Genomic DNA, 57671 nt, shown 5'->3' with positions numbered 1-57671 from the left:
TGAACAACGCGGGCATTCACGACGACGCGCCTCTCGTGGGCATGAGACGCGAGCAATGGCGCCGTGTGATCGACGTCTCGCTCAACGGCTTTTTCAACGTGACGCAGCCGCTTCTCATGCCGATGATCCGCACGCGCCACGGGCGCATCGTCAACATTGCCTCGCTTGCGGGCGTGATGGGCAATCGCGGCCAGGCGAACTATGCGGCCGCGAAGGCCGGGCTGATCGGCGCGACGAAATCGCTCTCGCTGGAGCTGGCTTCGCGCGGCATCACCGTGAACGCCGTGGCGCCCGGCATCATCGCTTCGCCCATGGCGGAGCACGCGTTTCCCGCCGAGCGCATCAAGCAGCTCGTGCCCGCGCAGCGCGCCGGCCAGCCCGCGGAAGTCGCGGGCATGGTGGCGTACCTGGTGTCCGACGCGGCCGCCTACGTGACAGGGCAAGTGCTCTCGATCAACGGCGGCCTGGCCTGAACACGCGGCGCGTTTTCCGCTGCTGCATCCTCTGAGGAAATACGAGTGTCTGTGCAACCCTTCGACGCAAAGCGGAACGGTTATGCGCGCGCGGCGGCGCGACCTAAAATTTTTTCAGGGTCTCACGCTGCCGAAGCGCCCGCTGCCATGTCCACGCCTTCGTCCACGCATCTCGTCCTGATCCCGAGCTACAACCCGGGCGCCAAGCTCGAGGAGACGGTGCGCGGCGCACGCGCGCAATGGAACCCCGTGTGGGTGGTGGTGGACGGCAGCACGGACGGCAGCGCCGCGCGCCTGCAGGCGATGGCCAACGACGACCCTGGCCTGCACGTGATCGTGCTGCCCGACAACCGGGGCAAGGGCGGCGCGGTGCTCGCGGGGCTCGAAGCCGCCGCGGCGCGCGGCTTTACGCACGTGCTCACGATGGACTCCGACGGCCAGCACCCCGCCACGCTGATTCCCGAATTCATGGCCGCCTCGCAGGCCGCGCCCGAAGCCATGGTGCTGGGCCGGCCGAAGTTCGACGCGAGCGCGCCGCAACTGCGCGTGCAGGGACGGCGCCTCTCGAACTTCTTCGCCGACTTCGAAACGCTGTGGGCCGGCATCGGCGATTCGCTTTACGGCTTTCGCGTGTACCCGATCGCGCCGCTCAAGGCGATCATGCAGCGCCAGACGTGGATGCGCCGCTTCGACTTCGATCCCGAAGCCGCCGTGCGCCTGTGCTGGGCCGGCGTGCGGCCCATCCAGATCGAAGCGCCGGTGCGCTACTTCGGCGCCGATGAAGGCGGCGTTTCGCACTTCAACTACGTGCGCGACAACCTGCTGCTCGCGGGCATGCATCTGCGGCTCGTGAGCGGGTTCGCGCTGCGCCTGCCGCGCCTGATCGGCAGGCGCTTGATCCCCTGATCGCTTCTTACGCCGTGGCGCGCTGCCCGGCGGGCGTGCGGTAGTCCGCCAGCAAGCGCTCCTTCTTCTTTTCTGTCGCAGCGAGATTGCGCGCCTTGACGTGGCCGAAGCCGCGAATTTCATCGGGCAGCGCCGCGAGTTGCAGTGCGGCGGGCAGGCGCTGCGCGTTAAGGCTTGCGCAGAACTCGTCCACGAGCGCCACGTATTGTGCGATCGAGCGGCGTTCGTCGCGACGCTCTTCCGTCTTGCCGAACACGTCGAACGCCGTGCCGCGCAGCCCTTTCATGCGGGCCAGCGTGCGCAACACCGGCAGCACCCACGGACCGAAACGGCGCTTCACGAGATGGCCGTGCTCGTCGCGCTTCGCGATGAGCGGCGGCGCAAGCCAGAAGTTCAGCTTGTAGTCACGACCCGGCTCGCCTTCGAACTGCGCACGCAGTTTCTCCAGATACGCGGGATCGGCATAAAGACGCGCGACCTCGTACTCGTCTTTATAGGCCATGAGCTTCGCGAGATTCACGGCAACGGCGCGCGTGAGCGGCAGCTTCGCGTCGCCGCCAAGTTCGGTCTCCTTCACGCGAATGCGCTCCACCACGCGGCGATATTGCTGCGCATACGCGGTGTTCTGATACGCCGTGAGCAACGCCTCGCGCGCGGCGATCACCTTGTCCAGCGACTCGGGCATTTGCAAGACGATGGCCTGTGGCTCTGCCGGCGTTTTGGTCAGTGCGCGCACGACAGCCTCGCCATGATGCGCGACGTAGCGCCCCCAGTTGAACGCCTGCTGGTTCTTCTCCACGGCCACGGCGTTGAGTTCGATCGCGCGCCGCAGATGCGCGAGTTCGAGCGGCAGCCAGCCCTTTTGCCACGCGTAACCCAGCAGCAGCGGATTGCTGTAGATCGTGTCGCCGAGCAAGGCGAGCGCGAGCGCATTGGCGTCCACGAACGCACAGCCCTCGCCGATGCTCGCGCGCAGTTCAGCCTCGGTTTGCGTGCCCGGGAACGTCCACTTAGGATTCTTGACGAATTCCGCAGTAGGCGTCGCGCCGCTGTTGATCGCCGCAACGGTCACGCCATGCTGGGTGCGCGAGAGCACGTCGCCCGAAGCGGAGACGATCGCATCGCAGCCGATCACGAGGCGCGCCTCGCCGGTGGCGATACGCGTGGCGTGCAAAGCGGCGGGCGTCGCCGCCACCTGCACATGGCTCAGCACGGCGCCGCCCTTTTGCGCAAGCCCGGCCATGTCGAGCACGGTTACGCCCTTGCCCGCAAGATGCGCGGCCATGCCGATCAGCCCGCCGATGGTCACGACACCCGTGCCGCCCACACCCGTTACGAGAATGCCGTACGGCTTCGCCAGTTGCGGGAGCACAGGCACGGGCAACGCGTCGAAATCGATCGATGCGGCGCTCGACACATTCGCTGCGCGCGGCTTGCGCAACTGCGCGCCCTCGGCCGTCACGAAGCTCGGGCAAAAGCCCTTCACGCACGAGAAGTCCTTGTTGCACGACGACTGGTTGATCTTGCGCTTCGTCCCGAGCGGCGTGTCGAGCGGCTCGACGGAGAGGCAGTTCGACTGCACCGAGCAGTCGCCGCAGCCTTCGCACACGGCGTCGTTGATGAACGCGCGGCGCGCCGGGTCCGGATACGCGCCGCGCTTGCGGCGGCGGCGCTTTTCAGTCGCGCAGGTCTGGTCGTAGATCAGCACGGTGGTGCCCGACGTATCGCGCAAGGTGCGCTGCACGCTATCGAGCTGGTCGCGATGGTGAACATCCACGCCTGCCGGCAGCACGATATTGGCGTCGTACTTTTGCGGCTCGTCCGTCACGATGACGATGCGCTTCGCGCCTTCGGCATGCACCTGATGCGCGATCTGCGGCACGGTGAGCACGCCGTCCACGGGCTGGCCGCCCGTCATCGCGACCGCGTCGTTGTAGAGAATCTTGTAGGTGATGTTGGCGTTCGACGCGATCGCCGCGCGAATCGCCAGCAGTCCTGAGTGAAAGTACGTGCCATCGCCGAGATTCACGAACACGTGCTTGTCGCCCGAGAAGTGCATCTGGCCGAGCCAAGCCACACCCTCGCCGCCCATCTGGCTGAAGGTTTCGGTCTTGCGGTCCATCCACATCGACATGTAGTGACAGCCGATGCCCGCCAGCGCGCGCGAACCTTCGGGCACATTCGTCGAAGTGTTGTGCGGACAGCCCGAGCAAAACCACGGCTTGCGCTCGACCGTCACGCGCGGCTTCGCTGCCTCGCGCTCCTTCGCCTCGATGATCGCCACGCGCGCAAGCATGCGCGCGCGGACTTCCTCGGGTACATCGGCGCGAGCGAGACGCCGCGCAATGGCCTTGGCGATCAGCGCGGGCGAAAGTTCATAGTGCGCGGGCAGCAGCCAGTTGCCGCGCGGCACCGACCATTCGCCGCCTTCGTTGTCGCGCTCGTCGAATTTGCCGTAGATCTTGGGGCGCACGTCCTCGCGCCAGTTGTATAGCTCTTCCTTGAGCGCGTATTCGAGAATCTGGCGCTTTTCCTCGACCACGAGAATCTCTTCGAGCCCCGTAGCAAAGCCGCGAGCATCCTGCGCGTCGAGCGGCCACACGCAGCCCACCTTGAGCACGCGCACGCCGATCTGCGCGCAGGTTTCATCGTCGAGGCCGAGGTCGGTGAGCGCCTGGCGCACGTCGAGATACGCCTTGCCCGCGGTCATGATGCCAAAGCGGGCGCGCGGCGAATCGATCACCACGCGGTTCAGACGGTTCGCGCGCACGTAGGCGAGCGCGGCGTACCACTTCTCGTCGAGCAGGCGCGCCTCCTGAGAGAGCGGCGTGTCGGGCCAGCGGATGTTGAGGCCGCCTTCGGGCATGGTGTAGTCGGCGGGCGTGACGATTTCCACGCGGTCCGGGTCGAGGTCGATCGACGCGGTCGATTCGATCACGTCGGTTACGCACTTCATGGCGACCCACAAACCCGAGTAGCGGCTCATGGCCCAGCCGTGCAAACCGTAGTCGAGATACTCCTGCACGTTCGCCGGATAGAGCACGGGAATGCCCGCCGCGATGAGCGCGTGTTCGGACTGATGCGCCACCGACGACGACTTCGCCGCGTGGTCGTCGCCCGCGAGCACGAGCACGCCGCCGCGCGCGTCGCTGCCCGCCGAGTTGGCGTGCTTGAAAACGTCGCCGGTGCGGTCGACGCCGGGGCCCTTGCCGTACCACATACCGAACACGCCGTCGCGCTGCGCGCCGGGCCAGAGGTTGATCTGCTGCGTGCCCCATACCGCGGTGGCGGCGAGGTCTTCGTTCACGCCCGGCTGGAACACGACATCGTGCGCCTGGAGATGCTTTTTCGCCTTCCAGAGCGACTGGTCGAGCGCGCCTAGCGGCGAGCCGCGATAGCCCGAGATGAAGCCCGCGGTGTTCAAGCCGGCCTTGCGGTCGCGCGCCTTTTGCAGCATGGGCAGGCGCACCAGCGCCTGCGTGCCGCTGATGTAGACGCGGCCTTTTTCCAGCGTGTATTTATCGTCGAGCGAAACGGATGCGGCTAGCGATGCGGCGTCTACGGCGGCGCGGTCTGGGGCGTTCATGGCGGGTCTGTCTCCGGAATCGGTACTTCATCGGTACGTTTTCCGGGCGAGTATAGGAAGCCGATATGCCATCGTAAAATCACAAATTGGAAAGGCTGGTATGCGAAAAACGGATGGCCGGCGCGGAAAGCGCCGTTCGCAGAAGCTCGACTTCTCAAGCCACTCGGGCATTTGCCGTTAACACACGGGACCAACAACCACCCATTCCGGAGTCCCGCTTGAACGCGAAACCACGCGCTCTGCCATCTGCATTTGTCTTGTTCGGAGCCCTGGCCGGTACCCTGCTGACCAGCGGCTGCGTCAGCAGTCCCCGTGTCGCTACCGCACCCGCGCGCCCCACAGTCGTGGTCGCTGCGCCCCCGCCGCCGCCTGTCGTCGTCGCGCAACCCGTTTATGTGCCGCAGCCGTACGACGCGTACGTTTCGGTCGTGGTGGACCGCGATGTGGTCTATGCGGGCGGCAGCACGTATATCTGGATCATGGGGGCGGACGGCCACCGTCAGCGCCGTCTCTACGGGCGCGGCGACCTGCGCAGCGAAGTCCTGCACCGCCGCGCGGAATTGCGCGTGGTGATGGCGCACAACGAAGGCCATCTGCCGATGCAGCACGCGCGCATGCCCGAGCCGCAGCGCGTGCGCGTGACGATGCAGCCGCACGGCGCGCCGCCGCATGGCTACCGGCCCCAGCCGGGCGGGCATCCGCCGGTTCACACCGCCCAGCATCGGCCGCCGCCCGCGCCTAACCGCGGCGCGCACGACAGCGCCAATGCGAACGCCGGCCATCACCGCCACCCCGACGGCCATCCCAACGCCGCGCCCGCGCCGCGTTTCGCAGGCCAGCCGCCGCATGCGGGTTGATGCCAGCTAATACCGGCTACGGCTCGAACCGTCAGCCAGCCTGATAAAAGCGTCGCCGCCTTTTGCGGCGGCGCTTCTCGCTCTCGCCCCACCTGCCGCTCCACGATGCGCGGCTGCCGTTGCATCCCCAAATTTTCCACACGCGCCGCCTGCGCGGTACAACTCCACCTGGACAAAATGTCGCGATATATATCATATCGCGATACAATCCTCTTTCTCTGGGCGGCGCCGAGCCGTCTGCGCTCGAAATTCGTACCCAATCCGTACCCAATCCGCTCCGCATCGTGTCACGCTTCAAAGTCCTTCGCTGGCTCACCCGCTTCATCCCTTCAAGGGTCACCATCACATGGCGCGAGCGCCTGCGCTCGGGCGGCGGCGCGCTGGTCGGCATTGCCCTGACGGGCGCGCTCGCGCACAGGCTGCTCGGCGGCGACCCGAGCATTCCGTACCTGATCGCCCCCATGGGCGCCTCCGCCGTGCTGCTCTTCGGCGTGCCCGCCAGCCCGCTCGCGCAGCCCTGGTCGATCATCGGCGGCAACCTCGTTTCCGCCACCGTGGGCGTGACCGCGGCGATGTGGATACACGACCCAGTACCGGCCGCCGCTGTGGCCATCGCCGTAGCCATCGTCGCGATGTTCACGCTGCGCTGCGTGCATCCGCCTTCGGGCGCGGTCGCGCTCACCGCCGTGCTGGGCGGTCCGGCCGTCCATGCGCTCGGTTATGAGTTCGTGTTCGTGCCCGTCGCGCTGCAGTCGTTCATCCTGCTCGGCGGCGCGCTCGTCTATCACGCCGCCACGGGGCATCGCTACCCGCACGCCGCGCGGCGCCCGACGGTGGCCGGTCCCGCGCCCGCGCAAGCCGGTTTCACCCGCGCCGACCTCGAAGCGGTCCTGCGCGATCGCGACGAAATGCTCGACATCGACACCGACGACCTCGAAGCCGTGCTCCAGGACGCCGAGATCCGCGCGTACGCGCGCAGCTTCGGCGAACTGACCTGCGCGGACGTCATGTCGGCCAACGTGGTGAGCATCACGCCTGCTACGACCGTGGGCGAAGCACGCTCGCTGCTCAGGCGCCACGACGTGAAGGCGCTGCCCGTGGTGGACGCGCATCGTCAGGTCAAGGGCATCGTCACGCGCGCCGACCTCGCCGAGGACGGGCGCGAGCGGCATCCGCTGCGCCTCATGCTCTATGCGATCGCGCGCCTGTTCCGGCCGCACGCCGAGTCCGGCCAGAGCGTCGGCACGCTGATGACCACGCATGTGCTGACCGTCGCGAACACCACGCCGATCGTCGAACTCGTGCGTATTTTCGCGGGCCGCGGGCACCATCACGTGCCGGTGGTCGATCACGAACACAGGCTCGCGGGCATCATCACGCAGGCCGATTTGATCTCGGGGCTCTATCACCAGGCGAAGACGCCGCAGCAAGCACCAGCCTGAGCGTATTCGCGGCCAAGATCACAGCAATACACCTGGCCCCGATGCTGATGTGACGGGCGTTTGCGGGCACAAATATCATAACGTGATATATTAGGAGACTGAACCGTTCCATGGACTCCCAATGAAAAAAAGCGCGCGCGACCTCGACAAGGTCGACTTTGAGCAGCTCTCCGAATTTCGCTACCAGATGCGCCGTTTCGAGCGCTTCTCGGAGCAGGCCGCGCAGGCCGAGGGCATTACGCCGCTGCAGTACCTGCTGCTGCTGCATGTGAAGGGCTACCCCGGCCGCACGTGGGCGACCATTGGCGAACTGGCCGAGCGTTTGCAGGCGCAGCATCACGGTGTGGTGGCGCTCGTCTCGCGCTGCGAGGCGATCGAACTCGTCGAGCGCCGCGTAAGCGAGCGCGACCGCCGCCAGGTGGAAGTGCACTTGCTCGCCGCCGGCGAAAAGCTGCTCGCGCGTCTCGCAGAGTTGCATCGCGCCGAACTGAAATCGCTCGACGGCGCATTCACCATTCCGCATATCGATCTTTAAAGACCATGCATTCCGACGATTCCCACAAGCGCGACTTTTCGGCGAACGCACGCCTGCCCGGCATCAGCTTGCTGGCCGCCGTGATCGGCGTATTGGCCACGCTCGCGGCGTTCGTGCTGCTGAGCCTGATCCACTGGTTCACGAACCTGTTCTTCTTCGGCCAGTTCTCGTTCGCCGACCGCTCGCCCGCGCTCAACACGCTGGGCCCGTGGGTCATCGTCGTGCCCGTGATAGGCGGGCTGATCGTCGGAATGATGGCGCGCTTCGGCTCCGAGAAGATTCGCGGCCACGGCATTCCGGAAGCCATCGAGGCCATTCTCTTCGGCAAGAGCAAGATGTCGCCGAAAGTGGCCATCCTGAAGCCGCTTTCGTCGGGCATCGTGATCGGCAGCGGCGGACCGTTCGGCGCGGAAGGCCCGATCATCATGACGGGCGGCGCGCTTGGGTCGCTGCTCGCGCAGTGCGTGCGCGTGACCTCCGCCGAGCGCAAGACGCTGCTCGTGGCGGGCGCGGCTGCGGGCATGACGGCCGTGTTCGGCACGCCGGTCGCTGCCGTCCTGCTTGCCGTCGAACTGCTGCTGTTCGAATGGCGCCCGCGTAGTTTCCTGCCCGTGGCGCTCGCGTGCGCGGTGGCCGGATTCGCGCGCTCTGTGTTCTTCGGCACGGCGCCGCTCTTCCCCATGCAGACCCTGCCGCCGCACGCCGTGGCGCTCTTTTCATGCATCATCGCCGGGCTGCTGGCGGGCGCGCTCGCATCGGGGCTTTCGGCGGCGCTCTACAAGGTCGAGGACCTGTTCGGCCATCTGCCGCTGCACTGGTCGTGGTGGCCGGCTATCGGCGGGCTCGTGGTGGGCATTGGCGGCTTCATCGAGCCGCGCGCGCTCGGCGTGGGCTACGACGTGATCGGCGATCTGCTTCATCAGCACATCGTTCTTCAGGTCGCCATTGCGATTCTGGTGGTGAAAGCCGTGATCTGGGTCGTGGCGCTCGGCTCCGGCACCTCGGGCGGCGTGCTCGCCCCGCTGCTCATGCTCGGCGCGGGGCTTGGCTCGGTGCTCAGCCACGTGCTGCCCGGCAGCGACCCGGCGCTGTGGCCGCTCGTGTGCATGGCGGCGACGCTCGGCGCCACGCTCGGCGCGCCGCTCACGGCCATCGTGTTCGCCTTCGGCCTCACGCACGACACCAATGCGCTGCTGCCGCTCCTCACGGCCACGCTGGTCGCGCATGGCTTCGCAACGGTCGTCATGAAGCGCTCGATCATGACGGAGAAGATCGCGCGCCGCGGTTATCACATCTATCGCGAGTACGGCGTCGATCCGCTCGAGCGTCATTACGTCGATGAAGTGATGACCCGCACTGTCGATACCATCGACGCGAACGTCACCGTTCGCGACGCCCTCGAGCGTTACTTCGGCGCGTCGCAGCAGCGCCGTGCATTCCCGGTACTGCGCGACGGCGCGGTGCTAGGCGTAGTGGATCGCGCGATGCTCGACGCGGTGCGCGCGAGCGCCGCGACCGAAGAACTCGACACGCCGCTCGGTTCGTTGCTCGCGCAACGTTCTCCCGACATGGCGCTGCCCGCGGAGACCTGCCGCCAGGTCGCCACGCGTCTCGCGATTCATGGGCTCGAACGCCTGCCCGTGGTGGCCGACCGCGAATCGCGGCGGCTCGTGGGCATCGTCTCGCGCAGCGACCTCGTCAAGCTCTCGCTCACGCACTTCGAGGAAGAGCACAAGAAGGAGCGCTTCCGCCGCATTCCCATGGGCAACAGCAAGAATGGCAAGCGGCGCTTCCCGCCGGTGCGCAAGGCCGGGTGATGGAGACGGCGCTCGTCTATTGATGCAGCGCCAGCCCCTTCACGGCTTTGTCCACCGCGTTTTTCGGGCCGTATAGCGCGATTCCGACCAGATCGGGATTCTCCGGGTCCTCGGCGCGAAACACCTCGCGGTTCGCGGCGTCGTGCCCCGTCGAAAACATGGCGTGCACATACGGCACGATCGTAAGCTCGCGCGACACACCGCGCCGTAGTGCTGCCTGCAAACCTGCGACATCCGCGCCATAGATCATCATCGGCTGGCCCAGCATCCTCCCGTAGCGCTGCCCGCGCGCGTCTTCGTAGGGCTCGCCAAGCGCTTCGGGCACCGCTGCCGCAATGCCCGTGGCGAGAAACGCGGTCACATTGAGCTTCTGCCAGACCGCGAGATTGTCCCGCACGACCAGCGCCACTTTCGTATCGAACATGCTTGCTGCCTCCTTTTTCGAGGCACACATGATCCGCGAGACGTGGCTTCAAGTCTGGAACGTTCGTGCACGGCGGCGGCGCCGTCGCGCCCGCCGCTCAGTGCAGATGCCGCAGCTTCTCCGGATTGCGCATGACGTAGATGGCCGTGACCTTGCCGCCTTCGATCTCGAGCGCGGTGGTTTGCAACTCGCCATCGGCCTCGCGCGTGACGAAGCCAGGCAGCCCGTTGATGAAGCCCGCGCGCACGAACGTCGAGCCGTTCTTGCGGAACACATCGGCTAGTTGCGCGTGCAACTTCATCACGCTCTCGAGGCCGAACACCGGGTGGCCGATCGCCGGGCGCTTGCCGCCGCCGTCCGCATGCAGGCTCACGTCGTCGGCGAGCATGGCGCCGAGCGCGCTCATGTCGCCGCTGCGCGACGCCGCGAAGAACGCCTGCGCCAGTTCGAGGCCGCGCGCTTTCTCCACGTGAAAACGCGGGCGCGCTTCCCGCACGTGCGCGCGGGCGCGCGACGCGAGCTGGCGGCATGCGGCGCTCTCGCGCCCGATCGTGGCCGCGACTTCGTCGAACTCCAGCCCGAACACGTCGTGCAGCAGGAACGCCGCGCGCTCGAGCGGCGAAAGGCGTTCGAGCGCGAGCATGAGCGGCAGCGTGACGTCCTCCTGCTCATCCTCTTCTTCGACGACCGGATCGGGCAGCCACGGACCGATATACGTTTCGCGCTGATGCCGCGCCGACTTGAGCTGGTCGAGGCACATGCGCATCACCATGCGGCGCAGGAAGGCCTCGGGCACGCGCACCTCGTCGCGGTCCACATCCGCCCAGCGGATGAACGCGTCCTGCACGATGTCCTCGGCGTCGGCGACCGAGCCGAGCATGCGGTACGCCACGCGGATCAGCTTGCGCCGCAGCGGGTCGAAACTCGCCGCGGCTTCGTGAAGGCCCGGGTCTGTCATGCGGCGACCATCTTTTTGGCCATGGCCTTGGCCGCCGCCGGATCGACCCACAGGCCGAAGCCGACCGCAAGGCGGTTCCAGCCGTTGATCACGTTGATCATCAGCGTGAGCTTCACCTGCTCCTCCTCGGTAAAGTGGGCGGCGAGCGCCGCGCGCGCTGCTTCCAGCGCGTGGCCTTCGGAAAGGCGCGTAAGAGCGTCGGTCCAGCCGAGCGCCGCGCGTTCGCGGTCCGTATAACAAGGCGCTTCTTGCCACGCGGAAAGCAGGTAAAGACGCTGTTCGGTCTCGCCATCCTCGCGTGCGTGGGCGGTATGCATGTTAAGACAATTCGCACAGCCGTTAATTTGCGACGCGCGCACTTCCACCAGTGCAATGAGGCTCGCCTCGAGGCTTCCGGACACGGCAAGCGACGTGCCCATCCAGGACTTCATCAGGGTCGGAGCGGCGGCGAACAGGTCGAGCTTGGCAGTCATGGTTTCATCTCCTTTCGGTTGGGTTGCCATGACATGACGAGATAGCCCTTCCCGCGTGTGACATCGGGGCGAAAAAAGTTTGATGGCGGGACTGCGCAACCTCGGTCACGACCGCACCGCCATAGCTGTGGCCAACGAAGATGCTCGGGCTGTCCTTCGCGCCGACAACGCAAAGCGTCAGCGCCGTTGCGCTTCATCCCTTGCCGAGTGGCGGCCGGCTGGGGAATCCCGCCATATTGCTCAATTGGGCCAGTTCATTGGCCGCCTCGCGCAGTAGTACGGAGTACTCGTGAATTTTCCCGGCAGTCAGCCGTACCCGCGGACCGGCCAGGCTGATGACGCCGACGCAGCGCGAGCCGCTAACTACGGGCGCGGCTACCGCAGCCATGCGCGGAGCAAACACCTCATCGATCATCGCGTAGCCACGCACGCGCGCAGCGTGCAGGAACCCCAGCAGCGCTTTTAGCGTGGTCGGCGCATTGGGTCCGAACTCATTCGGCTGCCCGAAGCCCTGCTTTAAAACCAATGCGACGGCCTGTTCGTCGGTCATCGTCATGAGCCACGCGTGCCCGGTCGACGTGCATGAAAGTCGTGCTGCGTGGCCCATGTCGGGATCGTAGCGAAAGCCGACGCGCTGTCCGTCCGCCTTACCCACCCAGATAATCGCTTCGCCGTCGACCAGCGACAGCCGCGCCAGTTCGCCGGTTTGCGCGGCGACGCGTTCGATGATCGGCTGGGCGATATCCGCGATGCCCGTCAGGCTCAGGAATTCGAGTCCATTCGACGTCATGCGCATGGTCAGGATGTAGCGGCTGTGATCGACCAGTTGCCGGACATAGCCGCTTTCGACGAGTTCGGCGAGCACGCGGTGACACGTGCTGCGCGGCAGAGACAAGGCGTCGGCAATGGCCACCAGACCTGCGCCTTCGGGTTGCGACGCCAGCAGATCGAGCATTCTCAGGCCGTTTCTGAGCGACATCTCTCGTGATTCCCACAATATGAAATGCAGTTCCGGTGCGGAACAACCCCTTGCGACAGCGCAAACAATAGCACTTGTTCGTCGCCAGAAACGAACGTTTCAACATATCGAGGATTGAGGAGACAACATGTCATTTTTTGCCGATTCAGACCTTGTGGCGGGAAGTCAGGCCGCGCGGGCTCACTTGATGGCGCGTCGGGCAGTTGCGGGCGCAACGGTCGGAACTGCGCTCGAATGGTTCGACTTCGCTTTGTATGGCGTGGTCGCGGCCACCATCTTTCCGAAGCTGTTTTTTCCGTCACTCGACCCGACCGCCTCGCTGCTCGCGTCGCTGGCGAGTTTTTGGGCAGGGCTGGCTGCGCGCCCGCTCGGCGCGGTGATTTGCGGCATCCTCGGCGACCGATGGGGGCGCCGCAAGCTGATGTTGATCACCGTGTCGGTGATGGGCGCGTCGTCGTTCCTGATGGGCTTGCTGCCCACCTACCACCAGGTCGGCATCCTCGCACCGACGTTGCTGGTATCGCTGCGCATCATTCAGGGTTTCGCGCTCGGCGGCGAATCGACAGGCGCGCAACTGATGGCGGTGGAGCATGCGTCTGCCAATCGGCGCGGCTGGTATTCGGGCCTGCTCGGCATTTGCTCGCCGCTGAGCCAGATTCTCGCCAACTTCTCGCTCTTTACGCTGGCCGCTGTGCTTTCGTCCGACGACTTCGATTCATGGGGATGGCGCGTCCCGTTCCTCGCGAGCTTTGTTTTGGTGCTGCTAGGCATCTACATCCGCCGCAAGGTCAGCGAGACGCCGGCCTTCGAGGCGCTCAAGAAGAGTGGCGCTCCCACGCGCGCGCCGAATCCGCTCGGCACGGTTTTCAAATATCACTGGCGCACCGCGCTTCGCCTGACGCTGTTCTTTTGCGGCCCGGCTGCGTTGTTCTATCTGATTGTGGTCTTCTCACTCAGCTATCTGACGAAACATCTCGGCGTACCCAAACAGACCGGTTTCATGCTGTTGATGGTTGCGAATGTCTGCGCCATCGCGGGCGCGCTGGCGGGCGGTTATCTGAGCGATCGGATCGGACGCAAGCGCGCGTTGATGATCGGTTCGTTCTGCACACTAATTTGCTGTCTGATCTACTTTCCGATTCTCAACCAGAACTCGATCGCCATGACCATGGCCGTGATGGGCGCATTCCTCGGCTTCACGCAATTCCAGAGCGGTATTCAGCCGGTCTGGTTCGCCGAGTCCTTCCCCACCGAAGCTCGCTACACGGGGTCCGCGCTGTCGTACTCGGGGGCCAACCTGCTCACCGGCGGCCCGATGCCGATTGTCGCCGTGGCACTGCTCAATGCCTTTCACGGTTCCCCGTGGGCCATCGTCGCCGTTTGCGGCTCGCTAAACCTGATTTCATTCCTCATGATCGCGATTTCCCGGGAAACCAAAGACACCGCCCTCGAACGCTCCACTACGCATTGAAACCATGACTCGCAAACTCTACATCCTCAATGGCTCCAATCTGAACATGCTGGGCGTGAGGGAGCCTCACATTTATGGCACGACCACGCTTAAGGATATCGAACAGAACTGCCTGACGCTGGCCGACGCGCTCAAATTCGACTGCGTATTTCGCCAGACCAACAGCGAGAGCGAACTGATCGACTGGATACAGGAAGCGTTCCTGCAGGACGCCGCGTTGATCATCAATCCGGCCGGCTTTTCGTTCGGACGGATTCCTGTACTCGACGCGGTCAAGCTCATTCGCCGCCCGGTCGTCGAATTGCATATCACCAATATCCATCGGCGTTCCGAAGAGTATCGTCACTCGTCCATTTCGGTAGCAGCCACTGCGGTGATCTGTGGGGCGGGAGCGAATGGGTATTTGCTTGCCATTCGCGCAATAGACGATTTGTGGGGCAATCAGACCTGAGCCTGCCGCTGGATCCATGCGTCCTGCAGACCATGTAAGCATCGTTGTAGCGAATAGCGAAGGCGCTATTCGCTACAACTGACGGCCTTGCCGAACCGCGTGGAGACTGGCCTAAGGCCAGCAAGCCGCAAAGCACCCAAACAACCCGAACGCTAACAAACATCCCCCCGCATTCCACTCCGCGCCGCACAACACAAAGCCTCCACACCATCGTCCTACAATGTCGCGGTAGCCAGACATCGCCACGACATCACCGGCGGAAACCCCACTTTCCCAGGAGCAAACGATGGCAAAGATGCACGCAGTACAGGTAGCAAAAGCGGGCGCCCCTTTAGAACTGGTCGAGCGAGATATTCCCGAGCCGCCCGAGGGACACGTCCTCGTCAAGGTACAGGCCTGCGGGATCTGCCATAGCGATTCGCTCACGAAAGAAGGCCAGTGGCCAGGCCTCCAGTTTCCGCGCGTGCCCGGCCACGAGATCGCTGGCGTGATCGAAAAACTCGGCGCGCGCGTCGACGAATGGAAGGTCGGGCAACGCATCGGCGTGGGCTGGCACGGCGGCCACTGCGGCCATTGCGAACACTGCCGCCATGGCGACTTCGTGCTTTGCAAGAACGGACAGATTCCCGGCATCAGCTACGACGGCGGCTATGCCGATTACATGGTGGCGCCGCAGGAAGCGCTCGCGCGCATGCCCGACGATCTCTCCGACGTCGACGCCGCGCCGCTCCTGTGCGCGGGCATCACCACTTTCAACGCGCTGCGCCACAGCGGCGCGCGCGCGGGCGATGTCGTGGCGATCCTCGGCGTTGGCGGGCTCGGCCATCTCGGCGTGCAGTACGCGCGCAAGATGGGCTTCGTCACCGTGGCCATCGCGCGCGGGCAGGACAAGGCACCGCTCGCGAAACAGCTCGGCGCGCATCACTACATCGACAGCGCCTCGCAGGACGTCGCGCAAGCCTTGCTCGCGCTGGGCGGCGCGCACGTGATCCTCGCCACGGCCACGAGCGGGAAGGCCATGAGCGCCGCGCTGGGCGGCCTTGGCCTGAACGGCAAGATGATCATGGTCGGTGTGTCGCAGGAGCCGGTGGAAGTGCCGATCACGCAGTTCATCATGGGCCGCCACTCGGTGCAGGGCTGGCCCTCGGGCACCGCCGCCGATTCTCAGGAGACCCTGGCATTCAGCGCGCTCTCGGGCGTAAAGCCGATGATCGAGGAATATCCGCTCTCGCGCGCGGCAGAAGCCTATGAACGCATGATGAGCGGGAAAGCGCGCTTTCGTGTGGTGCTCAAGCCTGGCGCTTGACTAACATTCAGGCGGGATTGGCTACCGTCCCGTCTGCGGCCCGGCCTCGTCGTTCGCGAGGCCGGTCTCGTCGACATAGCGATCGACAGCACTGCTTACGGTTGGATCGAAGCGGTCGGCGCCGATATCCTCGAGCAAATCGAAACGTTTGAGCTTGTCGCGCACCGGGTCCTTCATCTCCGCGAAATGCAGCGCGATGCCGTGCTCGCGCAACGCATGGGTCAATTCGCGCAGCATGTCGGCAGACGTGACGTCTACGCTCGTCACGGGTTCCGCCGCCACGACGACCCGGCGTACCGGCGTGGGCGACGCTTCCACCGCTTCCATCAAACGCTGCTGGAACAGCTCGGCGTTCGCGAAGAAAAGCGGCGCGTCCCAGCGAAACAGCACGAGTCCCGGCGTGCGCACGGCTTCGGGATAGCGCGTGATGTCGTGATAGCCGCGCAATCCTTCCACGCGGCCGAGTACCGCGAAATGGGGCCGCCAGCCGTCCCAGAGGAATTCGATCACGGCGATCAACACGGCGAGGCCAATGCCGGGAATCGCCCCGAACACCGCGACTGCCACGAAGCAACCGATCGAAAGCCAGAACTCCCACTGCTGAATCCGGTAGATGCGCTTGAGGTCGGCGATTTCGAACAGCCCGAGCGCGGCGGCGATCACCACGGCGGCGAGCGCACTATTGGGCAGATTGCGCAACAGATTGGGCGCGACCATGAGCAGCGCCGCCACCGCGAGCGCGCCCACCACGCCGGTTAGCTGCGTGCGCGAGCCCGCGGCTTCGGCAACCGGCGTGCGCGACGAACTGCTGCTGATCGGAAAGCCCTGGAACAAACCGGCCGCGAAGTTGGCCACACCGAGACCCACCATCTCCTGGTTGGGATCGACGCGTGCGTGAAAGCGCGCCGCATAGGTGCGCGAGAGCACGCTCGTGTCGGCAAAGGCAATCAACGCGACGGCTGCGCCGCCCAGGACGATCTTCACCAGGTCCACGTTGGAGACCCACGGCAGCGAGAGTCCGGGCAGCCCCTGGGGAATCGTACCCAACACTTTCACGCCCTTGCTGTCGAGGTGGAAGAGACTGACCGAAAGCGTGGCCACGATCACGGCGATCAGGATGCCCGGCACTTTGTCAAAGCGCTTGAGCACGAGGATCAGCACGAGGCTTCCCGCGCCCACGGCAAAGCTGTACCAGTTGGCCTGGCCGCGCGCAACGGCCTGAACGAGGCTCAGAAAGTCTCTCATCGGGCCCTGCTCATCGATGGAGATGGCGAAGAACTTCGGCAACTGGCTAATGAGCACGGCGAGCGCAATGCCGTTCATATAGCCGTACCGGATAGGCTTGGACAGCAGCTCCGTGATGAAGCCGAGACGCAACAGCCCCATGGCGACGCAAACGAGACCGGAAACGATCGCCATCATGCTCGCCACGCCGATGGCGCGTGCGGGGTCGCCGCCCGCGACCTGCACCACCACCGCGAGTATGGGCGCGGCAAGCGCGGAGTCGGGGCCGAGCACCAGAATGCGGCTAGGCCCGAACACGGCATAGGCGAGCAACGGAATGATCGTGGCATAGAGACCGTAGACGCCGGGCACGCCGGACGCCGCCGCGTAGGCAATGCCGACCGGCACGAGCATGGTGGTCAGCACCAGCCCCGCCGCGAGATCGTTGAACAACCAGGCGCGTTGATAGGTCTTGAGCAACGTTACGCCGGGCAGCCAGCGCAGCCAGGATTGGCTTGCGGTTGCACTTGCGGGCTGTGCTTGGGTAGAGGCAGGTCTTTCCATATCCATAGGCCGGTTAATTGTCGTGAGAATGCTGGCGCTGGAAATCGTGGAGCCGACGGCGTGCGCTAAAAAGCATAGTTGAAATACGCGCGTCACAAAAGCCGCGTGCGGCCGCCTCGACTTCGGCATCATGAGTGCAGATTCAGGCCACCTTTCCCGCACTTTTTCGGGCATCGCCCGCAACCGCTGCGCCAACTGGGTGCGCAGCATCGACTGTCGCACTGCTGCGGTGCACAACGCGTTGCGCGCCGCGTTTCGCCACGTCGCGCCCAAAACCCCGTCCCGCACCGCTTTGCGGCCGGCGGACAAACTGGCACGCACCTTGCTGAATCATCATGCGCGCCCAGCGATGGCGCGCAATGCGCCGATTAACCGTCGAAGACGTCATGCCGACGACCACCGAATCCCCATGCTGCGCGTACTGCTCGTAACCGATACCGACAAGCCTATAGGCGACCTGCGCGACGCGCTCGCCAAGCTCGGCTACGACATGCTCGCCGAGCCCGCGACGCCGCAGGCGCTGCATCGCGTCGTCGAGCGCGAGCGGCCCGATGTCATCATCATCGACACCGAGTCGCCCTCGCGCGACACGCTGGAGCAGCTCGCCGTGATGAACGCCACCGCGCCGCGCCCGGTGCTGATGTTCAGCCACGACGCCAACCAGCAGCTCATCCGCTCGGCCGTCAGTGCCGGCGTGACCGCCTATCTCGTGGAAGGGCTCGCGAGCGAGCGCCTCGCGCCGATCCTCGAAGTCGCGCTTGCGCGCTTTGCACAGGAAGCGCAGTTGCGCGAGCGTCTCACGCAGGCGGAGAACGAACTGGCCGAGCGCAAGCTGATCGACCGCGCGAAGCGCATCCTGATGGAGCAACAGAAGCTGACCGAGCCCGCCGCCTACGCGGCGCTGCGCAAGCGCGCGATGAACCAGAGCGTGAAACTCGCCGAGGTCGCCCGCCAGATCGTCGCGGCGGGCGAAGCGCAGGACCGACCATGAACGCCACCACCACACTCGGCGCGCCCGAGAAAACCCATCTGAAGATCGGCTTCGTGCCGCTCGCCGACGCTGCGCCGCTCGTGGCCGCGAAGCTGCTCGAATTCGGCCACGCGCACGGCCTCACGCTCGAACTCTCGCGCCAGCCCTCGTGGGCCGCGCTGCGCGACAAGCTGCTTTCAGGCGAACTCGACGCCGCGCATTCGCTTTACGGCCTTGTGTATGGCGTGCAGCTCGGCCTTGGCGGCCCGCAGACCGACATGGCCGTGCTCATGGTGCTCAACCGCAACGGCCAGGCCATCACGCTCTCGAACCGGCTCGCGGATGCGCTCGCCGAACACGGCTCGCTGCCGCGCGCCCTTGCGACGCTGGCGCGCAAGCCCGTATTCGCGCAGACCTTTCCCACCGGCACGCACGCGATGTGGCTGTACTACTGGCTCGCTTCGCAAGGCGTGCATCCGCTGCGCGACATCGAAAGCGTGGTGATCCCGCCGCCGCAGATGGTGAGCGCGCTAGCGGAAGACCGCCTCGACGGCCTGTGTGTGGGCGAGCCCTGGCCGGGGCTCGCCGAGCAGCGCGGCGTGGGACGCACGATCATTCGCAGCGGCGAGATCTGGCCGGATCATCCCGAGAAGGTGCTCGCGTGCCGGCGCGACTTCGTGGCGCGCCATCCGAACACGGCGCGCGCGCTCGTGCAGACGATGCTCGAAGCGTGCCGCTGGCTGGACGGCGAAGGCAATCGGCGCGAAATCGCACAGTGGCTCGCACGCCCTGAGATGCTGGGCGTGGACGCCGCGCTGATCGCCGCGCGGCTCGAAGCGGATGCAGCGTCGCGCACGCCGGGCATGAAATTTTTCGAGGATGGCCGCGTGAACTATCCGCGCGAATCGGAGGGTGTGTGGTTTCTTTCGCAGTTCGAACGATGGGGCATGCTCGCGCGCCGAAGCGACTATCGCGAGATCGCGCGCGGCTTGAACCAGACGGCGCTGTACGGGCAAGCGGCGGCGGCGATGGGAATTTCGCTGCCGGGTGAAGCTGCGACCGCGCCGTTCGTCGACGGACGCGTTTGGGATGGAAAGGACGCGGCGCAGTACGTGGAGGGGTTCGGCATCAAGGCGTAAGCGCGGCCTGGCCGCGCTCAGCCTCTTACTTCACCACGACCTGCGTATGCCCGACGACCGGCGGCTTCTCGAAGTACGGGCCCACGAGGCCCCGCCACGCCTGAAAGTCGTCCGACTCGCGAAAGTGCACCATGTGATCCTCGACGGTATCCCACTGCACCACGAGCACATACTGGTTCGGCTCTTCCACGCCGCGCTGCAACTCCACTGCGCGGCAACCGCGCGCGCGGTGAAAGAGCGGCAGCGCCTGCGCCACGGCCGCTTCGAATTCGGCGTTCTTGCCTGCGCTCACCGTGATATGCGCCATCTCGTAGACCATCGTGTTCTCCTTGTGATTCGCGTTGATTCGCTATTGCAGTCAGTGTGTGTTCAGGCGTTCGATCACTTCGTCCGCAATCGCGAGCGAAGCCGTCAACCCCGGCGACTCGATGCCGTAGAGGTTCACGAGCCCGCTCACGCCGTGCTCGCGCGCGTCCTGGATCACGAAGTCGCCGCCGTGCTTGCCCGCCACCAGCTTCGGGCGGATGCCAGCATAACCCGGTTGCAGCGCGTCGTCAGGCAACGCGGGCCAGTAAGTGCGAATCGCCGCGTAGAATTTCGCCGCGCGGCCCGGGTCCACGGTGTAGTCGATCGTGTCGATCCACTCGACGTCGGGACCGAAACGCGCCTGGCGGCCCAGGTCGATCGTCAGGTGGACGCCCAGGCCGCCTTCCTCCGGCACCGGATAGATGAGCCGCGAAAACGGCGCTGCCCCCGCAAGCGAGTAGTAATTGCCCTTCGCGTAGCGCCCCTGCGGGATCGATTGCGCCGGCACGCCTTCGATGCAAGCCGCGACCTGCTGCGCATAGAGGCCCGCGCTGTTCACCACGCGCGTGGCGAGCAATTCCATCGGTTCGTCGCCGCCCGCTTTGAGCAGCGTCGGCTGGCCCGGACGCACAGCGCCGCCCGTGACCGGCGAGCAGAACGCGAGCATGCCGCCCGCAGCTTCGAAGTCGCCTTGCAGCGCGAGCATCAAGCCGTGGCTGTCGACAATGCCCGTGGAGGGCGATTCGAGCGCCGCCACGCAATTAAGCGCGGGTTCCATCGCGCGCGCCTCGTCGCGTTCGAGCCAGCGCAGATCGTCCACGCCATTGGCGGCCGCCGCCGCGCGAATCGCGCGCAGCGCGTCGAGTTGCCCTTCGTGCGTCGCGACGATGAATTTGCCGCAGCGGCTGTATTCCACGCCCTTCTCTTCGCAATACGCGTAAAGCTTGTGCTTGCCCTGCACGCACAGCCGCGCCTTGAGCGAGCCTTGCGGGTAGTAAATGCCCGCATGGATGACTTCGCTGTTGCGCGAACTGGTGCCCGTACCGATGGCGTTCTCCGCCTCGACGAGGACGGTTTCCCAGCCCTGCTGCGCGCACGCGCGCGCCACCGCGAGACCGACCACGCCCGCGCCGATCACGACGCAATCCACCGTGTCCGTCATGAAACTTCCTTTCTCGTCACGCGAGTGCTGTTTCGACTGGCGCTATTTTGCCCAATTCGCGTGGCTTGCGTGAAAGGATGCACACCATGAAAAAACGCCGCCCGATCCTGCGATCGGGCGGCGTCAAACAACTGCTGGAGATGATGAAGTCAAGCGTGCATCAGAAGTGCGTATGCAGGCCCACGCGCGCAACGGCCTGGCTTTGACCGCTCGAAGCGCCATCTGAGGAGTTCATGCCGTTGATCTGCGCAAGACCGCCGGAGCTTGCGCGCTGGTACACGCCCAGCACGTACACGCTGGTGCGCTTGGAAAGCGCGTAATCGACAATCGCCGCGACCTGGTGCGCGTGATTGTTGTCGACCACGTCGTTGCCCTTCATGTACATGTACGACGCGCCGGCGCTCAGTGCAGGCGTGAAGTTGTAGTGCGCGCCAACCGAGCCCTGATACACCGAGCCGCCATTGGCCGAATTGTGCACCGTGGTGAAGAGCGCGTTCGTGATCCAGCCGCCAAAGCGGTAGTGCGCACCGATGCCCCAGTTGCGCACGCTCACGTCGCCTTCGCCCGTCACGACGGTCTTGAGGTTCGTGTAGGCCGCGTTCACGCCGAAGTCATGCGCCGCGTAGTTCAGCGCGAAGCTCGTGCCGTTGGCCGTGCCGATCGAACCGGCCACGCCGCCGAAGCTGTACATCGCGCCCGCGCTGAAACCGCCGAACGTAGGCGACAGATACTTCACGGAGTTGTTGACGGTTTCGCCCGCCATGCGGTCCCAGTCGAACGACCCGGTCGCGTTGTTCGGCAGCGCGAGCTTCGTGAACGGACCCGCGCGGAAATCGTAGAAGTGGCCCGAGAGTTCCGCCGGATCGTTGCCCGCAAAATACAGCGAGTCGGTCATGAAGTCGTACTGATTACCGAGCGTGAGCTTGCCCAGCTTGTCGTTGCTCAGACCCAGAATCGATGTACGGCTGAAGAGGCTCTTGTTCGGCATGAAGGCGCCGTTGTCCACCTGGAACTGGTTGACGAGCTGGAAGAAGGCCTTCGTGCCGCCACCCAGGTCTTCCGTTCCCGTCATGCCCCAGAGGTTCGGGCCGTTCACGCCGTCGTCCATCTTGACGTTGTGCTTGCCGCCCTGGTTGCTCACGTAAGTAATGCCCGTGTCCATCATGCCGTAGAGCGTCACGCTGCTTTGCGCGAACGCCGGTACAGCACATGCCATCACGCCGATGGCCCCCGTAATCGCCAATGCAATCTTTTTGTACTGCTTATGATCCTGCATTCTCCAAGTCTCCTGTTTTGAACAAACCTGTTTATTCGAGCATCGAAGGTGAGCGGGCTCGCCGCCCCGAGATCAGGCGAGCCGCAAGCAAGCGCGCGGCATGCGGGCCGCGCGGGTCAAACGCGCACGAGAGGGCGAAACGCCCGCTCGCGCGCAAAAGGGAATCAGGAGATCAAGCGGTCAAACGCACGCTCAGACCGCGTCGGGCACCTTGCGCGTCTTCAGGAACGCTTCGAGGGTTTCGCCGCGCATGCTCGCGTACATGCCGAGATTCGTGATCTTCACCACGCGCGCGAACTTCTCCAGCACGAAGAAGCACACGCCGTATTGAATGAGGCCGAGCCAGTCCGTTGCGTCGACGAGCGCGCGCTCTTCATCGGTGAGCCCGGCGGCGTCGTAGGCGGCCTTGCGGTTGTTGAGCCACAAATCGCGCGCTTGTGGCAAACGCATTTCCCAGAAGAAGCGATTCAGACGCATCGCCTTCATGCTCTGGCGAATGTCGAAGGGGTAGGTGCCCGTCAGTTCCTCGATGCCAACCAGTTGCGGATTCATTGCTGGGCCTCTTCTTCGTACACCGTGACCGCCATCGCCGTGCTGGTCGCGAGATAGTAGTTGCGATGGACTTCGCGGATCTTGTCGCCGAGCGCGCCGCGCATGGCGAGCCACATGATCGTCTCCACGCTTTCCGCGCCGCCGAGGCGCACGTAGTCCACGTGCTTCATGCGTGCGAGGCGCTCCGGATCGTTCACGATCAGGTCGAGGAACTCCATGTCCCATTCGGTGTTGTTGTAGCCGCTGCGCTCGCCGTGCACCTGGTGCGAGAGTCCGCCCGTGCCCACCACCACGACGTCGAGGTCCTGCTCGAACGATTCGATCGCGCGGCGCAGCGCCTGGCCGATCCGGTAGCAGCGATTGGCCGTGGGCAGCGGATACTGGAGCACGTTCACCTGGATCGGCACCAGCGCCGCAGGCCAGCCGCCTTCGTGCGGCAGCATGAGCGAAAGCGGCGAGTTGCAGCCGTGGTCGAGCGGCTTGTCCTGGAAGATCGTGAGGTCGAACTCGTCGTTCACGAGCTGCTCGGCAATATGGATCGCGAGATCGGGGTGGCCCGCGATGTCCGGCAGCGCCCGCTTGCCCGCACCTTCGTCGGCGAACTCGTGATTCGCGGAAACGCCCAGCGCGAACGTCGGGTAGCAGTCGAAGAAGAAGCTGTTGGCGTGGTCGTTGTAGAACATCACGAGCGCGTCCGGCTTGCGCTCGGCCAGCCACTGCGCGACCGGTTCGTACCCCTGGAAGAGCGGCGCCCACGCGGGTTCGTTCTGCTTGCCCTTGTCGTATGCCATGCCGATTGTCGGCACGTGCGATGTGCCGATGCCGCCCACTATTCTTGCCATGATCTTGCCCTCTGCTGCTGTTCATGCGGCGCGCTCGCGCCGCGCTGGACCGGATACGTCGGCAGACGCCTTCGATCCATCAATTGGGATACGAAATTACAAAAACACCGCCCAAACCGTAAGCAAGGGTTAACCACGAATTTTTCCCTTTCCCTCATGAATTCAGGGCTTATGCGCGTTTGCACACACTCGGCCGATCGCTCAAACCCGCGCGCCGCAACGGTTTTTGGTATCCTGAAATCCTGTTGCAGGAAGTGCGGCAGCTCCGCCCCGGCAACCCCCTCATAAACGAAACAGATATCAAAAGAACGAACTCGCAATGGCCACGCGCGCCACACGCCGCGCGCCTCGCCAACTGCGATTCACGCATGACATGAACGGGACAACCCAGCAAACCATCGTGCAGGCGCTGCGCACGCGCATCCTCTCCGGCGAACTCGAACCCGGCGAGCGGCTCGTCGAGGCGCAGCTCGCCGAGCGCCTCGGCATTTCGCGCACGCCGCTGCGCTATGCGCTGAGTGTGCTCGCCACCGAAGGCCTCGTTGAGCGCTCGGGCGCGCGCGGCTATATCGTGCGGCGCTTTTCGGTGACCGACGTGCTCAACGCCATCGACGTGCGCGGCGTGCTCGAAGGGCTCGCCGCACGCCAGGTCGCCGAGCGCGGCGTGGATGCGGCGCTCGCGCGCGCGCTCGAAGACTGCCTGCGCGAAGGCGACGCGATTTTCGCGGCCGGCGTGCTCGACAGCGAAGCGGAGACGCGCTACGCCGCGATGAACGGCCGCTTCCACGCACTCATTGTGGAAGCGGCGCACAATCTTGCGGTGAGTGCCGCGCTCGGGCTCAACGACAAGATTCCATTCGTCTCGCCGGGCACGGTGGTGTTCGACAAGGCCGCGCATCAGCGCCAGTTCATGATGCTCTCGTACGCGCACCGCCAGCATCACGCCATCGTCGGCGCGCTTGTGAACGGCGAAGGCGCGCGCGTCGAAGCGCTGATGAAAGAGCACACGCATATTTCGAAGGAGAGCCTCAACCTCTCGGTCGACCGGCTGCATCTGAGCGCGGTCGGCGACGCCGCCGCAGTTGCCTCGGTTACCGCATGAGACACGGCATGTTTCCCATCCAAAACGACATGATCGAGCCGTGAGCCAGCCCGAACTCCTCAACCTCGCGCATCTGCGCGCTTTTCGCCTCGTTGCCGACACGGGCAGCGCCACGCGCGCCGCTTCGGCCCTGTATCGCGCGCAATCGGCTGTCACGCGTTCGGTGCAGGAACTGGAGACGGCCCTTGGCGCGCCGCTCTTCGAGCGCAAGCCTTCGGGCATGCTGCCCACGGCCGTGGGCCGCGTGGTGCTCGAGCGCTGCGCGCGCATTTTCGGCGAACTGGAAGAGCTCGCGCAGTGGTGCGCCGCGCGCCAGGCGCGCCGGCGCGCGTTGAGCGAAGGCACGCTGCCCGCGTACCTGCTCAATACGCGGCGCCTGCAGCTATTCGTCGCGCTGGCGCGGCACCGCCACATGCCGAGCACGGCCAATGCATTCGGCATCAGTCAGCCCGCCGTGAGCAGCGCCATGCGCGTGCTCGAAAGCGGCTCGGGCGTCACGCTCTTCCATCGCGGGCCGCGCGGCGTGCTGCTCACGGCCGAGGGCGAAACCTTCCTGCTGCATGTGCGGCGCGCGCTCAACGAACTGCGCCACGTGCCCGACGATATCGCGGCGCTGCACGGCAATATCCAGGGCGCGGTGACGGTGGGCGCGCTGCCTTTGGGCCGCACGCTGATCCTGCCGGCCGCCATCGCGCGCCTGTCCGCGCAGCATCCGGGCGTGCGTGTCGTGACCGACGAAAGCGCTTATGAACTGCTCGTAGCGGGCCTGCGCGCGGGCGACGTGGACTTCGTGCTCGGCGCGCTGCGCGAGAACGATGCGGCCAGCGGCCTTGGCAACGAGAGACTGATGTCGGAAGACATGGTGGTGCTCGCGCGGCGTGATCATCCGTTCGCGAAAAAGCATGGCCTCACGCTGAACGATCTGCGTGACGCTCAGTGGATTCTTTCGCGCACGCATTCGCCCTCGCGGGGGCTCCTCGAAGCGCAGTTCCGGCGCGTGAAGCTCAAGCCGCCGCTGCCCACCGTCGAAACCGCCGATCTCGCCGTGATACGCGGGCTGCTGCTCGGCACGGACATGATCACGGCGCTCTCGGCGCAGCAGTTGCATTACGAAATCGAGTCGGGCCAACTGGTGATTCTCGACGTGCCGTTGCAGCACACGCGCCGCGACATCGGGCTCACGCTGCGCGCGCAGGGTTCGCCCTCGCCCGCGGCGCGCGCGCTGATCGACGCGATCCGGCTCGCGGTGATGGATGTTGCGCCCGCAACGCGCGTGGTGGAAGGACGGCGCGCGGGTTGAGTGTCGAGCGGCTGAGCGCAGGAGGCATGCATACATGGCAGAAACCTGGCAATTCCAGATCCGTATCACCGTCATGTCCGAACTGGCCGATGCGCTGAGGGCAAATAGTCCCTATGAGGGGCGCGATTTGCTCGAAGCCGTTTTGCGCGAGCACGACGCCTCCTTGAAGTGCCAGTTTGACGCATTCGCCGACTATGTCGAGGAGGCGGAACGTGCCGGGAGCGAGCGCTATCCGCTGTATCAGTGGACGAAAGATACGATCGACAACCCCGAGAAAAAGGCGAAATACCTGAAGTCGTTTGCCGTGTATGTCCGCGGCGAAGAAGTCTACGACAGGCAAACCGCCGACTCGCTGTACGCGCAACTCTCGGCCCTCGCTGAGCAGGTGCTCATCGAAAGCGTGAACCGGTTCGATACGAATCCGGCCAACAATCCGCAGCCGCCCGCGCGCAATTGAGGCAGGCACTCATTCTGCCGCATCGCACCATCGTCGCAGGCTACCTAAAGCTTTGCCTTTCGATAGAATCAGTTTTCGTCGCGGCAAAAACCCTAATTTATCGGAGGCGAGCGTGCCAGGTTTACTTCCCAATGTCGACCGCGAGGGACTCCTCGAATATTCAGTCGTATACACCGACCGCTCGATCAATCACATGTCGCAGCGCTTTCAAGGCGTCATGCGAGACATTTCCAGCTCCCTGAAAAAGGTCTACAACGCGAAGTCGGTCGTTGTGGTCCCGGGCAGCGGGACCTTCGGCATGGAAGCGGTTGCGCGGCAATTCGCGACGAACAAGAAGTGCCTCGTCATCCGCAATGGCTGGTTCAGTTTCCGCTGGTCGCAGATTTTCGACATGGGCAGCATTCCGTCCGAGTCGATCGTGTTGAAAGCGCGTCCGGTCGAGCAAGGAAGGCAGGCCGCCTACGCACCGCCGCCGATCGAAGAGGTCGTCGCTGCGATCAAGGCAAACAAGCCCGATCTGGTCTTTGCACCGCATGTCGAAACCGCATCCGGGATGATGCTGCCCGACGCGTATTTGCGCGCCGTTGCCGACGCCGTGCATGCCGTGGGCGGTATGTTCGTGCTCGATTGCATCGCTTCCGGCACGGTCTGGGTCGACATGGAAGCGAGCGGCGTCGATATCCTGATCAGCGCGCCGCAAAAGGGCTGGAGTGCGTCGCCGTGCTGCGCGCTCGTCATGCTCGGCGCGCTCGCCCGCGAAAGAATTGAATCCACGACGAGCACCAGCTTCGCCTGCGACCTGCGCAAGTGGCTGCAGATCATGGAGGCCTACGAGAACGGGGGCTTCGCCTATCACGCCACGATGCCCACCGACAGTCTCGCGACGCTGCGCGACGTGATCAAGGAAACCGAGGCATACGGCTTCGACAAGGTCATGGCGGAGCAGCTCGAACTCGGCAAGCGCATTCGCTCGCTGCTGGTTAGCAAGGGTTTCAGAAGCGTGGCGGCCGAAGGCTTCGAGGCGCCGGGCGTCGTGGTCAGCTACTCGGACGACGACGGCATACGTTCCGGCAAGAAGTTCGCCGATGCCGGCCTGCAAATCGCGGCTGGCGTTCCCTTGCAGTGCGACGAGCCCGAAGACTTCAAGACCTTCCGCATTGGGTTGTTCGGCCTCGAAAAACTGCATGACGTCGAAGGCGCGGTGGACAGACTCGCCAAGGCATTGGACCGTATTCTTTAGAGCGATTTTCCTGAGGCGCACGGCCTCATGTAGCCACGATGTAAAACGAGCGCCCTCGCGGCGCTCGTTGTCTTTCTTGCTGCGGTACGTCGTGCCCGCTTACGTCCGTGCGACGCACGGCTCGTGTGCGGCCATCGAACGTTGCGGACTCAAGCGTCTGCCGGCGTGTCGACGTAGCGCAGGCCCTTTTCGGCAAGGCGCTCGCGCATGCCATAGTAGTCGAGGCCGAGCGTGCCGCCAGCCAGCACGGCGCGGGTCTTTTCTTCCTTGGCGAGACGCGCCTGGGTCGCTTCCACGACCTTCGCAACCGTGGCGAACGGCACCACGACCACGCCGTCGTCGTCGGCCACGATCACGTCGCCCGGATGCACGATCTGCTGCGCACACACCACCGGCACGTTAACCGAACCGAGCGTTTCCTTCACCGTGCCTTGCGCCGAAACGGCCTTCGACCACACCGGAAAGTCCATCGCCTTCAATGCGCGCACGTCGCGGCAACCCGCGTCGATGATGAGCCCCCGCACGCCGCGCGCCGCGAGCGAGGTGGCGAGCAGCTCGCCGAAGTAGCCGTCTTCGCAGGGCGAAGTGGGCGCGGCCACGAGCACGTCGCCTTCGCGGCACTGCTCCACAGCCACGTGCAGCATCCAGTTGTCCGAGGGCGGCATGAGCACGGTCACGGCCGAGCCCGCAATCGCGGCGCCCGAATAAACGGGCCGCAAGTACGTGGCGAACAGGCCGAGGCGGCTTTGCGCCTCGTGCACGGTGGCCGTGCCTGCTTCCTTGAGAATTTCGATGTGGCGCGCGTCGGCGCGCGGAATCTGGGTGACGACTACACCGCGTTTCATGACAGATCTCCCACCACTGCGGGCGTCAGGCGCATATAGCCTTCCGCGTATTGAATGTCGCGCTTCGCCGTAATGCCGATGTTGCGCTTGGCCTGCACGCCGCGCTGTTGCGCGACACGCGTGTAGTACTCCCAAAGGTGTTCCTGGCCCGCCATGCATTCAATGGCGCGGCGCTTCACGTCCCACACTTCGGTGATGTCGAGGAAAGTGTTCGGAATCCACTCGCACTGCTCGGTCTGGTGCGGCTCGAACGCATAGACGGGCGGCGCGCCGACGATCTTCTGCCCCGGATTGTGGCCTTCGGCCTGGGCGATGATGCGCGCTTCCTGCGCCACGTGCATGGCGAGCGGATGATCGAAGTTGTACGGGTCTTTCGGCGAATGGCTCAGCACGAACGCGGGCTGCACATCGCGATAGATGTCGACGAGGCGCAGGAGCGCCTCGTCCGATACGCGCAGCGGATAGTCGCCCAAATCGAAGAACTCGCATTCCGCGCCAAGAATCTCGGCGGCGGCGAGCGCTTCCTCGCGGCGCGCGGCTTTCACCTTCTCGATGGTCATGTCGGGACCCTTGCGCCAGAGCTTCGCAGACTCACCGCGCTCGCCGAACGAGAGGCACACCACCTTCACGCGATAGCCATTCTTCTTGTGCAGGGCAATCGCGCCGCCCGCGCGCCATACGAAATCCGCGCTGTGCGCGCTCACCACGAGCATCGATTTTTCAGTCATTTCCGGTTCACCAGACGTCGATCATCACGAAGCCCCATTGTAGGTTTGGGCGCCCCTCGCGAACCAACAAAAGGACTGCCTAAAGGCATCGAATCTGTTTATCGATGCCACATGGAACTCGCCTCGTGGACGGTCCAGGACCGCGTCTCGCGCATGCGGCGGCAACCGCCCTACGGCGTATTGGTTGAGCGCGCAACGTTGGACGAAGCCGTGCGCTCACACGCTGCACGCAAGTATTGCGACCCCGATTTTTTCAACCTTTCGTTGCGCCCACATCGAATACCCGGAACCGAAATTGTTGCGTAAACGCTGAATACACCTATTGACAGCAATATTTAAATAACAAGCATTCTCATTTGCAATACAATCCGCATACTTTTCCGGGCCGTTCATGGGGCCAGCTCCGCAAGCCCCGTCTGACCGGCAAAGCATAACCATTCGCCCGGAGCCTGAGCACAGCATCAAGGCATCACGCGGCGCCAGCGCTACCTTCGCTACGAACCCTTTTTATGTCCGCATCTCGTTTGCACACGCCTTTCACTTTGCCTTCGCGTCTCCCGACTTCCCGCGTTGCCATCCTCGCCGCCATCGCCGTTGCCTTCAGCCTGCCGGCCGCAGCGTTCGCGCAAGCTGCCGCGGCGCCCACCGCAGCGAGCGGCGCCGCCGCAACCGGTGACGCCAGCAACGCCACGCTGCCCACAGTGAAGGTGCAAGCGACCCAGGAAACGCTGCCGGGCGACCTCCAGCCGACCTTCGGCGGCGGCCAGGTGGCGCGCGGCGGCGACTTCGGCGTGCTCGGCTCGCAGAAGAACATCAACATGCCCTTCAGCATGGCGACCTACACGGCGAAGCTGATCGAAGACCAGCAGGCACGCACCATTGGCGACGTGCTCTCGAACGATCCGGCCGTGCGCACCGCCTACGGTTACGGCAACTTCCAGGAGGTGTACGTCATTCGCGGCTTCACGCTCGATAGCGACGACATCTCGCTCAACGGCCTGTACGGCATCACGCCGCGCCAGCTCGTCGAAACCGCCGCGCTCGAGCGCGTGGACGTCTTCAAGGGCGCGAGCGCGTTCCTGAACGGCGCATCGCCCAACGGCAGCGCGATCGGCGGCAGCGTGAACCTGCAGCTCAAGCGCGCCGACGACAAGCCGCTCACGCGCGTGACGCTCGAAGGCAGCGCCTCGGGCGAGTTCGGCACGCATATCGACGTGGGCCGCCGCTTCGGCGACAACGACCAGTTCGGCATTCGCGTGAACCAGTACAACCGCGACGGCGAAACGAGCATCGACGGCGAAATGCGCCGCGCCAATCAAACGGCTGTAGCGCTCGACTGGCGCGGCGAGAAGCTGCGTCTCGAAGGCGACTTCATGTATCAGCGCCAGCACGTTTCGGACGGCCGCCCCGTTGTCTACGTGCTCGGCGACGAAATTCCCGGCGTGCCGTCGGCCACTCACAACTACGCGCAGACCTGGTCGTATAGCGACGCGGAAGACACCGTCGGCATCCTGCGCGCCGAATACGACTTCCAGCCCGGCTGGACCGCGTATGTGACCGGCGGCGTGCGTCACACGAACGAGCACGGCGAATACTTCTCGCCCTACTACACCGATCCGGAGACAACGACCGGTTCGCGCCTGGGCGTGGTGCGCAAGGAAGGCGCGACTTCGGCTGAAGCGGGTGTGCGCGGCCATTTCGACACCGGCCCCGTGAGCCATTTCGTGACCGCCGGCGCGTCGATCGTGCGCGTGGAAACGCAATCGGGCTGGACACTCTCCAATTCGTTCCCGACGAGCCTCTACAGCGGCGTGCAGGTGCCGTATCCGGCGACGGCATACCAGGCCGGTATGGACGGCAACCCGCCTATCACGGCGCTGAACCTGATGCGCAGCATCTCCGCGTCGGACACGCTCGGCTTCTTCCATGACCGCGTACTGTTCACGGTGGGCGTGCGTCACCAGGAGATTCTGTCGAACGGCTACTCGTCGTCGACGCTGCTGCAAACATCGAACTACAACGACTCGATCACCACGCCGCTCTTCGGCCTCGTGGTCAAGCCGTGGGAGAACGTGTCGATCTACGCGAACCGCAGCGAGTCGCTTTCGGCGGGCGGCATCGCGCCGCAGGGCTCGGTGAACTACGGCGATCAGCTCGCGCCGGAGCGCACGAAGCAGTATGAAGTCGGCGCGAAGTACGACAACGGCAAGTACGGCGCGCAGCTCGCGCTGTTCCAGCTCGAAAAGCCGCAGACGTACACCAACAGCGCGGGCGTGTATGTGGCCAATGGCAACGAGCGCCATCGCGGCGTGGAAGCATCGGTGTTCGGCGAGGTGTACAAGGGCGTGCGCCTGATTGCGGGCGCGACTTATATCAACGCCGTGCAGCTCGACACCGACGGTGGCGCGACCGACGGCAAGACGCCGGTGGGCGTGCCGAGCTTCCTGCTCAACCTGGGCGCCGAATACGACGTGCCCGGGGTGCAAGGCCTCACGCTTTCGGCGCGCTGGACGCATACGGGTCCGCAGTATTTCGACGCGGCCAACACCATGTCGATCAAGGCCTGGGACACGGTGGATATCGGTGCGCGCTATGCGACGAGCGTGTTCGGGCGGCCGACTACATTCCGCGCCAATGTGTATAACCTCGCGAACAAGGCGTACTGGTCGTCGACCAACGGCGGCTATCTGACGATGGGCGCGCCGCGTACGGTGCTGTTCTCGATGACGACGGACTTCTGATCGGCAATCGCACGCGCGTAACTAGATAAAAAAGCCTGGCAGTTTATCTGCCAGGCTTTTTTGTTTGGCGGCACGTGTCTTCGCTAGCCGCCCACCACCGTAATCGCAAACCCATCCCACCCCTTGCTCCCCACCGTCTGCACAGCGGTCGTCTCCAGACGTTTGTCGTGCGCCAGCATGTCGAAGTAGCGCCGCAAGCCGACCACATCGTCCTCGTGATGCGCGGGGTCGGCCACACGCCCTTCACGCACCACGTTATCGGCCACGATCACCGTACCGCGGAGCGAAAGCTTCAGCACGCGTTCAAGGTAGTGCGGATTGTTGCTCTTGTCCGCGTCGATAAACACGAAGTCGAACGGCGGCACGCCTTGTGCGATGAGCGCATCGAGCGATTCGAGCGCGAGGCCCGTCATGACCGTCACCTTCGCATCGAGCCCCGCGCGCGCGATGTTGGCGCGCGCAACGGCCGCGTTTTCGGGGCTGAATTCAAGCGACACCATCGCGCCGTCGCCGGGCAGCGCGCGCCCAAGCCAGATCGCGCTATAGCCGCCAAGCGTGCCGATTTCGAGTATGCGCCGCGCGCCCTGAATGCGCGCGAGCAGATGCAGAAACTTGCCCTGATTCGGCGCGACGTTGATCGCGCGAAGCCCCGCTTTGGCGCTGGCCGCGAGTGCGCCATCGAGCGCCTCGTCGGGACCAACCAGGCGTTCGCAGAACCAGTCGTCCACCGCTTGCCACGTTTGCTCGTTCATCACCCTGCTCCCCTTTTGGATCAAGCTACGAAGATTACCGTACCGGTTCGCGCCACATCAATTCGGCATCCTGATTGATTGACCGAAGTTGAGCGCTGACTTTTTGCGCACCGCCGCCATAACCCGCGTTGCGCATTCGCAACGCCGCCGCGCTTTGTTGCGTGCACAGGAATTGTCAAGCGCATCCAAACTTGCGGCCCAAACCACGCGCGCCATTGTCAAACCGGCCGCCAGGCCACGCCAGCCCGTCGTCTGCGCGCTATACGCAACAGGCATAAACACGTGCATTCATAGGGCGCGATCCTCGTCTCTCCGCTAAACTCCACCCACATTGACGCCGTTTCGAGATAACGACTGGCGGCATCACGCCGCCACGATCCCTGGTCGCTGTCTTTGCAGGATAAAGACAGCCACTGCGAAGAAAACAAAGGGCTGTTGCGATGCGACTATCCGTTCAAGTTGGGCTGGGCGCGCTCGTCGCCGGATTGCTGCTGGGGGCGAGCCTCTTCGCGGTGGACAAATCGGCTATCGCGGCTACACAGACCAATACACAGACCACCAAGGCGGCCGCTGCCGGAGCAAGCGACGTTCCCGCCTCCGCGCCGGCAGCAGCCTCTGCCGCAGTGACCGGTCCCGTCGTCATCCAGACTGCTCCTGGCTCCGTCATTCCCGAGCCTGCGGCGTCAGCGCCGCTCGGCGAGCCGCGCTCGCGCACGTTCACGCTGCGCCAGATGGGTGTGTACGGGCCGATCGCGCTGCGCGGCCTCGATCCCACCGCCGGCATGAGCGTCGACGTGCGCACCGACGAAGTCGTCACCGGCGCGAAGCTCAAGCTCGTCTACACCTACTCGCCCTCGCTGATCTGGTCGCTCTCGCATTTCAAGGTGTTTGTGAACGGTGAAGTCGTCGCGACGATTCCGCTCGTCAAAGAGACGGCCGGGCAGCTCGTGACGAGCGAGATCGATCTCGATCCGCGCCTCTTCACGGACTACAACCGCATCAACGTGCAGATGATCGCGCACTACGCGCTCGATCACTGCGAGGATGCCTATCATTCGAGCCTCTGGGCCGACGTGAGTCCGGCCACGTCGCTCACGCTCAACACGGCGGCCATCGTCCTGCCCGACAGCGTCGGCCTCCTGCCCGTGCCGTTCTTCGACCGCCACGACAACCGGCTCGTGCGCGTGCCCTTCGTGCTCGCCGGCAACGCGGGCGTGCCCGTGCTGCGCGCGGCGGGCGTCGTCTCGTCGTGGCTCGGTGCGCTCGCGAGCTATCGCGGTTCGCGCTTCCCCGTAGCGCGCACTGTGCCAGCCGACGCCAACGCCATCGCGCTCGTGCTGCCGGGCCAGGTGCCCGAGGGGCTGAACCTGCCGGAAATCAAGGGCCCCACGGTCTCGGTCATGGCGAACCCGGCCGCCGATCCGCAGTCGGGCCGCAAGCTCCTCGTGATTGCAGGCCGCACGCCCGAAGAGCTCCTGAACGCCGCCTACGCGCTCGCGCTCGGCCAGGCCGGCATGGCGGGCAGCAGCGTGATGGTGAAGTCAGTCGATCTCGGCCCGGCGCGCAAACCCTACGACGCGCCGAACTGGGTGCCCACCGACCGCCCCGTGCTGTTCCGCGAGCTGGTGACCGACCCGCAACAGCTCCAGGTGTCGGGCTACAACCCGCCCGCGATCCGCGTGAACATGCGCGTGCCCGCCGACCTCTATGCCTGGGCGCGGGGCAACGTGCCGCTCGACATCCGCTACCGCTATACGGCGCCTTCCGCGTGGAACGACTCGGTGCTCAACGTGAGCATCAACGATCAGCTCGTGCGCTCGCAGCGTTTGCGGCCCGTCACGCGCGCCTCCGACGAAGCGCGCATCAACGTGCCGCTTCTTTCGGGCTCGGACACGCGCGCAGCGACCAGCCTGGAGATCCCCGCGTTCCGCGTGGGCAGCGACAACCAGTTCCAGTTCCAGTTTCATATCGATTCGCAGAAGACAGGCCTGTGCACCTCCACCGCCACCGATGTCGCGCGTGCGGCGGTCGATCCCGACTCGATCATCGACTTCAGCGGCTTTGCGCACTACACGGCGCTGCCCAATCTCGCGTTCTTCGCGAACAGCGGCTATCCGTTCACGCGCATGGCCGACCTTTCCGACACGGCCATCGTGATTCCCGACGAACCCGACACGAAGGACCAGGAAGCCGTGCTCACGCTGCTCGGCCACATGGGCCAGTGGACCGGCCTGCCCTCGCTGCGCATGACGATCGTGCCCGCCAGCCAGGTGGACAGCGTGCGTGACAGCAATCTGCTCGTGATCGGCGCGGGCTCGGGTGCGCAGTTGCTCGAGAAGTGGGGCAAAGACTTGCCGCTTCTCATCGAGCGCGGCAGGACCGAGGTGACCACGCGCGACCAGCGCACCGGCTGGCCCGGCTGGCTTGGCGGCACCGAGGACGAGGACCCGACGCCGTCGGGCCGCTCGATCGTCACGCTCGGCGGACCGATGGCGGCGCTCATCGGCTTCGAATCGCCGCTCAGGTCGGGCCGCAGCGTGGTGGCGCTTGCCACCACCTCGTCGGCGCAACTCGGCGACATGCTCGATGCGCTGCAAGATGGCGGCAAGATCTCGCAGATTCACGGCGACCTCACGCTCGTGCGCTACGGCCAGGTCGAGGGCCTGCGCGTCGGCAAGCGCTATTTCGTCGGCGATCTGCCGTGGTATGCGCGCGCGTGGGTGTTCATCTCGCGCTACCCGGCGCTGATGGCGCTCGCGGGCATTCTGGCCGGTCTGATCGTTGCGCTCACCGTGTTCTGGGCGCTCGGCCGCATGGCCACGCGCCGCTCCGGGACCTGACGATGCGCCCGCGAACGGCCACGCTCGCGCCCGCTCCGGCGCCACGGCTTGCGCCCCGGCTCATGCGCTGGCTCGCGGCCGGCGCGCTCGCCTGCGCGCCACTCATGCCGCTGGCTCTGCTGATGCCGGCCGTCACGGCGCACGCGGCTGCGCCAGCCGCCAACCCCGCCGCCTGCGCATGGCCCGCATGGACCACGTTCCGCAGCACGCTGCTGAGCGCGGATGGCCGCGTGATCGACGCAAGCACGCCGCGCCAGGTGACCGTTTCCGAAGGGCAGTCCTACGCGCTCTTCTTCGCGCTGGTCGCGAACGACCGCGCGAGCTTCGACAAGGTCCTCACGTGGACCGAGAACAATCTCGCGCAGGGCGACCTCGCCACGCATCTGCCCGCATGGATCTGGGGACGTGGCGACATCGGCGATGACGGCAAGCCGGTTGCAGCTTCGGGCGCTTCCGCCGCACATGCCGGCGAGCCGCAGTGGGGTGTGATCGACAGCAACCCCGCCAGCGACGCCGACATCTGGATCGCCTACACGCTGCTCGAAGCCGGGCGCCTCTGGAACGAGCGTCGCTACACGGCGCTCGGCACGGTGATGGCCCGCAACATCGTGCGCGAGGAAACCGCCGTGCTGCCGGGTCTTGGCCGCACGGTGCTGCCGGGGCCAGTGGGGTTCACGATCGGCAAGGACGGCTGGCGCCTGAACCCGAGCTACGTGCCGCTGCAGGTCATGCGCCGCTTCATGCTCGCGCTGCCCGAAGCGAGCGAATGGAAGGCGCTGCTCGCTTCGTCGGCGAGAGTCGTCAACGAGACTGCGCCCAAGGGCTACTCGCCCGACTGGGTGGAGTATCACGCGAAAGGCGGCTTCGCCCCCGACGCGCAAACCCACGCCGAAAGCGCCTACAACGCGATCCGCGTGTACCTGTGGGCCGGCATGCTCGCGGGCGACGACCCGCTGCGCGCCAGCACGCTCGCCACCTTCAAACCGCTCGCGGACTTCGTCGGCGCGCATGGTTTTCCGCCCGAGCGCGTCGACACGACCACGGGCACGCCGGGGCCGAACGAGGGCAACGGCGGCTTTTCCGCCTCAGTGGCGCCGTATCTGGCGGCGCTTGGCCGCAACGATCTCGCGAACGCCCAGGTCGAGCGCAGCCGCACACTCGCGCAGAAGTCGCCGCCTGGCTACTACAGCAGCGTGCTGATGCTATTCGGGCTCGGCTATCTCGACGGGCTTTACCATTTCGACGCGCAAGGCCGCGTTGCCCCAGCATGGACGAGCGCATGCCCCACGCCGCGCTGAACGCCCTCGCGTCTGCCCGCCGCGCCGCCCGTTTGCGCAGCGCGCGCCGTGAGGCGCGACGCCTGGCCGCGCGCGCGTTGCGGGGCGAGGCGGTTGCATGCACGCCGCAGCGCTTGTTGCCAAACATCGCTCCGAAACTCACGCCCAGACTCGCGCCGATCATCGCGCTGCTCTTCGCGGCTTCGCCGTATCTGGCGTGGGCGCAGGCCGGCGCTCAGCCAGCCGCCAACGCCGCTACGCCAGCCGCCCAGGCCGCGCAACTGCTCTCGGCCGCGCGCATGTGGGAAGGCAAAAACCGTCCGGACGTCGCGCGCTCTCTCGTGCAAAAAGCCCTGCTGTTCGACCCGCAGCAGCCCGACGCGCTCGCATTGCTCGGCGAAATCGAGCTGCGCGAAAACCGCCCGGCCGAGGCCGCGAAGATCCTCGCGCAGCTCAAGAAGATCGCCCCGAACGCGAGCGCGACGAAGGAGCTCGACGACGCTTACCGCGTCGCCACGAGCGGCAAGATGGAGATGGCGCAGATCCGCCTGCTCGCGGCCGCCGGCAAGAGCGAGGAAGCCTCGGCGCGCCTGCTCAAGCTGTTTCCGAACGGTGCGCCCGCGGGCGATCTCGCGCGCGACTACTACCGCATCCTGGCCGGCACGACCGCGGGCCGCGCGCAGGCGATCAGCGAATTGCGCACGCGTGTGAAGCAGAATCCGAACGATCCGCGCCTCGCGCTGATCCTCGGCGACCTGCTCACCGACCGCGCCGACACGCGCATGGAAGGCCTCAACCTGATTTATCACGTGTACCAGCGCCAGGACAGCAACCGCGCGCTCGCGCTCGAACTGTGGCGCCGTTCGCTCGCAAGCGCCGGGCGCGACGATCCCGCGTATTACGTGTGGTATCTGCGCTATCTGCAGGAAGTGCCCGACGACGCCGACGCGCAGCAGACCGTCGCCGATCTCGGCAAGAAGCTCGGCGCGAAGGGCCAGGCGCAGGCGCTCGCCCAGGCGCAGAATCCGCAGGCTGTCATCACTGCGCCCGCGCCCTCGCGCACAACGGGAACGAGCGGCGCTTCGACCCAGGCGCGCGCCCGTCCCGGCCCCGGCGCCGCCGACCGCGCGCGCGGCCTAGCGCAACTCGACCGCGGCGATCTGAAGGAAGCCGAAGCTTCGCTGCAAAGCGCGCAGCGCGCGAACCCCAACGACGGCGAGACCATCGGCGCGCTCGGGCTCGTGCGGTTGCGCGAAGGCCGCCACGACGAGGCGCGCGAACTGTTCGCGCGCGCGCTCAAACTCGACCCGGACAACGCCGGCAAGTGGCGCAGCCTCGAAAAGACGGCCACCATCTGGGGCACCATTGCGAAAGCGCGCGACGCCAATTCGCAAGGCAAGCCGGAAGAAGCCGAAGCGCTCGCGCGCGAAGCGCTCAAGCTCGATCCGGGCAACACCACCGCCAGCGATATCCTGGGCAGCGCGCTCATCGCGCAGAAGAAGTGGCCCGAAGCCGAAGCCGTGTTGCGCCCGCTCGTGAACGCCCCCAAGCCCGACATGGACGCGCTGCGCGGCCTCGTGACGGTGCTGCGCGAAACGAATCGCGAAAACGAGATCGAACCGCTCATCGCGGCCACGACGCCACGCGTAAGCGGATCGACGGCGGAACTCAAGCGCCTGCACGCCGAGCTGCTGTCGATCCAGGCCGACCAGCTGCTCGCGGACAACCGCAAGAGCCCGGCCATCGCGAAGCTCGAAGAAGCCGTGCGCCTCACGCCCGACGACGCCTGGACGCGCTTCACGCTCGCGCGCCAATACCGCGATCTGGGCCTGCCCGCGCTGGGTCGCCAGGTCATGGAAGACGGCCTGAAGGTCTCGCAGGCGCCCGACATGCGCTACGCCACGGCGCTCTATCTGAATTCGGTTGACGACATCGACGCGGCCGCCGCGCAGCTCGACGCCGTGCCCGAGGCGCAGCGCAGCCAGGGCATGCGCGAGCTGATGGGCAATCTCGCCGCGCAGAAGAAGATCGCGCAGGCCCGCCAGCTCATCGCCCAAGGCAAGGAAGACGAAGCGCGCGCGCTGCTCGACTCCGCGGCCGCCGACGCCAACGCGGCCAACGATCCGCAGATGCTCGCCACGGTCGGGCGCGAGTGGATCGCGATCGGCGAGCCGGACCGGGGCTTGAAGCTCGTGCAGGACTGGCTCGCGGCGCACCCCGACGACCCGGCGGCCAACGGCGCGCGCGTGCGCTACGGCGAGCTGCTGGCGGCGGCCAACCGCGACGACGCGTGGGCCAACTGGATCGACGCCACACGCGATCAACCCGGCATCACCGCCGAGCAGCTGGCCAGTCTCGACGATCAGGAACTGCGACTCGCCGTGCGCGAAACCGACCGGCAGATCCAGGCGGGCGACCTCACGGCCGCGCGCCACACGCTCGACGCCGTGCCGGATCGCCTCAAGTCGAACCGGCGCTGGCTGCTCGAAGAAGTGGACCTGCTCGACGCGAAGGGCGACTACAAGGGCGCGATGGCGTCGGCCCAGAAGGTGCTCGCCACGCAACCCGACGACGCCGATGCACGCCTCGCCGTTGCGCGTATGCTGGAGCGCATGGGCCGAGACCGGGAGGCCGCCGACATGGTGCGCGCAGTGCTCGCCGACACCGCGGAGAACGACATCGACACGCGCCTTGCCGTGGCGCGCCGCTTCACCGCGCTGGGGCTGAACGACGAAGCTTCCGGCGTGGTCGATCCGTTGCGCGAACAGTATCCGAACAATCCGGACATCACGATCCAGGCGGGGCGCGTGGCGCAGGCGCGCGGCAACTTCAACGAAGCCGCGAGCCTCTACCGCACCTCGCGCACGCAGGAAGAGGCCGAGGGCACGCAGCCCGACGCCGACGGCACGACGTCGGCGGGGCGCGCGCTGCAAAGCCTGGAGGACCGCAAGCAGGGGCAGGTCGCGACCGGCTGGTATCAGTCGAACCTCTCGGGCGACCCCGGCATTTCCGAGCTGCACGCCACCGAGGTTCCGCTATACGTTCGCATTCCTGACGGCTATACCGGCCACTATTTCTTCCACGCCGACACGGTCTACCTGAACGCGGGCACGCTGCCCGGCGGCGACCTCGACACCGCGTACAAGTACGGCAAGATCGCGGCGCTCGGCAACGCCGGACTCGGAAACATCAACGAGACCGCCACTGGCGTCGCGCTTGCGGCGGGCTACGAGTTCAATGGCGCGAACAACAGCTGGCGCGCCGACATCGGCAGCACGCCGGTGGGCTTTCCGATCGAAAGCGTGCTGGGCGGCATTTCGTACCGCCACGACTTCCAGAACAGTTCGTCGCTCTCGCTCGACGTCTCGCGCCGGCCGGTGACCGCCAGCCTCGTTTCCTACGCCGGGGGCATCGATCCGGTCACCGGCGAGAAGTGGGGTGGCGTGGTGCGCAACGGCTTCACCGTGCGCGGCGCGAAGGACTTCGGGCCCGGCACGATCTTCACGAGCATCGGCTTTGGCCTCCTGACCGGCACCAACGTGGAGACCAACCAGGAGTTCAAGGTGCGCAGCGGCTACGACTGGTCCGTGTTCAGGCGGCCCGACCAGATCGTGTCGAGCGGCCTGATCCTCAACTACTGGAAGTACTCGAAAAACGAGCACAACTACACGTTCGGTAACGGCGGCTATTACAGTCCGCAGAGCTATTTTTCGGTCGGCATTCCGATCGACTGGACCGGCCGCTACAAGAAGCTTTCCTGGGAGATCGACGGATCGGTGGGCATGTCGTTCAGCAACGAAAACCAGTCGCCGTTCTACCCCACACGGCCAGGCCTGCAGGCTCAGGCGCTCGCGTTCATGAACGCCAACGATCTCGGTTCGCCGTACTTCGGCGGCGGCTCGGGCGGCGGCTTCAGCTATACGATCGAAGCGGCGCTCGAATATCGCGTGACGGAGCACTTCGTGGTGGGCGGGCGCTTTTCGATCGACCGCTCGCGCGACTATGCGCCGAACGTGGGCGTGCTTTACATGCGCTACTTCTTCTCGCCGCAGAAGGGGCCGGTGCCGTTCCCGCCACGGCCGGTCGTCCCTTATTCGGCGTATTGACGGGGCCACAGAGCGAGCGCGCATGACGACGACGAAACCCGCAACGATGAAATCCGCGAGACGAGCAAGACGAGCGACACGATGAACGATCCCGCCACCCTCCCTGCAGCCTCCGCCGGCGCCAGCCGCGATACGCGCCGCTCGCTGTTCTCGCGCCTCGCACGCCGCGAGCCACTAGCGATCGACGGCCTGCCGGCCTCGCTCGCCTCGCTCGGCGCGGGCCAGGTGCACGTGGTCTACGCAAGCGCCTCGCCCGCGCGCGACGCGCTCTTCTGGCAAACCGCCGCCGCCGCGCTCGCGGGCCCCGCCAGCGTGCTCTCCACGCGTGATGGCGCGAGCCTCGCAGCCACGCTGCGCGACCACGGCGTCGATCTCGACAAGAGCGGCTCGACGCACGCGTGGGCCAACGTATGCGCGCTGCGCCCTCTTCCCGAGCGCGACGGCGCGCAGGTGCTGATCGAAGCGCTCAACGCGCTCGGCGAGCAGTGCGCCGCGCCCGAGAGCCAGTTCTTCATCGAAGGCGCGGAGGCGTTCTTCAACTGGCAGGACCCCGCCGCGCTCGCAAGCCAGGGCGCGCAGCTCGCAGGCTGGTGCGCGCAGCATCGTTATGGCGTGCTGATGGTGGTGGCGCCCCCCGGCCTCGGCGACGATCAGGAGCATCCCGAGCTGGCCGCCTTCCAGGCGCGCTTCGCGGGCGCAGCGCTTCTGCACCAGGTACAGGGCCAGTATCACTGGGAAGTGGCGTTCTGGCGCGCCGGCGACGCCGTGCATGGCAGCCAGAGCGTGCCGCTGCGCTTTTCGGCCGCCGATCACCGGCTCACCGTCTCCGGGGGCACCTTCGAAACCGAGATTGGCGAGGCGGGCCTGCTCGCGCCCGACGAAGGCCGCGTGATCGTTTCGCGCGACGCCATGTTGCACGAGCGCGTGCTGCCGCCGGCGTGGCAGATCGTCGATAACAACGAGGCCGCGGTGGCAGCCGCTCGCACCTCGGTCGCGGCCACGGTGATTCTCGACTTCAGCGTGAACCGCGACCTCGAAACGCTCGCGGAGCAGGTGCACACGCTGCGCCTGCAGTGCGGCGAAGCGCTCAAGATCATCGTGCGCGAGGACGCCGTGGCGATGCGCTACGAGTCGCTCATGCTCAACCTCGGCGCGAACCGCGTGATCGCGCGGCAAACGCCGCTCGCGCAGGTCGAGGCCATCGTCGAGAGTCTGCAGGGCCAGGTGTATTCGCGGCCCATGCCCGCCGATTACCGCGCGGCGCTCGCCGCCGTAGTGCACGGTGAAGAGAGCGGCTACGTGGGCGCGGCGCACTTCGTCGAACTCGTGCGCGCGGCGGTGGAGCGCAGCCGGGTGATCCAGTTGCCGAGCGTGCTGATCCGCCTCGCGTTGATGCCCGAAGTCGCGCACGTGGATGCGCTCAAGGCATGCCATCTGCGCCGCGCGGGCGACATTGTGACGGCGAGCGGCGACAGCCTCTACGTGTTCTTCTTCGCCTGTCGCATGAGCGACGCCGACGCCGTGTGCCAGCGCGTGTTCCAGCGGCCGCTCGCCGAGCTGTTCCAGGGCGAGGAACGTTACGGCGACGGCCGCGCGATTACCGAGGCGCTGACCACGCTCGCCGAGGAGATCGACACCACGCCGCCGCCCGACTACTCGGGCTGGCTCGCGATCAACGAGGGACAACCCGCCGCGCCCGCGGCCGTCGCGGTCCAGGCGAACGGCCAGACCGTGCCGCCAGCGGCGGCTTCCGCGATCGCGCCCGGCGCAGCGCCGGAACCCGCCGTGCCTGCCAACGTCGCTCCCATAAATGGCAACCTGTTGCCCGCGCTCGACCCCGCCGCGCGCACCGACAACGCGAAACCGCGAGCCGCGCCGCAGCGCGCGCCGCTGCCGCTCAAAGCATAGGAGAGCGACATGAACGTCTTCTTCGGTTACTTCGTCTGGGGCTTGATACTCGGCGTGCCGCTCTACTGGATCGGCTGGCGCCTGCGTCTTGCGCGCTTTTTGCCCAATTGGCTGCGCCCCGCGCGCTCGCGCCCGCTCCAGTTGCCGCCGCAGGTCGACGCCCTGCTGATTCGCGGCCAGCGCCGCTTCAGCCAGACGGGGCCGCGCCGATGAAAACCATCGCCATCGTCTCCAGTGTGGGCGGCGCGGGCCGCACCACGCTCACCGCGGCGCTCGCCGGCTTGCTGGCGGCGCGCGAACACGTCGCGCTCGCCGCCGAATGCGACCCGCGCAACGTGCTCGCGCTCCATTTCGGGCTGCGCGAGAGCGCGCGCGAAGGCCTCATCTCGCATCTCGCGGGCGGTCCTGGTGCCGACGACGCCTGGTCTCGCGCCGCGCTGCAAAGCGACGACGGCGTGCTCGTGCTGCCGTGGGGCAGCCTCGCGAGCGGCCATGAAACCCTCGACGACGACGCCAGCGCCCTGCTCGACGCGCGCCCCGACTGGCTGCGCGAACTGCTCGCCCGCGTGGATCTGCCAGCGCAAACGATCGCCCTCGTGGACGCGGGCACGTGGCCCTCGGCGCACGCGCGCCAGGCGATCGAGGCCGCGGACCTCGTCCTCGGCGTCCTCACGCCCTGCGCCACCGCGTGTGCGACGCTGCCGCGCCTGATCGCCGCACTCGTGCACGCAGGCAAGCGCAGCGTGTTCGTCGCCAATGCGGTCTTGCCCGCGCGCCAGTTGCACATGGACGTCGTCTCGCTGCTGCGCGCGCGCCTTGGCGCCGCCATGCTGCCGTATCTCGTGCATGCGGACACCGGGGTGCCCGCCGCGCTCGCCGCCGGCGAAAACTTCTGCCTGAGCGCGCCAAGCTCCCAGGCCGCGCACGACCTGAATGGCATCGCCTCGTGGCTCTCGCACTGGAGCACGGGCGCAAGCCTCGACGCCCCCGACGAGCTGCTCGCGCAACACGCTGCGCGCGGGAGTACGCCATGATCCGCGAGCGGATAGCTGCGCTGTGGACCGCCTTCTGGGCGTCGCTGCTGCGCCTGAGCGCGCCCGAGTTCAATCTCGCGCCCGACGCGCCGGGCGGACAGTGGCTGCTGCGCGCCTTCTTCCGGCCGCCGCGCCCAGGCCAGCGCGACGTGCCCGCGCTCGCCTTCGCGCGCCTCGGCAAGGACATCCGCCAGCGCCTGAACATCGGCCGCGAGCGCACCGCCAGCACGTGGCTCCTGCGCATCTTCCTGCGGCCGCGCCGCGCGCGCCAGCGTCTTGCCGCCGACCTGCGCAAACTTCACAAGGCGCCGCAAGGACACCATCGCTTCGCAGTGCGCGCATGGCTCGACAGGCGGCTCGAACCCATCTACCGCAGCGCCTCGCGCGCGAGTGCGGCGGTCGGCGCGCGCCTGCCCGACGTGCCGTGGGAGGGCATCGAGCAGCGGCTCGAGAAGCTTTCCGAGGCGCTCGACAGCGTGCCTTTCCTGCGCCAGTGCCTCCTGTGGCTCGCGTTCATCGCGGCCATTGCCGTATGCACGACGCCGCTGCCGTTCGAGGGCCAAGTCTTGCTGTTCCTGCTCGTGTACGTCGTGGTGATGATCGCGCGCCGCCTGCCGGGGCGCCTCGCCACCATGCTCATGGTGATGCTCTCGATCCTCATGACGGGCCGCTACGTCTGGTGGCGCAGCACGCAAACGCTGCATCTTTCGAGCCCCGCCGAGGCGATCGTGGGCTACATCCTCTACGCGGCCGAGCTTTACACGTGGATCGTGCTGATCTTCGGCTACGTGCAGACCGCGTGGCCGCTGCGCCGCAAGCCGCAGCCGCTGCCCGACGACCCCGCCGACTGGCCGACCGTCGACCTCTACATTCCGACCTACAACGAATCGCTTTCCGTGGTGCGCCCCACCGTGTTCGCGGCGAGTTCGATCGACTGGCCGCGCGACAAACTGCGCGTCTACATTCTCGACGACGGCACGCGCGATGAATTCCGCCGCTTCGCGGAGGAAGCGGGCGTGGGCTATATCGTGCGCGAAGAGCACACGCACGCGAAGGCCGGCAACATCAATCACGCGATGCCGCTCACCCAGGGCGAGTACATCGCGATCTTCGACTGCGACCACATTCCCACGCGCTCCTTCCTGCAAACGACCGTGGGCGTCTTTCTCGCCGACAAGAAGTGCGCGATGGTGCAGACGCCGCACCACTTCTTCTCGCCCGATCCGTTCGAGCGCAACTTCGACACGTTCCACCGCGTGCCCAATGAAGGCAGCCTCTTCTACGGCCTGATCCAGGACGGCAACGACTTCTGGGACGCCACGTTCTTCTGCGGTTCGTGCGCGATCATCAAGCGCTCGGCGCTCGAGCACATCGGCGGGATCGCGACCGAGACGGTGACCGAAGACGCGCACACCTCGCTGCGCCTGCATCGCCACGGCTATACCTCGGCCTACCTGCGCACCGTGCAGGCGGCGGGCCTGGCAACAGATAGCCTCGCCGACCACATCGGGCAGCGCATTCGCTGGGCGCGCGGCATGACGCAAATCTTCCGCGTCGACAATCCGTGGATCGGCAAGGGGCTCTCGTTCTTCCAGCGCATGTGCTACAGCAACGCCATGCTGCACTTCTTCTACGGCTTCCCGCGCCTCATCTTCCTCGTAATGCCGGGCGCGTACCTGTATTTCGGACTGCACGTGATCAACACGCCCGCGCTCGTGATCCTCGCCTATGTGTTGCCGTATCTGGTGATTGCCGCGATCGCCAACTCGCGCATCCAGGGGCGCTACCGGCATTCGTTCTGGGCCGAAGCCTACGAGTCGGTGCTCGCGTGGTACATCGTGCTGCCCACCACCATGGCCCTCATCAATCCGAAGCTCGGCAAGTTCAACGTGACCTCGAAGGGAGGCCACATCGAGCACGAGTATCTCGACTGGACGATTTCGAAGCCGTATCTCGTGCTGCTCGCGATCAATGTGTGCTCCGTGCTCGCCGGCATCGGCCGCCTCACGATCTGGCGATCGGAAGAGCCTGCCACCGTGTTCATGAACCTCTTCTGGGCCGGCGTGAATCTCACCATTCTCGGGCTCGCGCTCGGCGTGGCCAAAGAGGCGAAGCAAGTGCGCGTGGCGCACCGCATCCCGCTGCGCGTGCCCGCCATGCTCACGCTGCCCGACGGCCGCACGCTCGCCTGCAAGACCGAAAACTATTCGATGGGCGGCCTCGGCCTCGTGCTGCCCGCCGACGCCGTAGCGAAGCTCGAACCCGGCGAGCGCATCAACGTGACGCTCGCGCGCGGCGTGCTGGAGCACGACTTCCCCGCCGTGGTCGCGCGTCTCGCCGACCGGCACCTCGGTGTGCGCTTTACCGAGTTGACGATGGAGACGGAGCGCAAGCTCGTGGAATGCACGTTCGGCCGCGCCGACGCCTGGCTCGAGTGGGAAGACGTGCCGCCCTCCGATGCGCCGCTGCACGGTCTCATCCAGTTGATCGAGCTGAGCTGGCAGGGCTATATGCGCCTGCTCGACGCGTTCTTCGACGCGCTGGAAAATCTCTTCACGCGACGCCGGGCCGGCCAGGCCCGCCAGCCCTGACAACCGGAATAGCCGCATCACCCTGGAACGCGAAACACTATGGGTCTCTGGAATCTCTACTTCCTCGCCAAGCTGTACCTCTACTCGATCGGCACGCTCAAGCCCGAGTGGTGGATGAACTTCGCCTTCGTCGTCCTGCTGCTCGTCCCGTTGCACAACCGGTGGCTGCGTATCGCTCGCGATGTGATCGCCGTGGTCGTGGGTATCGCCATTGCGTACCACGAGTCGAGCATGCCCGACATCGGCCGGGCGATCTCGCAGATCCCCGTGCTCCTCACCTTCACGCCCCAGTACATGTTCGAGCTCACGCGGCGCGTGATATCGCTTTCGATGGTCGTGACCGCGGTGATCGCCGTGCTGCTCTACTTCCTCATCAACCGCTGGGTGCGCGTGACGACGCTCGTGCTGATCGCGCTCGTGGTGATGCCGGTCTGGCAGGGCGTGGGCTCGTTCGTGGCGACCGCCACCGCCAACGCCTCGCTCGCGGGTAGCGGCGACGAAGACGGCGGCACGGGCAAGAAGCGCGACGAGCAGTCGGGTAGCTACGACCAGCAGCTCGCGGCGTTCCGCGCCAACGAAGAAGGGCGGCACGTGAACTTCTCGCCGCTCACGACCGACGCGAGCGCGCAGTTCGACATCATCGTGGTGCACATCTGCTCGCTCTCGTGGGACGACATGGATCTCGTGAAGATGCGCAACAATCCGCTCTTCTCGCGCTTCGACTACATCTTCCAGAACTTCAGTTCCGCCGCGAGCTATAGCGGCCCGGCCGCGATTCGCGTGCTGCGCGCCTCCTGCGGGCAGGAGCCGCACAAGGCGCTCTACGACCCCGCGCCGCCCGAGTGCCATCTCTTCGCGCAGCTTGCGCAGGCAGGCTATAAGCCGCAGGCGCTGCTCAACCACAACGGCCGTTTCGACAATTTCCGCGGCACGGTGATCAACGAAATCGGCGTGCCGGGTGTGACGATTCCCTCGAACGAGGGGCTGCCGGAAGCGATGAAGGAGTTCGACGGATCGTCGCTCGTCGGCGACTACGACGTGCTCTCGAATTGGTACAAGCAGCGCATTGCCGCGGGCGGCGGTCCGGTCGCGCTCTACTACAACACGGTTTCGATGCACGATGGCAACCGCCTGCCGGCTCCGAACAACAAGCTCACAAGCCTGCAGTCCTTCCCGATCCGCCTGCAGAATCTGCTCGGCGACGTCGACAAGGTGATCGATCTCGTCGCGCAATCGGGCCGCCGCGCCGTGATCGTGTTCGTGCCCGAGCACGGCGCGGCGCTGCGCGGTGAGGAGAACCAGATTGCCGGCATGCGCGAGATCCCCACGCCGAACATCATCCACGTGCCGGTGGGCGTGAAGGTGGTGGGTCTGCCGGCTGGCAGCGAGCACACCGGCGGCGTGACGACGATCGACACGCCCACGAGCTATCTCGCGCTCGCGCAGCTGCTTTCGAATCTCGTCGCGCATAGTCCGTTCGCCGCCGGCGCGCCGCCGCTCGCGCAGTATGCGAACAACCTGCCGCAAACGCGCATGGTGGGCGAAAACGAAGGCACGGTGACGATGACGACGCCAACCGGCTATGTGATCCATACGCCCGACGGCGTGTGGGTGGAGGGCAAGTAATGGCCATGCGCTTGTGGGGCTCTGGCCGGCGTGCGCGCAGCGGTCCTGCGCTGCCGAGCGATATCGACGCGCTCGCGCGCCTCGTCGAGGGCGTGGACCGCGACCGCTATCTCGACGTACAGGCCGAGGACGCCTGGCAGGCGGCCGCGAAGCGCTGGCCGCTCGTGGCGGCCGTGCTGGAATTGCCGGTGGAGGAGGAAAAAGGTTGAGTCAGCGCGCGCCTTCGTGGGTTGCGCTTTCCTGAGCGCACCAGGCTTGCCACATGTGCCGGTAGGCAGCCTCCATATTTCGCGCGAAACGTGCGCCGTCCATGAGCGGCGAGCCTTCCATGTGCGCGCGCAGGCCGGCACGCAACGCGGCAAGGCGCGGCAGATCGTGCGCCAGGGACGTCACTGCGGACACATAACCGGCGTCGCTCGACGCCGCCAGTTCCGGCAAACCCAGATTGGCAAGCAGGCAGAGCCCCGCGCGGCTCACCGCCGAGCGGCCGTAGCGCGTGGGCACCGGCACGCCCATCCAGAAGGCGTCGAGACTCGTGGTGTGTCCGTTGGCGGGAAACGTGTCGAGCGCGATGTCGATCTGCTGGTAGGTGCGCAGATAGTCGGCGCGCGTCTGGAAGCCGACGAAGCTCACGCGTGACGGATCGATGCCGTGCGCCGCAAAACGCGCGCTCAAGCGCTCGCGTGCGCTGCCGGGCGGCGCCATCAGGAGAAGCCGCGCGTCTGGCAGCGCGGCGAACACGCCGGACCACAGCGCGAGCGTGGCGTCAGTGAGCTTGCAGGGATTGTTCAGGCATCCGAACGTAATGTGCCCGGCCGTGAGCGCCGGCAATGCGTTCACTTCCACGCCGGTGACTAGCGAGTCGTAGCACCAGAACGCGTCGGGCAGGCGCAGCGAGCGCTCGGTGTATTGATCGTCGATGCGCGGCTCGCCCTCCGGGTCGAGCCAGGGGTCGGTGAGACGCCAGCCGATCGATGGGCTGCCCGTCGTGCCCGGATAGGCGAGCCACGCTACCTGCACCGGCGCGGGCCGCCGCGGGAAGAGCAGGCGCCGTGCGCCGTCCATGTGCATCGTGAGGTCCACGAGGATGTCGATGCGATCGTCGCGAATCTGCTTTGCGAGGTGCGCGTCGTCGAATTCGTGCACGTCGCGCCATACGTCGGCGAAACCGCGTAGCCGGGCCGTCACTTCATCGGCTTGGGCGCTCAACGCGTAGCAGAAAATTTCGAGCGCCTCGTGATCGTGATGGCGCAGCAGCGGCGTTGTGAATAGCGACTGGCAGTGATTGCGAAAGTCCGGCGAGACATAGCCGATGCGCAACCGCCGCGCCGGTTCTGGCGTGTTCGCATGGTGCACGCCCGCGCTTGCGGCCAGCAACGCCGCTTCGTGACGGGCCGAGAACTGCTCGGCTTCGGCACGCAGCGCGTGGCCGTCGTCGATGGCGAACATCAGCGACCACAGCAGGTTGCTGTTCGCGCCGGTATGCGCAGGGTCACACACCATGGCGCGGCGATAGCAGGCAATGGCCTCATCGACGCTGCCGGACTTGCTGCATGCGTTGCCGAGATTCACGTGCGCTGCGGCGAAATCCGGCTTCAGTTCGATGGCGCGCGTGAACGCGGCGCGGGCCTCGTCGATGCGGCCCATCTGCACCATCAGATTGCCGAGATTGTTCCACACGGACACCCTGCCGGGCTCGCGTTCGAGCGCGAGCTCGAGTGCGGCCTGCGCTTCGTCGATACGGCCCGCGCCCATCAGCACGCAGCCCAGGTTCGTGAGCACGTCGACCGAGTCCGGCGCGAGCGTGCGTGCGTGTTCGAGCAAGGCCAGCGCTTCGCTGCTGCGGTTCGCGGCGAGCAGCACCTGCGCGAGATTGTTCCAGGCGTTCACGTGATTCGGCGCGAGTTCCAGCGTGCGCCGCAGTACCGCTTGCGCGCGCGCGAACTCGCCCGACTTGTACAGCATGGTCCCGTAGTTGAAATGGATGGCGGCATGAGCAGGCGCGAGCGCCAGTGCACGCTCGAAGTGGCGCGAGGCCTCGGCGCAATCGCCCGCTTCACCGTAAAGATGGCCAAGGTTGTTCAGCGCGACCGGGAAGTCAGGCCGCAATTCGAGCGCGCGATGCAGCGCCTGGATTGCGATATCGCGATCTGCGGCGGTCTGGCAGGTCGTGGCCAGGTTCACGAGAAACACCGGGTCTTCCCGCTCGGCAAGCGCGCGGCCAATGAGCGCACGTGCGGCGAGCCGATTGCGCCCGTTTTCGATCAAGCCAGCCAGGTTGAGCGCGTCGGCGTCGTGTGGGTTGGCGGCGATCAGGCGCTCGCACAGGGCGCGCGCCGTTTCCGTTTCGCCGCGCTGCCACGCGGACTCGGCGGCGGCGAAGGATGCTTGCTCGCTCCGTGCGGTGGCGTTGGGAGGTTGGGAGGTCGGCATGACGGTGAACGCTTCCATGGCTTCGGACAGCGAAAGTCCAAAGATGGCGATGCGTGTAGACGCGTAACGTTCGATTATTGCCGCGTCTCGAAAATGGCAGCCCGCATTGCGCCGACCCCGGCTCGCTTGCTCTGCCGCGCGATCAGGATCTACGCGTGTTCCACGCGTTCCGCGAGCACACAGCGCTCCAGCGGCATGCAGGTCCGCGAGCGGCCCGTCGGCACGATGTAGCGCCGTTCGAGCGTTTTGGGTTCGGGATGGTCGAGCACGCGCCAGCCATAGGGCGCGAGAAACGCGGGCAGCGCCTGCGGATCGAGGCCGAAGCGCCAGATGCTCCGCTGCTCCACGAATCGCCGATACATGGCGGCGGCGCCGTAGAGTTCGCGGCCTTCGAGAAAGTCCTGGCGCACGTAGGTTAGCGCGAGCCGGCTACCCGTCGTGGCCGCCGAAAGAAAATCGAGTGTCGCGCGCACGCTCGCCTCGTCCAGGTACTGCGTGACGCCTTCCCAGATGAAAAACGTGCGTCGCGTGCGCTCATAACCCTGCGTGGCGAGCGCCGCGGCGATGGACTCACGCTCGAAGTCGATCGGCACGAGCTTGACATGTGCAGGCACGTTGCCAAAGCGCGCCGCGAGCCGCCGCCGCTTCGCTTCGATGTTCGCGGGCTGGTCCAACTCCCACGCGGGCAGTGGCGGGGCAGGCGCTGGTCGCGGCCGATAGGCGCGCGTGTCGAAACCCGCGCCCAGGTTGACGATCGCCTCCACGTGCGCCGACGCGTCCTCCAGCGCCTCATCGATATAGCGCTTGCGGCAAAGCATGCCGCCCCAGAGGCCGGGGTACTTGTGCTCCGTCGTGCGCATCATCCAGCGTGCGGCTCGCGGGCCGCAGCAGGCCAGAAATGCTCGTGCCGCGAATGGCAGAAAAGCGGCGGCGAGCGCATCGTCGACGATGCGCTCCGCGCGCGGCAGCTTTTGCTCGACCGCAACGAGCGTCGCAGGACCCGCACCCGTGCGCGCCGCTTCGCGGGTCATCGCGCCAGTTCCTCAGTGATCCTTATGGTCCTCGGCCTGGCGCACCTGGACTTCCGTCACCGAATCGAACAACGCCTCGGCGCGCGCCAGCTCGTCTAGCGCGTGGTCGAGCCGCGATTGCGCGACGCCATAAGCGAGCGGCACAGCGGCGTAGTCCTGGGCCTCGACACGCAGCGCGCGAAACGCCCGGTCGACATTGCGGCTCGCTTCAAAAAAGCGTTGCGCGGCCTCGGCTTCTTGTGAACGGATGTGAATCGCCATGGAAGAGTTCCATCGTGAGCTGCGTCCAGTCTCCCGCTCGGGAGACATGGCGCGTTCTTGCGCCGCCAAGCCGTGAAGACGCCGTGTGCTCGGCCGGCGGCACGTCGAAAAGATCGCGCGTGACACCGCGCGCCTGCTGCGCGCAGGCCTCGCTGCGCACGCGCCTCGTGAGGTCTGCGTAGGTCTCGAAGTCGCCCATGCGCGACGCCTCGTGAATGGCCGCGAGGTCGCGCGCCTTGACGAGCGTGGGCTGCGTGAGGCGCACGAAGTACGGCGCCTCCAGCTCCGCCGTGAACACGAGCGGATGGCTCTTGCCGCCTGCCTCGGCGGCGCGCTCGACGCAGTCCACCACCACCGTGCCCTGCGAGCGGCCTGGCGGTTTCGCCGTGCTCACGCTGCGCAGCCGCTCCGGAAACACCCGCAGCGAGCTGCCGACGCTGAGCTCCGTAGGCGACACGCACACGAGCGCGTAGTGATGCTCGCGCGCCGCGCCCGAAGGCAGCGTGGCGCTGCTCGTGACGAACACGTGCTGCGGGAGCTGGCGCACCTGGCCGCTCGCATCGACCCACGCATTCCAGACGACCACGCCGGCGCGCTTGCCACGCTTGTCTTGCGTGGCGCGCGGGCGGCTCGCCGCGGGCGAGAACAGGGCGAGGAGCGAGCCGGTGCGCAGCGCGGCGACTTGAGCGCTGCTGCCGAGCGACTGGCCGATGCCCCACAGAAAGCGACCGCCACCCTGCCGACGCTCCCATTCCTTGCGCAGGATCAATGTAGGGAGATCAACGCCAGCCTCCGGCCCGATACGGGACCAGCAGAACGTGGGCGGTAGGTGTTTCAGTGCCATCGACTTCCTCGGAATGCAGCCGCCCGCCGATTTCGACGAGCAATTCAATAACCGTTACTGTATAGGTATAATGCATCGCATGGAAGCCCCAGATACTCTTTTTCCGGTGCAGGAACTGCTGCGGCGGTTATCGGACGATTCACGCTCTGCCAGCGAAATTGCGCGGCTTTCCGGGGTTAGTCAACCGACTGTCTCGCGTCTTCGCACGTCGAGCGGTCGGCGGGTACGCCGGAGCGCGTCATTCAATAAGCTATGCAGTTTCTATGGCGTGAAGACGCTGCCGTCCAGCCGGCACGCGGCCGCCTACAACGAATTGCTGCGCAATGCGATCGTCGAGGCATGGGACGGCTCGGAGGAGCACGGCCGCGCGCTGCTCGTCGTCATCAAGGGATTGAAGGAACTGAGGGAACGCCCGGCGTAGATGCGCTTAGGCAGGCGGGACGGTGCGCCCTGCGCGGGAGCGCAAAAGGTAACCGTCTATGGGAAATTTGCCTCGCATTTCGAGGCTACGGGGGCGCTGCGAACCGCGCGGAGGCCATGGCTGGCCGGCAAATCCCCATATGTGGTGACCTTGGCGATTTCCTGCGTCGCTTGTGACTCAAACGTATGATGTGAGGGCACACATACGGTAGCCGCCCATTCGCAATGTCTGACATTTGCCATCAGAGCACCGCGCCCATCATGTCCGCCGACACTGCCCCCAGCCACATGAAGCCTCCCGCCACGTTGCGCGGCCAATGCCTTTGCGGCGCCGTGCGCTATGCGGTTGCGAATGCATTCCGCTACGCATTCAATTGCCACTGCTCGCAGTGCCGCCGCGCCACGGGTTCTGCGTTCAAGCCTTTTGCGGGCATAGAAAGCGAGGCCCTGCGGCTCACCGAGGGCGCTGGGCGGACGCTGGTCTACGGCGATCCGCAGGCCGCCCACGACGTGCATTGCGGCCGCTGCGGCTCGCTGCTCTATTCAGTTGTGCGCGAAGGGGCGTATGTGCACGTGACGCTCGGCACGCTAACCGACACGCCGGACATCCACCCCGCCGGCCATATCTTCGTGCGCTCGAAAGCGCCATGGTTCGAGATCGCCGACTCGCTGCCCCAGTACGACGAATTCCCTCCCTGACGCTGCGTGTGGTGCCCACACGCGAGCGCAGCAGCGGCCATACTGGTATCGCCGCGCTACTGCCTGGCGTTGCATTGAACGGTTAGTCTCGAAGCGTCCTCCCCCTTGTTTGCAAGAACTGCGAGCCCCATATGGACTCCAAGACAATCGAGACGTACACGAGTGGCGCCGCAGGCTACACAACCGAATGGGCGAACCAGCCTGCGCCTGGCGACCTTTATGCGCGTCTCACGCAGTATTTCCGGCCTCGAGGAACGACGGTCGACGTTGGCTGCGGATCGGGCCGCGACGTGGCATGGCTGAACGACCATGGTTATCCGGCGGTTGGCTACGACGCATCGGAGGGCCTGATCGCACAGGCTGCCGCTGAATATCCGCGATATGCCTTCGGGCTTGCCACGCTGCCCGAACTGACGGGGGTGCCCAACGCGAGCTTTGACAACGCTCTCTGCGAGACCGTGATCATGCATTTGCCCGTCGCGCAGATCGACGCGGCCTGCCGGCGTCTCGTCGAACTGCTCAAGCCCGGCGGGGTGCTCTATCTGAGCTGGCGCGTAACCGCAGGCGACAGCGCACGGGACTCGGCGGGACGTCTATATAGTGCCTTCGACCCGGTGCTGGTAATCGGCGCGCTCGAGGGCACGACCATCGCGCTCGACGAGGATGCGGTCAACCGCTCTTCCGGCAAACGCGTTCAACGTATTGTCGCGATTCGTGCGTGAGCGGTGCTGTGCACGGTAAGCGGATAACGGGGAATGAGCCGAGAACCAGCAGTGACCAACGGCGTGCCATGCGCCCTGGCGAGTGACAAATGCGTGAACTATTGACTTGAAAAATGGTCTAACGCACTCATGTAGGAGATATGTAAGGTGGAGCGTAATCAAGCGGTACGACCCTGAAGGCGGACAATGTGCCGCAAACACGACGATTCGGGTTGCCTCGCATGCCGTAACGCACTACCATACGCGGTCTTTCTGCATTGCACGAAAATCCAGGCTGCCACGTCTTCAGACGTTTGGCGCTCGCTTGGCGGGACCGGCATGCGCCCCCGCCCACTCCCCTGCAATTTCGTCATCGCCAGGACGCCACGCCGCTGGCGCGTGACCCTTTTTGCCCTTGTCGGGCTATCCCTTCGAGGAGAATGTATTGACAAGCCATGACCGGGACGACACGCTGACCTCGTCTGCCCGCCCCGCACGCCGCTCGTCCAAAGACAAGTCCGGCGATACGACGCCCATGGACGCAGGCTCGCAACTCGAAAAACGCCAGCATCAAATGCGGGCGCTCATCAAGCTCGGCCGTGAACGCGGTTATCTCACGCACGCGGACATCAACGACCATCTGCCCGACAACTTCGCGCAGACGGCCGCGCTGGAAACGATCGTCGCCACGTTCAACGACATGGGCGTGCAGGTGTACGAACAGGCGCCCGACGCCGACACGCTGCTCCTGAACGAAGATTCCCGCGCCGACCAGCAGGCCGACGACGAAGCCGACGAAGAAGTCGAAGTCGCGCTCTCGACGGTCGACTCCGAATTCGGCCGCACGACCGACCCCGTGCGCATGTACATGCGCGAAATGGGCTCGAGCGAGCTGCTCACGCGCGCCGGCGAAATCGAAGTGGCGAAGCGCATCGAAGACGGCCTCCAGGAAATGATCCAGGCGATCGCGGCATGCCCGTCGATCGTCGCGACCATCCTCGCCGACGCCGACCGCATCGCGGCTGACGAAATGCGCATCGACGAACTCGTTGACGGCATCGGCAGCGACGAAGCCGCGCAGGAACCGGCCGCGGCCGAAGCCGAAGCCGGCGAAGAGGTCGACGCACAAGCCTCCGACGAAGAAGAATCGGACGATTCGAGCGACGACGAAGACGGCGACGACGCCGACAACAGCAAGGCAAACGAAGCCCTGCTCGCGCAACTGAAGGCAGACAGCCTCGCGATCTTCGCGCGCGTTCGCACGCTGTTCGAGCAGATGGCCTGCACGTCGGACGCCAATGCGCGTGCGACGGCCTCGGAAATGAAGATCTGCGCAGACATCCAGACGGAACTCGCGCCGATCCGCTTCACGGCTCGCACCATCGACCGCCTGTGCTCGCTGCTGCACGATCAGGTCGCGCAGATTCGCGCGATCGAGCGCAATGTGCTGTCCATCGTCGTCGATCGCTGCGGCATGCCGCGGGAAGCCTTCGTCGAGCAGTTCCCGGGCCACGAAACCGATCTGGACTGGGGCGTGCGCACCGCAGCCGCGTCGAGCAAGTACGGTCCCGCGATGGAGCGCAGCCTGCCGGCTATTCAGGCTGAGCAACGCAAGCTCGCCGAGATCGAAGCGGCCGCATCGCTGTCGCTGCAGCAGATCAAGGCGATCAATCGTCGCATGACCGTCGCAGAATCGAAGATGCGTCAGGCGAAGGGCGAGATGGTCAAGGCCAACCTGCGTCTCGTGATCTCGATCGCGAAGAAGTACGTGAACCGTGGCATGCAGTTCCTCGACCTGATCCAGGAAGGCAACATCGGCCTGATGAAGGCGGTGGACAAGTTCGAATATCGCCGTGGCTGGAAGTTCTCGACGTACGCGACGTGGTGGGTGCGTCAGGCCGTGACGCGTGCGCTCGCCGACCAGGCGCGCACGATCCGCGTGCCGGTGCACATGATCGAAACAATCAACAAGCTCAACCGCATTTCGCGCGAGATCCTGCAGCAAACGGGCATGGAAGCGCATCCGGCGGACCTCGCCGCGCGCATGGGCATGACCGAAGAGAAGGTGCGCGGCATCCTCAAGATCGCCAAGCAACCGGTCTCGCTCGAAAGCCCGGTGGGCGACGACGGCGATGCGACGCTCGGCGACATGATCGAGGACGCAGGCTCGGCTTCGCCGGCCGATGCCGCGATTCACGCGAACATGCGCGCTGCGATCGACGAGGCGCTCAAGGCGCTCTCGCCGCGCGAAGCGAAGGTGCTGCGCATGCGCTATGGCATCGACACGACTTCGGACCACACGCTCGAAGAAGTGGGCAAGCAGTTCGACGTGACGCGCGAGCGTATTCGTCAGATCGAGAGCAAAGCGATGCGCAAGCTGATGCACCCGAGCCGCGCCGACAAGCTGCGTCCGTTCCTGGAGCGCTAAGCGGTTCTAATTCAGCTTTGTTCCGCTGGAATGAGAAAAGCCCGTCACGTAAGTGACGGGCTTTTTTGTTTTGGCGGATCGACGGATACAAGGTCACACCGGCACTAATGCATCACAAGCTGGAGACGCTGCTTGGCAGTCCGAGTGACACAGGGCAAGTGATGTGATTGGCAGTATCAGCATTCACGCGCTTCCTCTGTTTCATGCAATCGGGTCTCTCGGACGCATCACATGCATGGTCGTCGACGAAGGTTATCGGGGACGCGGTGCAGGCAGCGCTTTGATTGCCGAGGCCGAACGCTGGTTTAGATTGGCGGGGTGCGTAAAGCTGGAAGTGACGAGCGGCAATGGGGCCGATCAGATGCACACCGTTCTTACGAACAGCATGGCTTTTTGCGAGACGGGCAGCGATTGGGCAGGAAAGTTATGCTCGACCAAGCGTCGGATTTGAGCCTGTATTCCGCGCACCCAAACGCCAGAACCCCGGTTCTCTTTCGGAGACACCGGGGTTCTGGACGTTACAGCATAAGGAGCCTGACGATTACCTACTTTCACACGGGCAATCCGCACTATCATCGGCGTGGAGCTGTTTCA

48 protein-coding genes (1 of these 48 running past the window's edge) are annotated in these 57671 nt (G+C 65.7%); 30 read left to right on the top strand and 18 right to left on the bottom strand.

Annotation, left to right across the window (positions count from 1 at the left end):
- Together fabG and VSR72_RS37560 are read left to right on the top strand one after the other, a co-directional pair.
- Positions 1 to 473, top strand: partial view of a 3-oxoacyl-ACP reductase FabG gene (fabG, locus tag VSR72_RS37565; protein ID WP_342957283.1) — the 3' portion only. 244 nt of this gene lie to the left of the window's left edge; the window shows 473 of its 717 coding nt (coding positions 245–717); its start codon lies off the left edge, out of view; it ends in the stop codon at positions 471 to 473.
- Positions 474 to 620: 147 nt separating this feature from the next.
- Positions 621 to 1379, top strand: a complete 759-nt coding sequence (locus VSR72_RS37560) for a glycosyltransferase family 2 protein (RefSeq protein WP_342957282.1) — start codon at positions 621 to 623, stop codon at positions 1377 to 1379.
- A 7-nt stretch (positions 1380 to 1386) separates the two neighbouring features.
- Here the strand turns inward: VSR72_RS37560 and VSR72_RS37555 are convergent, their stop codons facing one another.
- The gene (locus tag VSR72_RS37555) at positions 1387 to 4965 is read right to left on the bottom strand and encodes an indolepyruvate ferredoxin oxidoreductase family protein (protein ID WP_342957281.1); all 3579 of its coding nucleotides are present in this window, start codon (positions 4963 to 4965) and stop codon (positions 1387 to 1389) included.
- A 344-nt stretch (positions 4966 to 5309) separates the two neighbouring features.
- On the opposite strand from VSR72_RS37555, the gene VSR72_RS37550 reads away from it, so the two are divergent.
- The 4 genes from VSR72_RS37550 (at position 5310) to VSR72_RS37535 (ending at position 9616) form a co-directional block, all read left to right on the top strand.
- Complete coding sequence (locus VSR72_RS37550; RefSeq protein ID WP_342957280.1) at positions 5310 to 5822, top strand: hypothetical protein; 513 nt, start codon at positions 5310 to 5312, stop codon at positions 5820 to 5822.
- A gap of 284 nt (positions 5823 to 6106) precedes the next feature.
- Entirely contained in the window at positions 6107 to 7264 is a 1158-nt protein-coding gene (locus VSR72_RS37545) for an HPP family protein (RefSeq protein ID WP_342957279.1), read from the top strand.
- 121 nt (positions 7265 to 7385) lie between these two features.
- Entirely contained in the window at positions 7386 to 7799 is a 414-nt protein-coding gene (locus VSR72_RS37540; protein WP_342957278.1) for a MarR family transcriptional regulator, read from the top strand.
- Between the two features lie 5 nt (positions 7800 to 7804).
- The gene (locus VSR72_RS37535; protein ID WP_342957277.1) at positions 7805 to 9616 is read left to right on the top strand and encodes a chloride channel protein; all 1812 of its coding nucleotides are present in this window, start codon (positions 7805 to 7807) and stop codon (positions 9614 to 9616) included.
- Between the two features lie 16 nt (positions 9617 to 9632).
- Here the strand turns inward: VSR72_RS37535 and VSR72_RS37530 are convergent, their stop codons facing one another.
- The 4 genes from VSR72_RS37530 to VSR72_RS37515 form a co-directional block, all read right to left on the bottom strand.
- A complete protein-coding gene (locus tag VSR72_RS37530; protein WP_342957276.1) occupies positions 9633 to 10040 on the bottom strand; it encodes a DUF2000 domain-containing protein in 408 nt (135 codons plus the stop codon).
- A gap of 97 nt (positions 10041 to 10137) precedes the next feature.
- Positions 10138 to 10998, bottom strand: a complete 861-nt coding sequence (locus VSR72_RS37525; RefSeq protein WP_342957275.1) for a sigma-70 family RNA polymerase sigma factor — start codon at positions 10996 to 10998, stop codon at positions 10138 to 10140.
- Positions 10995 to 11471 carry a carboxymuconolactone decarboxylase family protein gene (locus VSR72_RS37520; protein WP_342957274.1) on the bottom strand — a complete coding sequence of 159 codons (477 nt, stop codon included), beginning with the start codon at positions 11469 to 11471 and terminating at the stop codon, positions 10995 to 10997. Before VSR72_RS37520 ends, VSR72_RS37525 begins: the two co-directional genes overlap by 4 nt.
- Before the next feature lie 193 nt (positions 11472 to 11664).
- The gene (locus VSR72_RS37515) at positions 11665 to 12450 is read right to left on the bottom strand and encodes an IclR family transcriptional regulator (RefSeq protein WP_342957273.1); all 786 of its coding nucleotides are present in this window, start codon (positions 12448 to 12450) and stop codon (positions 11665 to 11667) included.
- A gap of 187 nt (positions 12451 to 12637) precedes the next feature.
- Here VSR72_RS37515 and VSR72_RS37510 point away from each other — a divergent pair, with 187 nt between their 5' ends.
- The 3 genes from VSR72_RS37510 (at position 12638) to VSR72_RS37500 (ending at position 15678) form a co-directional block, all read left to right on the top strand.
- Complete coding sequence (locus VSR72_RS37510; protein WP_342957300.1) at positions 12638 to 13921, top strand: MFS transporter; 1284 nt, start codon at positions 12638 to 12640, stop codon at positions 13919 to 13921.
- Between the two features lie 4 nt (positions 13922 to 13925).
- Entirely contained in the window at positions 13926 to 14372 is a 447-nt protein-coding gene (locus VSR72_RS37505; protein ID WP_342957272.1) for a type II 3-dehydroquinate dehydratase, read from the top strand.
- A 286-nt stretch (positions 14373 to 14658) separates the two neighbouring features.
- A complete protein-coding gene (locus VSR72_RS37500) occupies positions 14659 to 15678 on the top strand; it encodes an alcohol dehydrogenase (protein ID WP_342957271.1) in 1020 nt (339 codons plus the stop codon).
- A 21-nt stretch (positions 15679 to 15699) separates the two neighbouring features.
- Here the strand turns inward: VSR72_RS37500 and sulP are convergent, their stop codons facing one another.
- Positions 15700 to 17466: a sulfate permease gene (gene sulP, locus VSR72_RS37495; protein ID WP_342957270.1), complete on the bottom strand. Its 1767-nt coding sequence runs from the start codon at positions 17464 to 17466 to the stop codon at positions 15700 to 15702.
- Between the two features lie 409 nt (positions 17467 to 17875).
- Here sulP and VSR72_RS37490 point away from each other — a divergent pair, with 409 nt between their 5' ends.
- Positions 17876 to 18457, top strand: a complete 582-nt coding sequence (locus VSR72_RS37490) for an ANTAR domain-containing protein (RefSeq protein WP_342957269.1) — start codon at positions 17876 to 17878, stop codon at positions 18455 to 18457.
- Positions 18454 to 19575 carry a CmpA/NrtA family ABC transporter substrate-binding protein gene (locus VSR72_RS37485; RefSeq protein ID WP_342957268.1) on the top strand — a complete coding sequence of 374 codons (1122 nt, stop codon included), beginning with the start codon at positions 18454 to 18456 and terminating at the stop codon, positions 19573 to 19575. Before VSR72_RS37490 ends, VSR72_RS37485 begins: the two co-directional genes overlap by 4 nt.
- 25 nt (positions 19576 to 19600) lie before the next feature.
- Here VSR72_RS37485 and VSR72_RS37480 read toward each other — a convergent pair whose 3' ends face one another.
- The 5 genes from VSR72_RS37480 to VSR72_RS37460 form a co-directional block, all read right to left on the bottom strand.
- The gene (locus VSR72_RS37480; protein WP_342957267.1) at positions 19601 to 19894 is read right to left on the bottom strand and encodes an antibiotic biosynthesis monooxygenase; all 294 of its coding nucleotides are present in this window, start codon (positions 19892 to 19894) and stop codon (positions 19601 to 19603) included.
- 39 nt (positions 19895 to 19933) lie between these two features.
- Positions 19934 to 21043: an NAD(P)/FAD-dependent oxidoreductase gene (locus tag VSR72_RS37475; RefSeq protein WP_342957266.1), complete on the bottom strand. Its 1110-nt coding sequence runs from the start codon at positions 21041 to 21043 to the stop codon at positions 19934 to 19936.
- 160 nt (positions 21044 to 21203) lie between these two features.
- Complete coding sequence (locus tag VSR72_RS37470; RefSeq protein WP_342957299.1) at positions 21204 to 22259, bottom strand: porin; 1056 nt, start codon at positions 22257 to 22259, stop codon at positions 21204 to 21206.
- A 252-nt stretch (positions 22260 to 22511) separates the two neighbouring features.
- Positions 22512 to 22871, bottom strand: a complete 360-nt coding sequence (locus tag VSR72_RS37465; protein WP_342957265.1) for a protocatechuate 3,4-dioxygenase — start codon at positions 22869 to 22871, stop codon at positions 22512 to 22514.
- The gene (locus VSR72_RS37460) at positions 22868 to 23713 is read right to left on the bottom strand and encodes a gallate dioxygenase (RefSeq protein ID WP_342957264.1); all 846 of its coding nucleotides are present in this window, start codon (positions 23711 to 23713) and stop codon (positions 22868 to 22870) included. The genes VSR72_RS37465 and VSR72_RS37460 overlap by 4 nt, the downstream gene beginning before the upstream one ends.
- A 373-nt stretch (positions 23714 to 24086) precedes the next feature.
- Between VSR72_RS37460 and VSR72_RS37455 the strand changes: the two genes are divergently transcribed.
- From VSR72_RS37455 to VSR72_RS37440, 4 genes are all read left to right on the top strand, one after another.
- Positions 24087 to 24815, top strand: a complete 729-nt coding sequence (locus VSR72_RS37455) for a GntR family transcriptional regulator (RefSeq protein WP_342957263.1) — start codon at positions 24087 to 24089, stop codon at positions 24813 to 24815.
- A 40-nt stretch (positions 24816 to 24855) separates the two neighbouring features.
- Entirely contained in the window at positions 24856 to 26115 is a 1260-nt protein-coding gene (locus VSR72_RS37450) for a LysR family transcriptional regulator (RefSeq protein WP_342957262.1), read from the top strand.
- 34 nt (positions 26116 to 26149) lie between these two features.
- On the top strand, positions 26150 to 26572 hold the full coding sequence (locus VSR72_RS37445; protein WP_342957261.1) for a hypothetical protein: 423 nt from the start codon (positions 26150 to 26152) through the stop codon (positions 26570 to 26572).
- A 112-nt stretch (positions 26573 to 26684) separates the two neighbouring features.
- Entirely contained in the window at positions 26685 to 27812 is a 1128-nt protein-coding gene (locus VSR72_RS37440) for an aminotransferase class V-fold PLP-dependent enzyme (RefSeq protein WP_342957260.1), read from the top strand.
- 149 nt (positions 27813 to 27961) lie between these two features.
- On the opposite strand, the gene VSR72_RS37435 is transcribed toward VSR72_RS37440, so the two are convergent.
- Both VSR72_RS37435 and VSR72_RS37430 read right to left on the bottom strand, forming a co-directional pair.
- Positions 27962 to 28657, bottom strand: coding sequence for a 4-carboxy-4-hydroxy-2-oxoadipate aldolase/oxaloacetate decarboxylase (locus VSR72_RS37435; protein ID WP_342957259.1), 696 nt, complete (start codon positions 28655 to 28657; stop codon positions 27962 to 27964).
- The gene (locus VSR72_RS37430) at positions 28654 to 29385 is read right to left on the bottom strand and encodes a PIG-L deacetylase family protein (protein WP_342957258.1); all 732 of its coding nucleotides are present in this window, start codon (positions 29383 to 29385) and stop codon (positions 28654 to 28656) included. Before VSR72_RS37430 ends, VSR72_RS37435 begins: the two co-directional genes overlap by 4 nt.
- Before the next feature lie 509 nt (positions 29386 to 29894).
- Here VSR72_RS37430 and VSR72_RS37425 point away from each other — a divergent pair.
- A complete protein-coding gene (locus tag VSR72_RS37425; protein ID WP_342957257.1) occupies positions 29895 to 32126 on the top strand; it encodes a TonB-dependent siderophore receptor in 2232 nt (743 codons plus the stop codon).
- 83 nt (positions 32127 to 32209) lie between these two features.
- Here VSR72_RS37425 and VSR72_RS37420 read toward each other — a convergent pair whose 3' ends face one another.
- Complete coding sequence (locus VSR72_RS37420) at positions 32210 to 32878, bottom strand: O-methyltransferase (RefSeq protein ID WP_342957256.1); 669 nt, start codon at positions 32876 to 32878, stop codon at positions 32210 to 32212.
- Between the two features lie 440 nt (positions 32879 to 33318).
- Between VSR72_RS37420 and bcsB the strand changes: the two genes are divergently transcribed.
- The 9 genes from bcsB (at position 33319) to bcsR (ending at position 48469) form a co-directional block, all read left to right on the top strand.
- Positions 33319 to 35718 carry a cellulose biosynthesis cyclic di-GMP-binding regulatory protein BcsB gene (gene bcsB / locus VSR72_RS37415; protein ID WP_342957255.1) on the top strand — a complete coding sequence of 800 codons (2400 nt, stop codon included), beginning with the start codon at positions 33319 to 33321 and terminating at the stop codon, positions 35716 to 35718.
- A 2-nt stretch (positions 35719 to 35720) separates the two neighbouring features.
- Positions 35721 to 37016 (top strand): cellulose synthase complex periplasmic endoglucanase BcsZ, encoded by a 1296-nt coding sequence (gene bcsZ / locus VSR72_RS37410; protein ID WP_342957254.1) that lies wholly within the window; start codon positions 35721 to 35723, stop codon positions 37014 to 37016.
- Entirely contained in the window at positions 36998 to 41101 is a 4104-nt protein-coding gene (locus VSR72_RS37405) for a cellulose synthase subunit BcsC-related outer membrane protein (protein ID WP_342957253.1), read from the top strand. Before bcsZ ends, VSR72_RS37405 begins: the two co-directional genes overlap by 19 nt.
- A gap of 81 nt (positions 41102 to 41182) precedes the next feature.
- Positions 41183 to 43009 (top strand): cellulose biosynthesis protein BcsE, encoded by a 1827-nt coding sequence (gene bcsE, locus VSR72_RS37400; protein WP_342957252.1) that lies wholly within the window; start codon positions 41183 to 41185, stop codon positions 43007 to 43009.
- Positions 43010 to 43018: 9 nt separating this feature from the next.
- Entirely contained in the window at positions 43019 to 43222 is a 204-nt protein-coding gene (locus tag VSR72_RS37395) for a hypothetical protein (RefSeq protein WP_342957251.1), read from the top strand.
- Positions 43219 to 44043 carry a cellulose biosynthesis protein BcsQ gene (bcsQ, locus tag VSR72_RS37390; RefSeq protein WP_342957250.1) on the top strand — a complete coding sequence of 275 codons (825 nt, stop codon included), beginning with the start codon at positions 43219 to 43221 and terminating at the stop codon, positions 44041 to 44043. Before VSR72_RS37395 ends, bcsQ begins: the two co-directional genes overlap by 4 nt.
- On the top strand, positions 44040 to 46634 hold the full coding sequence (gene bcsA / locus VSR72_RS37385) for a UDP-forming cellulose synthase catalytic subunit (protein ID WP_342957249.1): 2595 nt from the start codon (positions 44040 to 44042) through the stop codon (positions 46632 to 46634). Before bcsQ ends, bcsA begins: the two co-directional genes overlap by 4 nt.
- Before the next feature lie 39 nt (positions 46635 to 46673).
- Positions 46674 to 48260, top strand: a complete 1587-nt coding sequence (gene bcsG / locus VSR72_RS37380) for a cellulose biosynthesis protein BcsG (RefSeq protein ID WP_342957248.1) — start codon at positions 46674 to 46676, stop codon at positions 48258 to 48260.
- Positions 48260 to 48469 (top strand): BcsR/BcsP family cellulose biosynthesis protein, encoded by a 210-nt coding sequence (gene bcsR, locus VSR72_RS37375; RefSeq protein WP_342957247.1) that lies wholly within the window; start codon positions 48260 to 48262, stop codon positions 48467 to 48469. Before bcsG ends, bcsR begins: the two co-directional genes overlap by 1 nt.
- Before the next feature lies 1 nt (position 48470).
- Here the strand turns inward: bcsR and VSR72_RS37370 are convergent, their stop codons facing one another.
- The 4 genes from VSR72_RS37370 to VSR72_RS37355 form a co-directional block, all read right to left on the bottom strand.
- Positions 48471 to 50693, bottom strand: a complete 2223-nt coding sequence (locus VSR72_RS37370; RefSeq protein ID WP_342957246.1) for a tetratricopeptide repeat protein — start codon at positions 50691 to 50693, stop codon at positions 48471 to 48473.
- A gap of 149 nt (positions 50694 to 50842) precedes the next feature.
- Positions 50843 to 51724, bottom strand: coding sequence for an SAM-dependent methyltransferase (locus VSR72_RS37365; protein ID WP_342957245.1), 882 nt, complete (start codon positions 51722 to 51724; stop codon positions 50843 to 50845).
- Positions 51725 to 51736: 12 nt separating this feature from the next.
- Positions 51737 to 51985: a hypothetical protein gene (locus tag VSR72_RS37360; RefSeq protein ID WP_342957244.1), complete on the bottom strand. Its 249-nt coding sequence runs from the start codon at positions 51983 to 51985 to the stop codon at positions 51737 to 51739.
- On the bottom strand, positions 51933 to 52829 hold the full coding sequence (locus tag VSR72_RS37355) for a hypothetical protein (protein WP_342957243.1): 897 nt from the start codon (positions 52827 to 52829) through the stop codon (positions 51933 to 51935). The genes VSR72_RS37360 and VSR72_RS37355 overlap by 53 nt, the downstream gene beginning before the upstream one ends.
- 79 nt (positions 52830 to 52908) lie before the next feature.
- Between VSR72_RS37355 and VSR72_RS37350 the strand changes: the two genes are divergently transcribed.
- From VSR72_RS37350 to VSR72_RS37330, 5 genes are all read left to right on the top strand, one after another.
- A complete protein-coding gene (locus tag VSR72_RS37350; RefSeq protein WP_342957298.1) occupies positions 52909 to 53250 on the top strand; it encodes an XRE family transcriptional regulator in 342 nt (113 codons plus the stop codon).
- Positions 53251 to 53510: 260 nt separating this feature from the next.
- Entirely contained in the window at positions 53511 to 53948 is a 438-nt protein-coding gene (locus tag VSR72_RS37345) for a GFA family protein (RefSeq protein ID WP_342957242.1), read from the top strand.
- Positions 53949 to 54079: 131 nt separating this feature from the next.
- Positions 54080 to 54670 carry a class I SAM-dependent methyltransferase gene (locus VSR72_RS37340; protein WP_342957241.1) on the top strand — a complete coding sequence of 197 codons (591 nt, stop codon included), beginning with the start codon at positions 54080 to 54082 and terminating at the stop codon, positions 54668 to 54670.
- A gap of 424 nt (positions 54671 to 55094) precedes the next feature.
- Entirely contained in the window at positions 55095 to 57077 is a 1983-nt protein-coding gene (gene rpoD / locus VSR72_RS37335) for an RNA polymerase sigma factor RpoD (protein ID WP_342957240.1), read from the top strand.
- 163 nt (positions 57078 to 57240) lie between these two features.
- Entirely contained in the window at positions 57241 to 57528 is a 288-nt protein-coding gene (locus VSR72_RS37330; RefSeq protein ID WP_342957239.1) for a GNAT family N-acetyltransferase, read from the top strand.
- Positions 57529 to 57671 lie beyond the last annotated feature (143 nt).

It is taken from the genome of Paraburkholderia sp. JHI869 (assembly GCF_038900775.1).
Taxonomy (GTDB): Bacteria; Pseudomonadota; Gammaproteobacteria; order Burkholderiales; family Burkholderiaceae; genus Paraburkholderia.
This window is presented reverse-complemented; position numbering and strand designations above follow the sequence as displayed.

Coding starts and splice junctions, on each gene's coding strand:
- VSR72_RS37470 (WP_342957299.1), bottom strand. CDS start 22,259: ATGGCATGTGCTGTACCGGCGTTCGCGCAAAGCAGCGTGACGCTCTAC.
- bcsR (WP_342957247.1), top strand. CDS start 48,260: ATGGCCATGCGCTTGTGGGGCTCTGGCCGGCGTGCGCGCAGCGGTCCT.
- VSR72_RS37345 (WP_342957242.1), top strand. CDS start 53,511: ATGTCCGCCGACACTGCCCCCAGCCACATGAAGCCTCCCGCCACGTTG.
- VSR72_RS37365 (WP_342957245.1), bottom strand. CDS start 51,724: ATGACCCGCGAAGCGGCGCGCACGGGTGCGGGTCCTGCGACGCTCGTT.
- VSR72_RS37515 (WP_342957273.1), bottom strand. CDS start 12,450: ATGTCGCTCAGAAACGGCCTGAGAATGCTCGATCTGCTGGCGTCGCAA.
- VSR72_RS37480 (WP_342957267.1), bottom strand. CDS start 19,894: ATGGTCTACGAGATGGCGCATATCACGGTGAGCGCAGGCAAGAACGCC.
- bcsQ (WP_342957250.1), top strand. CDS start 43,219: ATGAAAACCATCGCCATCGTCTCCAGTGTGGGCGGCGCGGGCCGCACC.
- bcsG (WP_342957248.1), top strand. CDS start 46,674: ATGGGTCTCTGGAATCTCTACTTCCTCGCCAAGCTGTACCTCTACTCG.
- VSR72_RS37445 (WP_342957261.1), top strand. CDS start 26,150: ATGGCAGAAACCTGGCAATTCCAGATCCGTATCACCGTCATGTCCGAA.
- VSR72_RS37350 (WP_342957298.1), top strand. CDS start 52,909: ATGGAAGCCCCAGATACTCTTTTTCCGGTGCAGGAACTGCTGCGGCGG.
- VSR72_RS37525 (WP_342957275.1), bottom strand. CDS start 10,998: ATGACAGACCCGGGCCTTCACGAAGCCGCGGCGAGTTTCGACCCGCTG.
- VSR72_RS37430 (WP_342957258.1), bottom strand. CDS start 29,385: ATGACTGAAAAATCGATGCTCGTGGTGAGCGCGCACAGCGCGGATTTC.
- VSR72_RS37435 (WP_342957259.1), bottom strand. CDS start 28,657: ATGAAACGCGGTGTAGTCGTCACCCAGATTCCGCGCGCCGACGCGCGC.
- VSR72_RS37510 (WP_342957300.1), top strand. CDS start 12,638: ATGGCGCGTCGGGCAGTTGCGGGCGCAACGGTCGGAACTGCGCTCGAA.
- VSR72_RS37420 (WP_342957256.1), bottom strand. CDS start 32,878: ATGAACGAGCAAACGTGGCAAGCGGTGGACGACTGGTTCTGCGAACGC.
- VSR72_RS37370 (WP_342957246.1), bottom strand. CDS start 50,693: ATGCCGACCTCCCAACCTCCCAACGCCACCGCACGGAGCGAGCAAGCA.
- VSR72_RS37555 (WP_342957281.1), bottom strand. CDS start 4,965: ATGAACGCCCCAGACCGCGCCGCCGTAGACGCCGCATCGCTAGCCGCA.
- VSR72_RS37540 (WP_342957278.1), top strand. CDS start 7,386: ATGAAAAAAAGCGCGCGCGACCTCGACAAGGTCGACTTTGAGCAGCTC.
- VSR72_RS37460 (WP_342957264.1), bottom strand. CDS start 23,713: ATGGCAAGAATAGTGGGCGGCATCGGCACATCGCACGTGCCGACAATC.
- VSR72_RS37455 (WP_342957263.1), top strand. CDS start 24,087: ATGAACGGGACAACCCAGCAAACCATCGTGCAGGCGCTGCGCACGCGC.
- VSR72_RS37425 (WP_342957257.1), top strand. CDS start 29,895: ATGTCCGCATCTCGTTTGCACACGCCTTTCACTTTGCCTTCGCGTCTC.
- sulP (WP_342957270.1), bottom strand. CDS start 17,466: ATGGAAAGACCTGCCTCTACCCAAGCACAGCCCGCAAGTGCAACCGCA.
- VSR72_RS37560 (WP_342957282.1), top strand. CDS start 621: ATGTCCACGCCTTCGTCCACGCATCTCGTCCTGATCCCGAGCTACAAC.
- VSR72_RS37500 (WP_342957271.1), top strand. CDS start 14,659: ATGGCAAAGATGCACGCAGTACAGGTAGCAAAAGCGGGCGCCCCTTTA.
- VSR72_RS37475 (WP_342957266.1), bottom strand. CDS start 21,043: ATGACGGACACGGTGGATTGCGTCGTGATCGGCGCGGGCGTGGTCGGT.
- VSR72_RS37340 (WP_342957241.1), top strand. CDS start 54,080: ATGGACTCCAAGACAATCGAGACGTACACGAGTGGCGCCGCAGGCTAC.
- VSR72_RS37485 (WP_342957268.1), top strand. CDS start 18,454: ATGAACGCCACCACCACACTCGGCGCGCCCGAGAAAACCCATCTGAAG.
- VSR72_RS37535 (WP_342957277.1), top strand. CDS start 7,805: ATGCATTCCGACGATTCCCACAAGCGCGACTTTTCGGCGAACGCACGC.
- VSR72_RS37395 (WP_342957251.1), top strand. CDS start 43,019: ATGAACGTCTTCTTCGGTTACTTCGTCTGGGGCTTGATACTCGGCGTG.
- VSR72_RS37530 (WP_342957276.1), bottom strand. CDS start 10,040: ATGTTCGATACGAAAGTGGCGCTGGTCGTGCGGGACAATCTCGCGGTC.
- bcsB (WP_342957255.1), top strand. CDS start 33,319: ATGCGACTATCCGTTCAAGTTGGGCTGGGCGCGCTCGTCGCCGGATTG.
- bcsE (WP_342957252.1), top strand. CDS start 41,183: ATGAACGATCCCGCCACCCTCCCTGCAGCCTCCGCCGGCGCCAGCCGC.
- VSR72_RS37355 (WP_342957243.1), bottom strand. CDS start 52,829: ATGGCACTGAAACACCTACCGCCCACGTTCTGCTGGTCCCGTATCGGG.
- VSR72_RS37490 (WP_342957269.1), top strand. CDS start 17,876: ATGCTGCGCGTACTGCTCGTAACCGATACCGACAAGCCTATAGGCGAC.
- VSR72_RS37360 (WP_342957244.1), bottom strand. CDS start 51,985: ATGGCGATTCACATCCGTTCACAAGAAGCCGAGGCCGCGCAACGCTTT.
- VSR72_RS37520 (WP_342957274.1), bottom strand. CDS start 11,471: ATGACTGCCAAGCTCGACCTGTTCGCCGCCGCTCCGACCCTGATGAAG.
- bcsA (WP_342957249.1), top strand. CDS start 44,040: ATGATCCGCGAGCGGATAGCTGCGCTGTGGACCGCCTTCTGGGCGTCG.
- VSR72_RS37465 (WP_342957265.1), bottom strand. CDS start 22,871: ATGAATCCGCAACTGGTTGGCATCGAGGAACTGACGGGCACCTACCCC.
- VSR72_RS37405 (WP_342957253.1), top strand. CDS start 36,998: ATGCCCCACGCCGCGCTGAACGCCCTCGCGTCTGCCCGCCGCGCCGCC.
- VSR72_RS37505 (WP_342957272.1), top strand. CDS start 13,926: ATGACTCGCAAACTCTACATCCTCAATGGCTCCAATCTGAACATGCTG.
- bcsZ (WP_342957254.1), top strand. CDS start 35,721: ATGCGCCCGCGAACGGCCACGCTCGCGCCCGCTCCGGCGCCACGGCTT.